We start from the raw sequence: 50,635 nt of genomic DNA on the forward strand, positions 1-50,635 counted from the left end.
CTTCAGATCTTCCTTGAACTGCTCCAGCAGTTCTTTGCCACTTTCGCCGGTCATCTCGATGAACTTTTTCTCCACCTGGGGCGCACGGGCCTTGAAGGCTTCGATCTGTTCATCGGTCAGGCGGGTGACGGTGACCTCATCGCTGGCCTTTTTGATTTTTGCCAGTGCTTCATCGGCCAGGCCATCGATGTGAACCAGGATTTCCTCGAAGGCGAAATCGGCTGCGTCCTGAACCAGCTTCTTGTCCTCGTCAGACAGACCCTCATAGAAATTCTGGTTAGCCATCATGGCGGTGGTGAACCAGCCATGGCCGGTGAACACGAGGTTCGGAGATACCTCATAGAGGCCGCCGGACTCAATCCAGAAGATCGGGTTTTCCTGGCCCTGAATCATATTGGTCTGCAGGGCGCCGTATACTTCACCCCAGGGCAGAGGGGTCGGGGTGGCGCCAAAGGCGTCATAGGTTTCAGACAGCAGCGGGTTGGTCATCACCCGGATCTTCTTGTTGTTGAAGCCTTCCGGACTGGTGACCGGTTCGTCGACCGTTACGACCATTTCACCTTCCGGGTACATCTGCAGGAGCTCAAGACCTTTGTCCGCGTAGAGTTCCGGGAAGTCCTCATTGATCGCTTCACTCTCACGGAAGAACTCGACAACGGTTTCCATGTCGGTGGGCATCAGGTAGGGAATGAAGAAAATCTGTGCTTCCGGGATCAGAGAACCGGTAAAGCCGGGAGACTGGTTTACGAAGTTGAGGATGCCAGCCTGGGTTTGTTCCATAATGTCGTCGGACTCACCCAGTTCACCGAAGCGATAAATCTGAAGGGTATGGTCAGAGTTCTCTTCAATGTATTCTTTGAACTTGTAGGCGAATACGTCCTGGACGTCGCCTTCGTATTCTTCATGGGCATAGCGCCAGTTGGCAGCGTTGACCGAGTTTGCGGCTGTCATGGCCGCGAACGCGATCGCTGAAATTCCGGCCAGTTTTTTGAATTTGCTTAAGCTGCTCATCGTGTTGTCTCCATTTAGTTTTTTTACTCCAGACTCTTGCTGCATTATTAAAGACTGGCAAAACAACGTGGTTTTCGCAAGAAAATGGCCAATTTAGATGGCTGAACGGTATCGTATTGAAGTGAAATGAAAAACGATTGAAGTGATTCCATTACGAGGGAGGGAACTGGATGGACAAGTCGTGGATGACGTGGCGGTTGACGGTTGTTGTCAGCTGCCTGTTGGGGTTGGCCGGGTGCATGTCACAACCCCTGATGGGCAGCGGTAACGTGCCGTTGACCAATACATACTGGAAGCTTCAGGAGGTTGCGGGGGCGCCAATGCCCGATGCCGGTGCGGCCAGTGAAGCGCACCTGATTCTCCGGGACGATGGTGTTGTAAATGGCTTCAGCGGCTGCAATGCGTTTCGTGGCGAATATGAGGTCATCAACAACCGAAACCTGGTATTCAGCCGCATGGCCAGTACGCGCCGTGCCTGCCACAATATCGATATTCCGGAGCCGGCATTTTTCCGAGCGCTGGAGAACACCGCCGGTGTCCAGATGGAGGATCGTCACTTGCGGTTACTGGATACTGACGGCCAGGAGTTGGCGGAATTTGAAGCTATAACCCAGCCCTGAGGAGAAACTGGCGGAACTCTGAAACGACCCGCTCCAGGCTATTCTCCAGCCGGTGTCCGTCCGGCACCACCAGCATGGGAAGCTTCTGTTGTTGCGCGAGCTCAATAACAGGAACCACCGGAACCACGTCATCTTCCCAGCCATGAATGATCTGGATGTGGTCGGCCTGAATGACCGGGTTCGATTGTGGGTAGCGAGGGAGGGCAAGTGCCGGCGCCAGCAGGAAGCAACCCAGAACCCGTTGGTGGGCACTGGTTTGCGCGCAGACCCAGCCACCCATGCTGGAACCTGCCAGGATGGTGCGTTCCGGAACGGCGCCCGCCTTCTCTATCGCATCCCGCATCTGTTCCAGGCGGGTGGTGGGGTCTTTGCTGCTGCGGTGATCGACCGCGACGGCGGTGACACCGGGAAGTTCTTCCGCTGCCTGTTTCATGGCCAGAATTTTGGTGCTTCCCGGGCCGCTTTCGAGACCGTGGGAGAGAAATACGTGAGTGGTCGTTGCTGTCATTTTCCGGAGTCCATCTTTTATATTGCCTGAGGGGCGTCAGGCCTGGCTGAGAATATCCAGGGCATGACGCCGTTTTTCGGGGTCATAGATATCGACGGTGAACATGAGTTCGTCCACGTCCACGGTGTCCAGCAGTTGGTTCAGTTGATCCCTGACAGATTCCGGGCCACCGAGTACCTGCAGTCCCAGGAAATCCCTCACACTGGCTTCTTCGCCGGCATTCCACAGACCGTCCATGGAATCCACCGGTGGCTTCATCCACAGTGGTTGTCCCCTGAACAGGGCCAGAATGCGTTGGTAGCTGGTGGTGGACAGCCATCGGGCTTCTTCGTCCGTGTCTGCGGCAATAGCAGGAATCGCGAGCATGGCGTAGGGCGTTTGCAGTTGCTCCGAGGGTTGGAAGTGGTCGCGATAGACTTTGAGCGCCTCGCGGTAAAGTCGGGGCGCGAAATGCCCGGCAAAGGCATAGGGTAATCCCCGCATGGCTGCGAGTTGCGCGCTATAGAGGCTGGAGCCCAGTAGCCAGATCGGTACGTTGGTGCCGGCCCCCGGGATTGCCTTGACCGGTTGGCCGGGTTGCAGCGGCCCGAGCAGCGTCTGCAGGCGGGCCACGTCTTCCGGAAACTGTTCGGCTCCCAGACCGTCACGCCTAAGTGCCCGGCTGGTGATTGGATCGGTGCCCGGTGCGCGACCAAGCCCGAGGTCGATGCGGTCCGGATACAGGCAGGCGAGTGTGCCAAACTGTTCGGCAATCACCAGCGGCGGGTGGTTGGGCAGCATCACGCCACCTGAGCCGACTCGTATGGATTCGGTCTTGCCGGCAATATGGCCAACCAGGACGGACGTAGCCGAACTGCTGATGCCCTCCATGTTGTGGTGTTCGGCCAGCCAGAATCGCTTGAACCCCAGCTTTTCCGCATGCTGGGCATAGGCCACGCTGTTGGCCAGGGTGGTGCCGACGGAGTCGCCTTCGCGAACGGAAGCCAGTTCCAGCAGCGAAAATGGCGGGCGTTGTGGCATATTTTGCTCCGGAAACATCGGACCTTTGGACTAAAGATCGATCACGATGGGTGGATTCAGTGGCTTGAAGCTGCCGGTACAGGTACTTGCGTTGATATACCGGCGCTGACCAATCTGTTGTTGGCCGTAGCCCTCGTGGATGTGACCAAAGATATGGAGCCTGGGATTGAGGGTTTCAACCGCGCTGGCGAGATCTTCACAGCCGACATTCAGCGAACCGGTCCCGGTTGGCACTGCATCGAGAATGCCCGCGGGTGGTCCGTGAGTAATCAGGATGTCGGTATCCCGGGGGATTCTGGCCCAGCGCTCCGCCAGGTCCGGGCCGCGTTCGAGATTGAAGGCCCAGTTAAAGAATACCGGCGTCCATGGGCTGCCCCAGAATTTCAGGCCTTCCAGTTCGAGGCTGCTGTCCTGCAGGTAATGGGCGTGTCTGACGAGGGCCTGCGCTTCCTGTGGTTCGTCCTGAAAACACCAGTCATGATTGCCGGCAATCAGAATCTTGTGTGGGTGGGGTTGTTCTGCGAACCAGTTGTCGAGGTCTTCCAACTCATCCAGCGATCCCACACCGAGACAGTCTCCGGAGTGGATCAGGATATCGCCATCCGGCACCTGGATCTGTCGGTGCATACTGTGGGTATCGGAAATGCAGACAAGTCTCATGGTTCGCTATCCGGCTGAGGGATTGAAGTTGTTGCGAGCAACCGCCCGGAATCTAAGATAGCATTGCCTCCCGATATGTCATCCACGATTTTTACAGTGAGTTCATGCGCCTGATTCTGAGCCGAAAAGGGTTTGATTCCTCCGCCGGCGGGTGTCCGAGCCCGGTATTGCCGGACGGTTCCCCGTGTGTGCTTCCCATTCCCGACAGTCAGTCCGGTATTCGCTACGATGATGTAACCCATGGCGAGCGCAGGCTGGGAAAGATTGCCCGGGATCTGACCAGGGGCAGAATCCGTGGCAACCACGGCGCCCATCTGGATCCGGACCTGATCGCTGACGCCTTTCCCCGGGCAGAGGGTTGGCGTCCGGTGTTGGGGCAGACCGGCTCCGCCCAGGGCCATTTGCGTAATCAGGGAGTGAGTGCCGGGGACCTGTTTCTGTTCTTTGGTGTGTTCCGCAGGGCGGAGATCTGGCAGCGACGCTGGCGATTTGTGCCAGGCTCGCGGCCATTCCATGCCATCTGGGGCTGGCTGCACATTGGGGATGTTCACCGGATTGACGACCTGACTCCTGGCGCCTTGCCCTGGGCCGGTTATCATCCGCATTTTCATGGTGAGCCCGATCCTGGTAATACGCTGTATGTGTCCTCTGACGGCTTTTCCCTGGCAAATGAGAAGAAGCCGTTTCCGGGCAGCGGAGTGTTTACCCACCTCGATGCGCCGCTGGTGCTGAGTGATCCGAACGGACGCCTGCCCACCCAGTGGCGGCTGCCCTCCGGTTTCTTCCCCGGCGATGGCAGGCCAGCGTTGAGTTACCACACCCGCCCGGACCGTTGGCGGCTTGAGCCGCCTTATTGCTATCTGGATTGTGCCGCCCGTGGCCAGGAATTTGTGCTGGATATGGGGGGCTATCCTGACGTGTCGGCTGGGTTGCGGGCCTGCTCAGAACTGGCCGTGACGCCCGGCACCATCCTTGAATCTCTTTGCGCCTTCCACGGCTTCCTCGAACACCACGGGGTAGCCGGCCGCGCCCTCTGATACCAAGGCCTCATGCATGTCCAGATCCCATTGATGGATAGCAGACGCCCGGTCAGCCAGCATGCATTTTTGCGGAAAACCAGCGATGTCCCGGGCCATTTTTTGAGCTGTTTCCAGCGCCGTGCCATCGGCAACCTTGCGGCTGGCCAGCCCTATATCCAGTGCTTCATCGGCCTGAACCGGCCGGCCGGTGAGAATCATGTCCATGGCGCGCCCGTGGCCGACAATGCGGGGTAAACGCACGGTGCCGCCATCGATCAGCGGCACGCCCCATCGCCGACAGAAAACCCCGAACACTGCCGATTCTTCCACGACCCGCAGATCACACATCAAGGCCAGTTCCAATCCACCGGCGACCGCATAGCCGGAGACAGCGGCTATAACCGGTTTCGACAACGCCATTCTGGTGGGGCCCATGGGCCCGTGACCGGTGCCATGGGGATCGATTTCATTACGCCGCTCAGGATCACCCACTGCGGTCAGGTCCGCACCTGCGCAAAAGTTGCCACCGGCGCCGCAAAGCACAGCCACTTTTAATGCATGGTTCTGTTCGAATTCCATAAACGCCTGGCGCAGGGCATTAGCTGTTGGCTTATCGACGGCGTTGCGTTTGTCAGGCCGGTTGAGGGTTATTGTCAGAATGCCGTCCTCCTCAGAGGTGAGCACGGGGTAGTCGGTCATTGGGGTATCCTGTCTTTGCCGATAACGTTGGTTTGGAAGTGTAAAAATAGCATGCGGCCAAGGGATTTGTTGGCGGTCGTCATAAAACTGTCACAGCGGGCGGCCATGCTGGATTGCGTCAGGACGACAAGCATTGTGGTTGCTGATCGTGTTAATGCTTTTACCGGGGATCTCCCCGGTTTTTTTATGTCGGCGAAATGAGATCGAAGAATGAAAACAATCGCGTTTTACAGTCTCAAAGGTGGTGTCGGAAAATCCGCGTCAGCGGTCAATATTGCCTATCTTGCCAGCCAGGCAGGATACTCCACCTTGCTTTGGGACCTGGATCCGCAGGGGGCGGCAAGCTGGTACCTTGCCGGAGCTAACAGCGTTAAGGGACGTAAACTGTCGGCCCTGATGAAAGGCAAAACACCGATCGCCAGCTTCATACACGAAAGCGACTACAAGAATCTGGATTTTATTCCGTCTCATACCAGCTTCCGCAACCTTGACGTCAAGCTTGATCAGAATGACAGCGCCAACCTTATAAAGGAGTGGTTGGCACCGCTGTCGGAGGAGACCAGCCTGGTGATTCTGGATTGCCCGCCGTCGCTGTCACGATTGTCAGAACAGGTTTTGAAAGCGGCCGACAAGGTGTTTGTGCCGGTGATACCAACGTGGTTGTCGCTGAATAGTTGGCTGCAGTTGCGGGAATTTGCGCGCGAGAAAAAGCTCAAGCCTTCCCGTTTGCATCCGTTTTACGCTATGGCGGACCGTCGCAAAAACCTGCACCGGGAGTTAATTGATGCGCAGGACGATCGATTGCCGACAGGGCTCAAAACCATCATTCCCTACGCCAGTGTGGTGGAAAGGATGGGGGAGGAAGGCATCCCGGTAGAACGCCTGGCGCCCAACTCGGTCGCGGCCGACGCCTACCGCAGACTCTGGGGCGAAATCAGGGCTTTGCTATAAGGTGGGGGCTTAGCTACGGCTCAGTTTATCCCTGCGTAGCGAGCGCTCGAGTCTCCGATGGCTCTCGAACTGTTCTGACAGCACACCCTGCACGTACTCGATATGCCGCCCGGCTATCTCACGTGCCTCCTCGGCCCGTCCCTTTGTGATGGCTTCGAATAACTGTTGATGTTGTTTCAATAGTCCGTTGCGGGTTTCCGCTGTCTTCGAGTACATACCGTCGATGTTGTTGACGACGCTGTTCTTTAACATGTTGAACAGCCCGCGAATGGTGTGTAGCAGAATGACATTGTGGCTGGCTTCGGCGATGGCGAGGTGGAAGCGGGCGTCGGCGACGCCCTCTGCCTGGACGTCCTGGTTGTTGCTATTGCTGTAGCACGCCTGCAGGGCTTCGTAGGCTTCCCTGAGTTTAGCCTTGTCCACATCCGTGGCTCTTTGCGCCGCGTAATAGGCGCAGTCGCCTTCCAGGGTGCGGCGAAACTCCAGCAGGTCGCGGTGGGCGTCCGGTCGGTTTTCCAGCAGCCCGATCAGCGGGTCGCTGAAACTGGAGCCGAGTGTTTCAGCTACATAATGCCCGCCACCCTGACGACTGACCAGAAGCCCCTTGGCTGCGAGCCGCTGAACAGCTTCCCGCAGGGAAGGGCGGGAAACCCCGAACTGCTCCGCCAGTGCCCGCTCGGCCGGCAATCGCTCCCCGGGTTGCAACGTGCCTTCCAGGATCATGGTTTCCAGCTGCTCGACAATGGTGTCTGCAAGACGCTTTGGTGAAATCTGACCGATAGCCATTCTATTCCCGCGCTTTAGTGATTGGTCTGACCAATGCTGTGTTGGCGTTTATTTGACGAATTTGGGCAGCGTTCTACCATAGCTATCAGACCAATGGATTAGCAGTTAGCTTTGACAGCCCGCGATCAACTCACATATCGTATCAGACTCTAGTTGTAAATTGGTATTACCAATTTACCTTTGCCTCACCCCGTCCGGAGGACGTTTAGCAATGAGTGAGCTGTTCTATGACGCAGCCCCGAACGCTACCCGGGTAGCGCCCGCCCGGGAAACGGAGCGTCGTTATCCTGACAAGCCTGCGGAGGTATCGCTTTTCGGCACCTGCGTGGTAGACCTGTTCTTCCCGGAGGCAGGGCTGGATGCGATCCGCTTGCTGGAACAACAGGGCGTTCGGGTACACTTTCCCCAACAGCAAAGTTGTTGCGGCCAGCCCGCCTGGACGTCCGGCTATCGGGAGGAGGCCAGGGCCGTTGCCCTGGCGCAGCTGGACCTTCTGGATGATGGCCGTCCGGTGGTGGTACCGTCTGGTTCCTGCGCCGGCATGTTTCGCCATCATTACCGGGAACTGTTCGCGGAGGAGCCGGACAATCTGAGGCGAGCCGAGGAACTGGCCGAGCGTACCTTCGAGCTGACGGAGTTCCTGCTCAAGGTTTGCAAGGTTCAGCTTGTTGACCGGGGTGAGAAGCACAAAATTGCATTGCACACCTCCTGCACTGCCCGCCGGGAAATGAATACCCATCTGCACGCGCGGGAACTGCTGGCCCAGCTCGATAACGTCGAACGTATCGATCACGATCATGAAAGCGAGTGCTGTGGGTTTGGCGGGACTTTCTCCGTGCGCATGCCGGATATCTCCGGCGCCATGGTACTGGATAAGACCACGGCACTGCGGGAATCCGGAGCGGCAGAGGCCATCAGTGCCGACTGCGGTTGTCTGATGAACATTAATGGCGTTCTGGAAAAACAGCAGCAGACGTTCCGCGGTCGCCATCTGGCCAGCTTTCTCTGGGAACGGTGTGGAGGTGAGCAATGAACCAGCGCATTCCAGTGACTGAGCTGACCAGTGACTTCAAGGGCCGCGCCCGGGAAGCGCTGGCCGACTCGCAGTTGCGTTCCAACTTCCGCACCGCCATGGACTCGCTGATGCGCAAGCGGGCGGATGCGTTCAGTGACGAAGATGAACGGGAAGGCCTGCGGGAGCTGGGCAACCACATTCGCGCGCGTTCGCTCTCCAATTTGCCGGATCTGCTGGAACAACTGGAAACCAGGCTGACCGCCAATGGCATCAAGGTGCATTGGGCGGAGACGGTTGAGGAAGCCAACGAGATTGTTCACGGCCTTATTGAAGCTCACGACGGTCGCCAGGTGGTGAAGGGCAAATCCATGGTCAGTGAGGAGATGGAGATGAACGACTATCTCGCCGACCGTGATATCGAATGCCTGGAATCGGATATGGGCGAGTACATCGTTCAGTTGGATAATGAGAAACCGTCCCACATCATCATGCCGGCGATTCACAAGAATGCCCGTCAGGTGTCGGCGCTGTTCAATGAAAAACTCGGCGAACACGTCTCCGAAGATGTGGACGAACTGATCCAGACCGGGCGACGCATCCTGCGCCGCAAGTTCCTGGAGGCGGATGTGGGGGTGTCCGGAGTGAACTTTGCCATCGCTGAAACCGGCACGTTGTTGCTGGTGGAAAATGAGGGCAACGGCCGCATGAGCACCACGTCGCCTCCGGTCCACATTGCCGTAACCGGGATCGAGAAAGTGGTGTCCAACCTGCGGGATGTGGTGCCGCTGGTTTCCCTGCTGACCCGCTCGGCCCTGGGGCAGCCCATCACCACTTATGTGAACCTGATCTCCGGACCACGCAAGCCTGATGAGTTGGACGGCCCGGAAGAAGTGCACCTGGTATTGCTGGATAACGGCCGCACCGGTGCGTTTACCGACGCCCAGATGCGCCAGACCCTGAACTGCATTCGTTGCGGAGCCTGTATGAACCATTGCCCGGTCTATACCCGGGTGGGTGGCCATACCTACGGGGAAGTCTATCCGGGACCGATCGGCAAGATTGTCACGCCGCATATGGTGGGGCTGGACCAGGTGCCGGATCATCCCAGTGCGTCTTCCCTCTGTGGTGCCTGCGGGGAAGTCTGCCCGGTGAAGATTCCCATTCCGGAGTTGCTGCAGCGACTGCGACAGGAAAATGTTCAGGCTCCGGGGCATGAGCCGGTATCGGTGAAAGGGGCCGGCAGCAAGTACTCCCGCAAGGAGCGATTGATGTGGCGGGCGTGGGTCATGCTGAACACCCGTCCGGCCTTTTATAAGCTCTTCCTGTGGGGGGCGACCCGGTTCAGGGCGCTTGCGCCAAAGAAAGCGGGCCCGTGGACCGAGAATCACAGTGCGCCGGTGCCGGCTGCTCGCTCTCTCCATGACCTCGCCCGGGATCACCTGAAGAATTCAGACATCCTGGGAGAAAAATCATGAGTGCTCGCGCCAATATCCTCAATAAGCTCAGAACCAGCCTGGCGGGCACCACGCCGCGCCCGGACGAATTCGACGAATCCCTGGTGACCGGCCCCTGGCGCTATCCCCCAGAGGAGCGCATTGCCCGGTTACGGGAACTGATGGAGGCGGTGCACACCGAAGTGCATCAGACCTCTGAGGGTGACTGGCCGGCACGGGTCGCGGAGTTACTGGCGAAACGGGAAATCACCAATCTGCTGTATGCCCCGGCCACGCCTCATGGCGAGCAGTTAGCGAGGGCCTGGAAGGGGGAAGCGGGTAGGCCGGCATTGCGGGTCTATGACCGCCCGGTTGAAGAGTGGAAAGCGGAGCTCTTCAATGATGTGCAGGCCAGTGTGACGGGTACCCTTGGTGGCATTGCGGCCACGGGGTCGCTGGTGCTGTGGCCAGACCGAAATGAGCCGAGGCTGATGAGCCTGGTGCCGCCGGTGCACATTGCTCTGCTCAAGGCCAGTGCAATTCACGATAACTGGTACAACATGATGACGGACCAGAACTGGGCTGCGGGCCTGCCATCCAATGCGTTGCTGGTGTCCGGGCCTTCCAAGACGGCGGATATCGAGCAGGTGCTGGCTTACGGTGCTCACGGACCTAAGGAGCTGATTGTCCTCATCCTTGAGGACGTTTGACACCGTTACAGTCGTAAAGCCTTGAGCAGATCCATGCCCATGTTTTCGGCATGGGATTTAAGTGCCTGTGCCGTCTGGCGTGACTGGTAGTGGATAACGTCGGCAACTCCTCGTGCCTGATCCGGTATCCTGATTTTTGATAGGAGGCTGACCAGTTCGTTCCAGTCGCTGTCCCCCAGCAGTTCCGAGCGATTAAGCAGTCGCTCAAGCAGGGCGCCGTGATCAGCCGCCATAAGGCTCGCCAACAGTTCCTGGCCCTTACCGGGCAGGCGGCGCGCAAAGCGGATCAGCGAGCGAATCTGTCCGGTGCCGATGCCAGCGGATACGATAGCCTGCAGTATGAAGTTATCGTGGAACACGCTGAGGGTGGTCAGCTCCTTGACTTGTTCGTCTGTCATTCTGCTCAGAAGAGTGAGGATGACCGCCGCATGGTTCTGACGGACTGCGTCGCGAATGAAGGCTTCGAGTATATCCGCACCCTGGCGAAGACCAACCTTGGCGACAAAGGCCTGCAAATCACCGTTCATTGTCTCGATGAGGGGGATGGTATTGGCCATCAGGCCCTCGTCGTAGGCGGCTTTCATCAGTCCTTCCAGAACCTGCTCGTCCCGCAGGGCCTGCAAATGCACCAGCGATCGCTGGTGGCGTTCCTTGATGGTATCCAGGGAACGGAGAATCGGCCCCCAAAGCGCCTGACTGTTGGCCACATTGATCAGTTCGTTCAGGGTTTCGGGGTCACGCTCCACGATCAGGTTGGTGATCCTGCTTTTTATGTCCCGTCCGACCTGATCAATCACCCACATCAGGATCGGCCACGTGTCGCGGTTTCCAAGGCCGGCCAGAATGATTCGATTGAGGCGTTCATTGTCGACCAGGCGGATGATATCTCCGAGCTGGTCCGGCTCGTCCATGTAGAAAACCGTGCGCAGCAAGGCCACGTCATCGTCGATCAGCGCCAATACCTGGCGAATGGCGGTGGATGGCAGCGCATCGGCCAGTTGCCCGGCAGTAACGTATTGTTGCTGTTCGATGAGGATGACGGCCGCTGACGCAATCTGGTCCGTGGGTACGTGCCGGATCAGAGTTCGTAGTGCCCGTGGGTCTGCCTTGAGGGTGATGTCAGCGAGGAATTCCACAGACAACCGGCGGGCAATCTTGCCGACCTTCAAGGGTTCCACAAAGGGCAGGGTGCGAGCGGCGATCACCGGGCCACAATCGGTTGCGAGTCTGGCGGCGTGTTTTGCGGACAGTGCCCTGACCAGGCAGCTCAGGCGCCGAAAGGTCGATGCCTGGTCACTGTGGAGGTTATCGAGAACGGCATCCCTGACCTCGCGTATCTGGCCAGGCTGGCATTGGCTGGCCAGATTCCGCTGCGCTGCAGGGAGTTTGCCAATGAGCGCCTGTAACTTTTCCAGTTCGGCAACCATCTGCAAAGAAGACGTTTTCACAGCCATTACTCCTTTGCCTGATGATCTTTGCCAGTGGTCAGGTTGAATACCAGTCGCGATGGCAGAGACAGGTGGTGGCGAGCTTGCTCAAGCTCACTGGCTGTTTCCTGGCGATGGGTGGCCAATGAGGTCTCGGCATTGTTTCTTATGGCTTCCGCGAGCTCATCGGGCAGAGTGTCCAGAACGCTGGAAAGTTGGGCTGAGGGTGTCATTGTGCGCCTTTTTACGTTTGTTCTTGTTAATTTGTTCTTGCAACCTTATTTTAAAAATGTGACATATGTCACGAAAATTGTCAGCATTCACAACAATAAGATTGTCAGGCGAGCGCAATGGACAAGCGAAAGCTAACGTCAGGATTACCGGTGCCTTCCGTGCCGGGCAATCGAACCCTCCTGCGCCTTCGGTCAGCACTCGGGGAGTTACCGCCCGTTCAGCGTGCCGCGGCCGTTGCGTCGGAGGTTGAAAACCAGTTGCTACTGGTGCTCAGAAACCGGCTGCAGAAGCTGGATGGTAATGGCTTGTTCCATGGACATTCCGACGATATCACGCCAACCCTGGTGACCGCCGATACCGCGGGCATTCTCCGAGACCTGCATCACCGTTCGATCTACCAGACCAAAGAGTCCGCTACCGATGACCTTATCCGGATCATCGTGCAGCAACTGGTCCCTGACGAACTGCGGGTACTGGCATTGGTCTCGGATGAGCAGCCTCACGCCATGTGTCACATGGACGTGATCGGCCGGCTGGGTAAGCCGGTCTATCGACTGCGGGGGCACCTGAGCCGGATAGCCCAGGAGTCCGGGCTGATGCTTGGCCAGTGGGCGCCTTACTATCTGAACCACCTGATCCAACTGGGATTGGTGGAAACCGGGCCTTCGTTCAAGACCCTGTTGCAGAACTATGAAAGCATTGAAAACGGCCTGGCAGTGCGAGCTTTGACCGCGGACATTGAAGGTCAGGCGGGTATGAAAGTGCGCTTTCAGCGGCTGTCCTTTTCGATTTCGGATCTCGGTAAAACCCTTTGGTCAAAAACCCTCGACTGCCGTGAGAGCGACGAGTCAGCGGGCGCGACAGACCAACAATAAAAACGATTGGAAGTGCGAGTATGGAAGCGGTAGTGAATGACTTCGTGTCAAACCTGTGGCTGTATCTGTCGATGCCGGTAATCAGTGGTGTTGTTGGTTATGTCACCAACGTCATAGCCATCAAGATGATGTTCCAGCCGCTGGAGTTTGTGGGTAAGCCTCCGTTCCTGGGTTGGCAGGGCATCATTCCCCGGCGTGCGGCGAAAATGGCGGCAATTTCGGTGGAAACCATCACCACCCATCTCATTACTCAGGAAGAGATCTTCTCCCGCCTGGATGCCGATAAGGTGGCCAATGCGCTGGAGCCGGCGCTGAACGGCATGATCGAGGAAATCGTCGACCAGGTGATGCTGGAGTATGAGCCGAAGCTCTGGGAATCCTTGCCGGAAATGGTCAAACGGCAGATCTACAAGCGGGTCAAGCGGGACGCTCCCAAACTGATCAATGACATCATGAACCAGCTCAAGATCAACATCTCCCAGATGTATGACCTCGAGGACATGGTGGTGACCAACCTGAGCCGTGACAAGGCGCTGTTGAACAAGATCTTCCAGGAAGTGGGTGCCGCTGAATTTCGCTTTATCGGGCGGTCGGGGTTGTACTTCGGTTTGCTGTTCGGTCTGCTCCAGATGGGCGTGTGGCTGTTCTTCCAGCAGGGCTGGTTATTGCCTGCCTTCGGTTTGCTGGTGGGCTATGCCACCAACGCCATTGCCCTGCAGATGATCTTCAACCCCAAAGAGCTGATGCGTATTGGCCCGTTCAATATCCAGGGCTTGTTCATGAAGCGCCAGAATGAAGTGGCCAGTGATTACGGCCGTCTGGTGTCCTCGTACGTTCTTACCCCGTCCAACATCATCGAGGGGATTCTGAAAGGACCCTACGCGGACAAGGTATTCGATATGATCGGACGCCATGTACAGCGTGCGGTCGACGAACAGACCAACCTGGCCAAGCCATTCGTCACCTTTGCCGTGGGCACCCAGACCTACCGCGACATGAAGTCCAGTGCGGTAAAACGGCTGATTCAGCGGCTGCCGGCGACGCTGAAGCACATCGAAGATTATGCTGATGAAGCCCTGGACCTGGAACATACCCTGTCAACCCGTTTGCAGAGCCTCAAACCCTCGGAGTTCGAGGGCATGCTGCGGCCGGCGTTCGAACAGGACGAGTGGATACTGATTGCGGTCGGTGCTGTACTGGGTTTGTGTGTGGGGGTATTCCAGCTTACCTTCATGTTCGGATAACGGGGCTGACTCAGGAAATCCGCTATGGCAGTACAGATTACGGTTCGTAAGACATGGTTGGCCATTGCTGGGGTATTACTGATCCTGGCCATCGTTTTGGGTGCGACCGGCGCCTATTGGTTGTGGAAGAATCTGGGGGCGGAGCTGCTGTTGCGTGACCAGCAGGCGAAAGTGTCCATTCCCGAGCCCATGGCCGTGGGAATCGATATTCTGGACAGTCTGGATATCGAGCTGGATACCGTGCTGTCCACGACGGTACCCATCGACCAGACCCTGACGTTGCCGATTCGCGACACCCTGAACGTGTCGGTCACTTTTGATAGCGCCGTACCCATTCAGATGGTGGTGCCTTTGCGCCAGAACATTGAACTGAATCAGCGGATTTCGGTTGACGGTAACGTGGAAGTCAAAGCACTCGGTAAATGGTTTGAATTGCCGTTGCGCGGCGAGCTTCCGGTCAAGGCCGTCATCCCTCTGGACGAGGAGATCGAGATTGATCAGATGGTGGATCTGAAGTTCACCGCACCCGCTCAGGTTGAACTGCTGGAGTCCCTGCAGGTGCCGCTGAAAGTGGATATTGCCACGGATATTCCACTGAAAACCGCGATGTCTGTGCCGGTCCGGTCGCGGATCAATGCCTACGCCACCATCCTTGAGCCTGCGGATGCCCTGCTGGCGGAGATGGACCTGGAGCTTCCCATTCGTGAAATTGGACTTTCTTGGGCGCCGCAAGACGAATCGGAGCCAGATCCATACGACGACACGCCCTCGGAGCAGCCAAGGCAATGAGTGCTCTTGGACGCTGGATTCTGTATGGCTGGCTGTTTGTACTCGTCGTTGCGCTTGGTTTGCTGGGTGGGTTCATGCTGTATACCCGGGTGATCATCGGTGTGTCCCTGACCGATCAGTTCGCACTGTTGAGGTTGCCAGCGGAACTGAGGGTCGATGCCCACACCGAAGAAAATGCCGAGCTTACCTTGCTGGGGCAGGTGGACGTGAAAGTGCCTTTCCACCACGAAGCGCTGCCGCTGCATCTGAAGGGGCAATACCGTACCCAACTGGATCTGGACACCATGGTGCCGCTGCGCATGGAAATCCATTACCGCGACACCTTGACCGTTGAGACGGATCTGGACGTTTCTGCCAACACCGGAATGATCTATTCCTGGCTGCCGGAACTGCCGGTCAGAGGTGTGTTGCCCGTGCGATTTGATCTGCCGGTGGATATGGTCGTCCCTGTCGAAACCATGGTGCGATTGAAGTACAGCGGGGAGGTGTTGGCGGCAATAGATCAGGTGGTCCGGCCGTCGGTGGATACCGAGTTGCTGACGTCCCTGAACCTGAATCTGGATATCGAGTCACCGGTAAAAAACCGGTTCTCGGCGATTATCACGCCTGAAAAACGTGCGGTGCCCATCATTCTGGATGATTCGGTTCTGAAATTGCCGTTGCAAGATCTGGGGTTCTTCAGGGTGGATGCGGGGCACTGATATGCGGTGAGGTGTATACCTGCGATAAGAAACTGTCGTGTTTGCTTACAATTCGTTTCTCTAGCCATACTTTAGTCTAAGGCTTTTCCCCGATGGGTTGGATATATTCGAATCAATGGATTCTTATATTCCATTCACGGAGGGTAAGGCATGTTTGGTAAACACCGTATTGCAGAGTTAACCGAAGCGTTGGAGGTTTCTCGGCACGATTTCGCCCGGGTACGGCAAATTCTGGATGCCATTAGCTCCCAGATCGGATACATCGAGTTCAGTCGTTCCGGTATCGTTGAGTCGGCCAACGATATTCTGCTGTCGGTGGTGGGTTACCAGCGCCAGGAATTGATTGGCAAGCACCATCGCCTGTTGTGTGATTCCAGCTATGTCTCGTCTGACGAGTACCGCCGCTTCTGGGAGGATCTGGGGCGAGGTATCTCGCAACAGGGAATATTTCCCCGCTATGCCAAAGACGGTAGCCGGGTGTGGCTGGAGGCCACCTATTTCCCCGTAACAGGTTTGGACGGGCAGGTTTGCAAGGTCGTCAAGATTGCCCGTGATGCCACAGCGGCACAGGATAAGGTCGCGGATGACAGCGCCATGCTGGAAGCGATTAACCGCTATATGGCGGTGATCAAGTTCACGCCAGATGGTGAGATACTGGAAGCCAATGATAATTTCCTGACCACCACCGGCTACGCCAGGGACGAAATCCTTCTCCAGCATCACAAAATGTTCTGCTTTGACGACTTCTATCGCGATAATCCCGATTTCTGGAGCCGCTTGGCTCGGGGCGAAAGCTTTTCGGGACAGTTTGAGCGCCGGGACAAAAGCGGTCGTAGTATCTGGCTGGAGGCGACCTACAGCCCGGTGCTGGATGCAGACGGACAAGTCTACAAGGTCATCAAGTTTGCCTCCGATATCACCGCCCGCGTGAACAATGCCCGCGAGGCCGCCGAAGTCGCAGCGTCCACATCTGAAGAAACGTCGCAAATCGCCGCCGAGGCCAATCGTGCCCTTGCTGTTGCGGTGGAAACTTCGGAGTCCACCCTGGCGGAAGTGTCCAGCGCAGCTGCCGTCAGCCGGGACCTGGAAGCCCAGGCCGAACAGATCGGCAACATCGTCAGCACCATCCGCACGGTAGCCGAACAGACCAACCTGCTGGCGTTAAATGCCGCCATTGAAGCTGCCCGGGCTGGTGAAATGGGGCGGGGGTTTGCGGTGGTGGCGGACGAGGTGCGTCAGCTGGCGGCCAAAACCGCCCACTCACTGGAAGAGATTTCCGCCGTGGTGGGCAAGAACAGCCATCTGATCGAATCTCTGCGCTCCAGCATGGACGGGGTGTCCGAGCTGTCCCGCCGCAGTTCCGGGGAGATCTCCAGCATTGCCAGTGGCATTGGGCAGGTGGAGAAAGGCATGACGGATCTGGCAGCAGTGGTCGCCCGGCTGACGAATGAGGAGTGAGCCCCCGCTCACTCGCTCTCCCGCATCAGGTCTGCCGCTTTCTCCGCAATCATCACCGCCGGCGCATTGGTATTGCCGCCAATGATGCTCGGCATAATAGAGGCGTCCACCACCCGCAGGCCCTCTATTCCATGAACCCGCAGTTTAGGATCGAGCACTGCCATGTCGTCGATGCCCATTTTGCAGGTGCCTACCGGGTGATACACCGTATCGGTGCGTGCCCGCAGAACCTCGCGGATGTCATCGTCTGTGGTGACGTTCGCGGTGAAGGGGTCTTTGGTAATGAAGCGTGATAGTGCGGGCGCCTTCATCAGCCGATCGGTCATTTTGTAGCCCTTGACCATGTCTTCGATATCATCCGGATGGCCAAAAAATTTCGGGTCAATGACCGGGGGTGTTTGCGCCGAACGATCTTTCAGGGAAACAGTACCGCGGCTCTTGGGGCGCAGCAAGCAGACGTGGCAAGAAAAACCGTGGCCGCCATGCAGGGTTCTGGCGTGATCATCCACCAGTGCAATCACGAAGTGCAGCTGGATATTGGGAGCGTCCAGTTGAGCGTCGGTTTTGAGGAACCCACCGCCCTCTGCAAAGTTGGACGCCAGCAGGCCGCGACGCTCTTTGCGGTAACGCATGAACTGACGGATGCCGTGCAGGCCACCTTTCAGGGACAACCCCAGCAGGTTGGCATCCCTGGATTTATAGCCAAAGATGAAATCCGGGTGGTCCTGAAGGTTTTTACCCACGCCAGGAAGGTGATGCACCACAGGCACACCGACTGCTTTGAGCTCATCGGCATCCCCGACACCGGATAGCATCAATAGTTGCGGTGACTGGAATGCGCCGGCGCTCAACACCACTTCCTTCCGTGCACGAATCTGTCGTAGCTGGCCGTTTTGCAGGAACTCGACGCCGACCGCGCGTTTGCCCTCGAACAGAACGCGTTGTGTCAGCGCATCGGTTTCGATCGTCAGGTTAGGGCGACTGTCGAGGTGGGGCTGCAGATAGCCCCGGTAAGTGCTCCAGCGTTCGCCGTTCAGCTGGGTCACCTGATACAAGCCAATGCCTTCCTGCTGAGGCCCATTGAAATCGTTCGTCAGGGGGTAGCCCACCTGCTCGGCAGCCTGTAGATAATGTTGCTGGAAAGGGTTGTCACTTTGCAGATTGCTGACTTTCAGTGGCCCGTCGGTACCATGCCATTCATCTTGCAGAGCCTGATTACCTTCAGACTTCCTGAAGTACGGCAGCACATCCTTGAATGCCCATCCGTCATTGCCCTGGGCTGCCCAGTCGTCATAGTCACTGCCGTGGCCACGAATGTACGCCATGGCATTGATGGCGGACGAACCACCAAGCACCTTGCCACGGGGCTGGTAGCCACGCCGGCCATTCAGGCCCGGCTGCGGTACCGTCTCAAACGCCCAGTTGTTGATATTCTTCGGCACCATTGCGACCACGGCGGCTGGTGTCTGGATCAGCCAGCTGGCGCCCTTGCGTGATCCGGCCTCAATCAGCGCCACGGTCGTATTGGCATTCTCGCTCAACCGACCCGCCAGTGCGCAGCCGCTGGAGCCTCCGCCTACAATCACGTAATCCACTGTTCGCATTGCCGGTCACCTATGAAATTGTTGTTTTAGAAGGGGAGGGTACAGATTTACTGTAAGTATGGAGAGTGTGGGAAGCGGAGTTAATTCTGAAGGTGATTCTGGGCCAGTTTTCTGCCAACAAGCGTTGGGTGTACGCACGGTGCCGCCGACTTCGCAGATAAAGCGACGGCCCCGCGTTGTGCCGTGAATCCTATCCCCGGCCTTGCACATCAGTCAGCCTCTTATGAGGGCTTCAAGCGCCTTTTGTTTGGCGGGAAATCATTGACTTTGGCTTGTGTGGCTCTGCAGGTAGTCACTCGCCAGGGCAGACAGTGCCTTGATGCCGGTGACCAGTGCCTTGTCATCCACATAGAACTCCGGCGAGTGATTGGGCGCCGCATTTTTCATGTTTTCCATGGGGGTCACACCAAGGAAAAAGAACAGCCCGGGCACTTCCTTCGCATAATACGAGAAGTCCTCGGAACCGGTGACCAATGGCGCTTCGAACACCCGCTTGGGAGCTACCCGCTTCAGGGTGGGGAGCATCTGTTGGGTGAGCGCCGGATCGTTCACCGTTGTGGCGTAATTGTTAACGATAGAAACCTCTGCTTCAGCGCCGGAAGCGTGAGCAATATGTTCCGTGGTCGTGGTCACGTGTTCATTCACCTGCTGCTGCACATCGTCGTCAAAGGTGCGGATGGTCCCGCTCATTTTGACGGAGTCCGGGATGATGTTGTGGCGGGAGCCACCATCAATGGTGCCAATCGTGACAACCGCCGGAGCCGGCATGATGTTGGTCTTGCGGCTGACCACCGTTTGCAGTCCGTTGATAATCTGGGCGCTCGCCACGATGGGGTCAACGCCATCCCAGGGCTGCGCGCCGTGGGTTTGCTCACCTTTCACCGTGATATAGAGGTCCGAGCTGCTGGCCATGGTGGGACCGCTACGGTAACTGATGATGCCGGTGGGGGCTTTTGGGGTCACATGAAGCCCGAAGATCGCGTCTACATCCGGGTTCTTGAGAACCCCTTCCTCCACCATAAGGCGAGCACCAAAGTGCTGTTCGCCTTTATAGACATAGTCACTGGGGCCCTCTTCCGCCGGCTGGAAAATGAACTTCACGGTACCCGGAAGCTGATCGCGGACGTTGGCGAGGTTCTGGGCAACCGCCATCAGGATGGCGACGTGGGCGTCGTGCCCACAGGCGTGCATGACGTGAGTTTCCTCGCCCTGGTATGTCTGGATCACTTCAGACGCATAGGGCAGCCCTGTGCGTTCCTTGACGGGCAACGCATCCATGTCCGCCCTGAGGCCCACCACCGGCCCGGGAAGGCCGCCCTTGAGAATGCCGACGACACCGGTTCTGCCAACATCGGTTTGGACCTCCATTCCCAGTTTGCGGAGATGGTCGGCGACCAGTTTGGCGGTTCTGTGCTCCTGATTGCCGAGTTCCGGGTGTTGGTGTACGTCGTGGCGCCATTCAATGGCTTGCTGGTGAACCGATTCGGCGCCCTGGATGACCTGGTCTGTCAGTGATTGATCTGCCATAGCAAAAGGGGTTGTGACGGTTGTACAGGCAAGCGTTGCCCGTAGCAGTGCTTTACGCATGCGTATCTCCTTGCGATTGTTGTTTATGTTTTAGATGTGTCGACGTGGACTAAGGAGGAGGGGAGTGTTGGTACTCCGAGGGTGAGCAGCCAAACCATTCCTTGAATGCCCGATAGAATTGGGCCGTCTGTCGGTATCCAAGAAGCGAGGCCGTTGCTTCGTTGGAGTAACCTTTTGAAAGGTAGTTTCTGGCGAGTTTGCGGCGACTCTGATCGAGAATGTCCCGGAAGGTCGATCCCTCCGCGCGAATATGGCGTTGTAAGGAACGTGGGCTCACCGCCAACAGATTCGCGCACCGGTCGATATGCGCCTCACCCCGGCGGGACAGGGTCGGAATCAGGATTTCGACAGATTCCAGCCAGTTGGGTTGCCCCTGTAACTGCTTGAGCCGACGTTCGCGCCTTGCCAGTTTTTCCACGGGGCACGCTTCCCAGGGAAGCGGTCGGTTGAGCTGTTCCGGAGAAAACTGTATAGCCGGCTCGCGACCACCAAAGTGCACAGCGGCAGGAAACAAACGATGGTACTGATCCTGAATGGCGAGGGGAGGCACATGGTTAAGCCTGATGAGATCAATCGACTGGATGCCAAGGGCCACCAGGATCCGCGAGAAGCTATAAACCATCGCATCCAGCTGCTCGTGGGCCCCCGAGTAGCCGGCTGCCGGCGTTATCCGAAGAGTGGCTGACTCAGGGGTTGTTTGCAGCTTGAGGGTGCAAAGATCCGAATTCACTTTCATGTAACGACAGAGCAGTGAGATGGCTTCGTCCAGACTCAGGGCACCCGCCAGGAATGTCCTTCCCATAAAACCGGGATCGTAGTTCAGGTGGCTGTAGGCCTTCGTCATCAGGAGCGGGTCATCGCGACCATCGGTGACAGCGGCGTGAAGTTCCAGCAGGCGTTCCAGGGGGATGCGAGTGGAAGCCAGGTACGAGTGCCTGCCAATCACCGTACTCAGGGATTTTTCCAGTTTTGCCGGCTCCACAACATGCCTCAGTCCCTTAACCGTCGTCAGGAAATGTTCGCGGGAGACCGATGATTCAGGAGTCGCTTCGAGCATGGTGTTTTTGTCTTGTTGTTCGGGCGTCAGACCGTTGCCTCAGGTTGGAGCTCACCTGAGATCCTGTGTGGAGAAATTACCGTTTGAGGAGGTGTGGCGGCAAGTGCAATCGGCGCCAATTGGGCTGTGGGGTTCCGGGGGAGTGGGCTCACCTACCGGGTTAGCTCTATTGCGAGAAACAGGCGGAAAACTGAAGCACCGTCCATGGCGCTATCGGATCGAAAGATCACGGTGTATATCAGCTGTCCTCAGGGGGTAACGATGTTGAACCCGAATTCGAAGCTGTCCAGCAGGCCAAGATAGGTCATGAAGGCCTCTTGGCTACCGTCAATCTTTATGTCTCCGGCTTTGATCGCATCCGGAAAGGTCCGCTGCTTGAGGTTGATGGCATCCAGTACGGTGCGGTCCAGTGTAACCGTGGCGTCCGCGTCGTCATTGCGGGTACCCATGGTGTAGTTCATCACGCCATTGGCGACGGTAAGCTCGACCCGTTCGTCGACATCCGGCATGACGATATTCAGGCTGATGTCCACGCCATCCTGTGCAGCCTTGGGGTGATCCAGGCGCATGGCCAGATAGTCCATGTACTTGTCCAGCGGCAGGCCGCGGATGATATCAGGGGAGGCCGTACTTGGCGTCAGGCCGGACACGACACCTTCACGAAGCTCCTTCGCACCACTGAGGTAGAAATTGCGCCAGGGACCGCTCTCGGACTGGTAGCCCATCTGGGTCAGGACGTCAGCCAGCAGGTTTTTTGCGTTGGCGTTGCCCGGTTGGGCAAAGACTAGGTGGTTCAGAGCCGTGGCCGCCCAGCGGTAATTGCCAGCTTCGTAGTCCGCCCGGGCTTTGTCGATGAGGGCTTCCGCGCCGCCAACGTACTCGACAAACTTTTGTCCCTCCTCAACCGGGGGCAGGGGGTTGAGTTCCGAAGGATTGCCGCTGAACCAGCCGAAGTACAGTTGGTACTGGGCCTTGGCGTTGTGGCTCACAGTGCCGTAGTAACCCCGGTTAGCGAATTCGTTGGCCAGTGTTTCGGGCAGTTTCAGGTTTTCGGCGATTTCATCCATGGTCTGGCCCTTGTTGGCCAGGCGCAGGGTCTCGTCGTGGATGTAGCGGTAGGTGTCCCGCTGTTTGCGCCAGAACTCGTTGATTTCCCCCTTGCCCCAAACCGGCCAGTGGTGGCTGCCGAAACTGATCTCGACGTCGTCACCAAAGAGGTTGATCACCTGATTGATGTACTTGGCCCACTGGTCGCCATTGCGCACCTTGGCACCGCGCAGGGTATAGAGGTTGTGCAGGGTATGGTTGATTTCCTCTGCCTGCATCAGCGCTTTGGAGTCGGGCAGGTAGAACATCAGTTCCGCTGGCGCTTCTGCGCCCGGGGTGTTGATAAAGGTCATGGGAACGCCATCAACAGTTGTTTCGATCGGCTCTCCCGGCGGACCGGAGATGGTGCGCGTGGGTTGCACAATGGTGATCAGACCTGCCGACGTCTTTTGGCCCAGGCCTGCACCAATGGAACCTTCCGGTCCCGTGGGCAACAGATTGCCGAACATATAACTGGCCCGACGGCTCATGGTATTGCCGGCGATCAGGTTCTCACCCACCGACTCCTCGTAGAAATTCTCGGGCGCGATGACAGGGACGTTGCGACGCTCAATCTCTTCCTCGGTTATGATGCCCTTCACGCCTCCGAAGTGGTCCGCGTGGCTGTGGGTGAAAATAATGGCACTGACCGGCAGGTCGGCGACGTGCTTTCGCAAGAGCTCGAAACCGGCTTTCGCGGGGTCAACGGATATCAGCGGGTCAATCACGATCCAGCCGTTATCGCCACGGATGAAGCTCATCACCGACAGGTCGTAGCCCCGAATCTGATAGATGCCCTCCGTCACCTCGAACAATCCGGTAATCTGATTAAGCTGCCCTTGTCGCCAGAGGCTGGGGTTGGCTGTTGCAGGGGCATCCTGATCCACCAGGAAATCAAACTGGCCAATGTCGTAAACGACCTTGCCGTCGGCATCGGTGATCTTTTTCTGCTCCGGCGTTGCGATCAGCCCCCGTGTTGCCCGCTCGAAATCGGCGCGATTATCAAACGGCAGGCTCTCCAACACAGCACGGTTGGCTTCGGCGGTGTGCTTGCTGGCTTCCTGTGATTGAGCTGCAGGTGCCAGCAGCATCAGCCCGGCTATCAACGGAACGGTCATTTGTCTGAGGGGTGTTGTTGTTATCATATTGACTCCTGTTGCATAGATTTCGGGCCACAACCGGTATCCCCGGGTCATGGTCTAAAGAAACAATTCCAATACAGCCCGCATTTCCATGGCGAGCGCTTTTTGGTCACGGGGTGTTCCCGTTATCTGGTTCTGCAGCTGGTAGCGGAACACACCATCAATTAATGCATAACCGAGGGAGGCGTCGATCTCGTCTGCCTTGTCGGCTCGGGTTGCGGCCAATTTGAGAATATCGATCAGGGTCTCTTCGATCTCCTCGACCACGGGCCGGAAGGCAGAATCGAAAAGAGCCTGACTCCTAAGGTCGTACCATAACCGGTGGGTCGAGGCTTCCTCGACAATGGTGGTTGCCAGTGCTCCGGCCAGGGCGTTGATGACGGCCTCCCGACCATGGGCATGGTTGACTGTCTCGTTGAGCAGGGAGGTAAAGGCTGTTTTGTAGACGCTGACACAGTGAAGAATCAGCTCCGTTCGGTCTTCAAAGTAGTAATGGAGCATGCCCAGCGACAAGCTGGATTTCTCGGCGATATCCCGCAGGCTGGTATTGGCGTAGCCGAGCTCCTGAAGAGCCTTCAGGGCACTGCCTGCAATCTGATCTTTCTTTTCCTGGCGTTTTCGGTTCTTGCGCTCGGCTCGAACCTGCAACTTACCGGATACCTCGGAATTCATAGGGCATTACCCCCTGAGTGCGTTGGCAAAAATGCGCGGAATATGACGCCATCCCGGGCTGTGCTGGAAGCGGGTGAGCAGTCGCCCGAGGCGCTGCTGTCGCTTGTTGGTAATAAACCAGGGCGGCCGGGGCAGCAATGTCCATTCACCGGACAATACCGAGCGTGGAAAAGGCCGGAATGGGGCCTCCACGACCGCACGTTCCACAGAGTCGAACATGAAGGTGTTATGGACTGTGCCTATGCCGCTCTGGACGTCATCCAGTGTGTGGCCGGGGAAGGCGCCCCAGGGGCACACTGTCGACAGGAAGCCGAGGCCGGTCCAGGTATTGATGGCAATGGTTCCGTAGCGTAGTTCCGCCAACAGCTCCTCGAATCGCGAGCGTCCGATGGAGCGGATGGTATCCGGATGAATAACGATGTTCGCACCCAGAGTGCCGTGGAGCTTTTCGTTGGCGAACTTGATGGCGTTGCGCAGATACTGCTCGGCATCCGGGGCCTCCAGCGAGTGGGTGGAGAGCGCCGGGGCGAAGATTTCATTGCTGCGGAACCAGTCGTTGTCTTCGAGCTTGTTGATCAGCAAGTTGGGAGCTGAGCCCCGATTGACGGTGGTCACCTCTTCCGACTTCTGGTGGAAGGTGTCCAGACGATCTTCGGCCCCGGGATAGTAAGCCGGGCGCGTGGAGCGGCCCAAGACGTTGCGGAGCTCGCTCATCAGGTCCGTGGCCTGATTCCAGCCTTCCGGCATCAGCAGCACCTGGCATGCCACACAGTTGAAGCCGGAATTGTGGAGCTTGTGGGTGGCAATCTGTTCGGCCTGGAAGCGAATGTCGGCGGCGGACCAGTTGCCTGGTACCACAATGGTGGGGCAGACCGCGCCCAGTTCGGAGGTAATACGCTTGTTCACCCGGGGTGTGCCCGCTTCCCGGTTGCGCTGGCCTTCCTCACCCCGGCCCCAGATGATCGCGTCGTGGGTCGTTTCCGCACCTGTGATGTGGATCTCCTCCACCGTGGAGTGCTCGGTCAGCCACGCGCCCACATCGCCGCCACCCTTTACGATACGCAGAGCATCGCGGTCGATCAGCGGGCGCAGTGCGGCCTTCAGGTGTTCGGTCAGGTAATCGTTGACCGGGTTCATCTTGAGGATGACGACCTGGTGTTCCACGAACAGTTTCTGGAAGGCATCGAGTGGGGCAATGGCGGCAATATTGCCGGCACCAAGCACCAGGGAGACCCGCCCGATTCTCTGTTCGGGTGCATCGTCATAGACGGTGGCTGTGTTGGCGGCGATGTTGTTTTCGTTGATGCCCTTTTGCATCCAGATGTCGGCTTTCACGCCCGACAACAGCAACCTGTCCCAGAGGCTGTGGGGAACAACCCGTGCAGCGGTCTGGCCCGACGGCAGTGTCCGGAAGGGGATGTTTTTCAGGAAAGACTTGCCTTCCAGACCGGACAGAGTATCGATCAGACCATTGCAGGCTCCCATCACCGCATAGGGGCCTGACAACCACTCTTCACCGACCAGGGGCGAATCCTGATCCAGTCCTTTGGCGCGGGCGGCATCCCGAGCCCAGGCGTCGGAAACGTTCAGCAATGAATCCTTGATCTCCTGAAGGATCTGGATGCGTTCCGCCACTGGGGTCTGTGCCCAGCTGTCTCGGGTGTTGGCGAGTGTGGTGAGGTCATTGTCGAGATCGATGAAGACATCGTTCTCCTGAACATTATTATTCATACAGAGGTCCTTTGCTTCGCTTCGGAGTCGGAAGCGTCTGCCTTTTGCGGAATGAAAGACATCGCCCGTTCCGCCAGTGCTGTAATGGTCAGGCTTGGGTTAACGCCCAGGTTGGCGGACAACATCGAACCATCAATCACGTACAAGTTCTGGTAGTTGAACACGCGGTTCTGTGAGTCGATAACGCCTTTGTCCGGTGAACCCGCCATGGCGCAGCCACCCATACAGTGGGCTGTCATCGGTACATTGAACAGGATCTCGCTCATGGAGCTCAGGCCAACGCCGCCCGTGGCACGCGCGGCCTTTTCGGTGAACGCGTTGGCTTCGGGAATGAACGTCGGGATACGGTCACCCTCGGTGGCAAGCTGCTTCCCGAAAGGCCAGTACCAGGGGCGCTTCCAGCGCATGTTGATGTGACCGTCCAGGGTCTGCATAACGAGGAAAATGACCGTTTCAGAGGCAAAACGATAAGGCAGAACACTACGAATGCCATTGAACCCACGGGTGGCGATCAGTTTGGCCAGTGCCGCCAGCCAACTGAGGATGCGGGTGGGTCCCGGCCTGCCGCCGGTTAGCACGGTGAGCAGGCTGCTCATCAGATTAGAGCCTTCCGGATAACGGACGGCCTCGATGTGGGTATGGTCGTCGATGTAAATACCAGAGCCGATGGCTACGCCCCGGGACATGTCCTCCTTGGTGTTGGGGTACCGTACGCCGAGAATGGACTCGGAATTGGTGCGAACCCGGTTGCCGAGGTCATCAGACACATTGGGAAGCGAGCCTTTTTCCTTCAGCTTGAACAGCAATTGCTGTGTGCCCAGGGACGAGGCGGCAACGATCACGCTGCCGGCGGTGATACGGGTTTGGGGCCGGTTGAAACGTTTGAACGCCGGTGCCGTGGTGACTTCGTAGCCCTCAGAGCCATCCGTGTTGCCCAGTGGCCGTACGTCGACACACTCGGTTTCTGCCCGGACTTCCGCGCCCAACCGTTCCGCCAGATAGAGGTAGTTCTTGTCGAGGGTATTTTTGGCATTATAGCGGCAGCCAACCATGCACCCGCCGCAGCCGACGCAGGAGTTGCGTTCCGGGCCTTCCCCACCAAAGTACGGATCCGGATATTCGGTTCCTGGGGCGTCTTCGTCGTTGCCGAAGAACACACCGACATCGGTGTAGTAAAAACTGTCTTCCACGTCCGCGGCGGCCGCCATTTCCCGGAGCTTGTCGTCTGCCGGCCCGGGGCGACGGTTCTCGGCGACCCCGAGCATATGCTTGGCCGTCTCGTAATGGGCGGGCATGGTTGTTTTCCAGTCATCCAGGCCGGCCCAGTTGCCGTCCTCCCAGACGCTATCCTTGGGAACCAGCAGGGTCTGGGCGTAGGTGATGGAGCCACCACCGACGGCGTTGCCATGGAGAATCATCACGTGACGGAACAGGCGCAGGCTGAGGAATCCGCGCAAGCCGGCGAACGGCCGCCACAGGTAGTCCCAGACCTTCCAGTTGGTTTTTGGCAGGTTCTCGGGCGTCCAGCGACGGCCCTGTTCCAGCACCAGGACCCGATAGCCCTTTTGGCTCAGCCGGTAGGCCGACACACTGCCGCCGAAACCGGACCCGATCACCACATAATCGAAATCATATTGTTGTTGTTTCATTGCAATTCTCTCTGCCAGTTACCGATACCAACCGGGGCCTTATCCTTTCCGGGCCACGGCCTTTTGGGCGTACACAGGTGTGCTGCTTTTCAGGGCTGCACCTCTGTGTAAGCCGACTGCGATTTGTACAGTATGCAGAGTTAATCATTTAATCTGGACGATTGTCCAATAAAAGTGTCCGATTTTAAATGCAGAGGGGATTTGGGTTTGCCATGGTTTTGATGTTCGGGGAGCTGGGGTGTTGCGGGGTGCGAATCGCTTTCGAGATTTGTCGAATACAGGTTCTCATCAGTGCTAACGAGCAAATCAGAGTTCCACAAAATGTCCCAGGCAATGTAATCCGCCACCAGTTCATGCGGCTTTAATGCCGTCCCTGGAAACGGGGTAGGGTCACTCAGAGGGCGTATACGGGCCGAGTTGACGGTTCCGCCAATCGCTCTGTCAATTCTGCCATAGCTGAAACTGCGTTTACGTATCCATAATGTTTCACAACAAAATGTCACGTTTTGGTCGTGGCGTGATTAAAGAAAAACAATAGATCTCAATGTGGAGCCCTTTTCATGCGTTTAATAGCATCCCTTACCCCCTTTTTTATGGCGCTGATTTTGTCCGGCTGCATGGGCGAGAGTGAAAGTGCTGGTGACAAAGGCAGCGACACCTCGGCCCAGAATCCTGCGGAACAAACACAACGGGATAACGAGCCCCTGGCAACGATTCCCGTTGAGGACGGTGCCAAAGCTGTGGTGTTTGTCGGTAGCAACTGGGATGGCGTCATTGATGTAATCGATGGCGAAAGCTACGTAAAAATTGGCCGCATCAATGGCATTCCGGACAAAGAAGAACGGATGAATGAGATTCGTCTTGATCCGATTAAACTGGCCGCGTTTCATGGCATTGCATTGTTGATCGGGGAGGGCCACAACCAATACGTAGACGACATGTATAGCACCCGAAACGGGGAGCTGTTAATCGTTTCGCGCCCCAGTTTTGCGGATGTTGTAGCCATCGATATTGCCTCTAATGACATTGTGTGGCGGTTCGAAGTGGAGGGTATTCGCTCTGACCATATGGCGCTATCTCCTGACGGTAGTGAAGTCGCGGTGTCCGCCTCAACAGGCAACGTGGTGCATATTCTGGATGTCTGGACTGGCGAAGAAAAAGCGCGCTTCCCAACCGGTAACTCACCCCATGAAAATGTTTACTCGAAAGACGGCAAGAAGATCTACCACGCCAGTATCGGTCATGTGTTCAGCCCCGCAGACCGTGGCGCACTGACCGACACCAAGGGCGAACGCATTTTCAAAGTGGTTGATACGGAAACCTGGGAAGACATCAAAAGCTTTGATATCAGCGAAAAATTGGCCGAAGCGGGTTATCCGGACATGAGTCCAGCCATTCGACCCATGGCGCACACCGAGGATGAAAAGTTCTTCTACTTCCAGCTTTCGTTCTTCCATGGGTTCGTTGAGTACGATATGGAAAACGACCAGATCACCCGAGTCGCCAACCTCCCGAACCTGGTGCCAGACCTGCCAGTCGAGCTTTACGTGAACGACTCGGCGCACCACGGAATCTCAATGGGGGCCGATGACGAGAAGCTGTGTGTCGCCGGCACCATGAGCGACTATGTGGCCATTGTTGACCGTAAAACATTCGAATATGAACTGTTGGAAGGGCTGGGTGAGAAGCCTTACTGGATCACCCGGGATATCTCGGGCGAAAACTGCTTCGTGTCCTGGAGTGGGACGGATCAAATGTCGGTGATCAACATTGATCGGGCCGAGGAAGTGGTCCGGGTTGATGTGGGAGACCACCCACAACGTATCCGTGAAGGTAGCGTGCCGGATGGCTGGACTGCTGCGTTTTAACACCCGGATCACCACCAACGAGAATTGTCATGAACAACAATAACTACCGTTTTGCCTCCCATTGTTTGGGCTTGGTGTTTGCCAGTGTGTTTTTGGTTGCCTGTGGCGGCGATCAAGGCGGGCGCGACGCTTTGTCGCCGGTAAACGATCAGCAAGGCCGTGGCCCTTCGGATGAACGGGGAGCCAGCCCTGCCCCCTTTGCGAACCCGGACCTGGCGCAGTGTGTGATGGAGAGCCCGTTACGGGAAGTTGGCAGTGGTCTCGATGCGCCTTCCGTTGCTCGCAATGAAACCCAGAGCGCTAATGCAGATTCATCAGTGACGGCAGATTCGGCCTGCGCGAAGAACCGGGCGTTCCGCTTCGGAACCGGATTGTCGGATATTACCGGCCCGGTTGCCCTGAAAAGCGGCGACGGCTGGGAAGATACCGGGCAGGTTATGCACGGTCTTCACACACGGCAATATGCCCGGGCGTTTGCTCTTGAATCGCCCTGCAACGGAAAACGCGTCATGTTTGTGTCGGCAGACATTGGTTTGATGTGGGGATCTATCCGCAACGGTGTTCTCAACACCCTGGCGCAGAATCCTGAACTGGCGGCAGCGTATACCGCTGAAAACCTCATGCTGTCGGCAACTCATACCCACAATGGGCCCGCAGGCTATGCGCACCATGAAGCGGGTAACGCCCTGCACCTGGGTTTCGATGCTCTGGTATACAACACCATCGTGAATGGCATCGTCGATGCCATCTTGCGCGCGCATCAGAACATTGAAGCCAACCCCCAAACAGCACCTATCGAAATGGCGGTGGGAGAGTTGCTGAACACCAACATCAATCGCTCGCGCCCTGCTTATGCGATGAACCCTGCGCATGAACGTGAGCAGTACCTGAATATTCGCGGCGAGGAGGTTGACGTCGTAAAAACCGTGGTGCAACTGAATCTGAGTCGCAAGAGTGGCAGCCCGGTCGGTGTGATCAACTGGTTTGGTGTGCACCCCACGGTCATGGGGCCGGAAATTCCTTACGTCAGCTCCGATGTCAAAGGATTTGCCTCGCTGGGTTTCGAAGAGATCATGGCGACGGATTACCGGTCCGACCCCGCAGAAGACAGTTTTGTAGCGGCCTTTGCCCAGGCCGATGAGGGCGATGCATCCCCCAATATCTTCATTAATGAGTTTCCCCATCCGGATCCGCGCCGCGGCGGGGGTGAAACCCCTGTCGACTCGAACGCCATCTCCGGCACCAAACAACTGGCTCGTGCGCTGGAACTTTGGCAGAGCGGTCAGCCATTAACCGGGAGTGTGGATTATCGGCTTCTGCATGTGCCGATGAACAAGGTGACAGTCACGGATCCCGAGGTCCTCTCCGGGCTTGAGCATCCACCAGAGCTGGATGTCGCTAATAAACAAACCTGCAATGCGGCGCTCGGGGTGTCTTTCCCTGCCGGCGCGGAAGACGGCCCCGGGCCCATCAGCGAGGAAGGGCTGACCTGTAGCGCTTCGCCCGACTTGCTTAGCAGTGTCGCCGCTGACTTCGCGGGACTGACGGACATGGCGCTGCCGGTGAATCTGGTAAGCGACCTTCTCCTGTGTACTGTGGAGCAGCTGCCGTTACTAGGCATGGGCTGTCACGCCGAAAAACCGGTCCTGCTCCCAACCAATCTTGGAGAAGCGGCCGATGGCGTGCCGAATGTGCTATCGGAGCTGATAGGTGTGACGGCGAACTTCGAGCCGGCGATTCACCCATTGCAGATTTTCCGTCTTGGCAACCTGGCCTTGGTGGGTCTTCCTTGGGAAGTGACGACCATGTCTGCTCGGCGTCTGCGTGAGATGGTGCTTGAAGAGATGGCGCCGGTGGGCGTCGATACCGTCGTCATTGCAGGCCTTGTGAATGGCTATACCCACTACCTGACCACGCGAGAAGAATACGCCAGCCAGCAATATGAAGGGGCCTCAACGGTCTTTGGTCCCTGGAGCCTGGCTGCGGTGACCCAGGAACTCAAAAAACTTGCCGATTCAATGGCCCGGGGCACAGTGTTGGCGGTGGGCCCGGAGTTGCCCGAGGTAACTCCGGTGTTACGCAGGCCGCCCTACATCCCCAGTGACAGCCCGGGTGAGCAGGCCTTTGGTACGGTACTTCAGGAGGCCCCCTCCGTGGTAGCTCCTGGCGATGAGGTTGCTGTTCGGTTTCAGGCCAGTCATCCACGGAACGACCTGATGCTGAACGACAGTTATGGGTATGCCGAGCAGCTCCAGGAAGACGGCAGCTGGCAGGTCGTGGCGACAGACCGTTCACCTGACCTGCTGTATACCTGGCACCCCCAGTTCCTGCCACCCCTGGCCACTGAGCTGCCCTACACCGGAGCTTCAGAAGCAACAGTCAGTTGGAAGTTACCACGGAATCTGGCGCCCGGAACCTACCGTTTGAGGACCAAAGGTGTGGCGAACCCGGGTGGTGCCTGGGAAGGTGCGAGTGGTGCCTTTGAAGTGGCGGGCCCATCGGCAACATGTCCTTGAGTGAGCTGTGAGGTGCTCGCAATCAGACACCTCGTTTATGGTGGCGATCTTGCCACCTGCGTTGGTGTCTGGAATCATTAAACCTCTGCAGAGACCTACCTTTGCTTGAGTTCGCGCGAGGGTCTGCAGGAATGAGATTCCACAACTCATCATGGCAGACGAGTGACCAGGGTAAAAAGTGATCGAGGGCGAACGAGGATGGCTGAAGGAGAGTCCCGGAGTAGATGCAGTGAATAGGCTGTTCCACTACGACAGTGTTCCAGAATCTTGTCTGCTCTGACAGGGATGCCCGTTTGACGGGAGGCTCTATTTTTTTGATGAGGGCTGGGATGTTTGGGTTTTCACGTTGAAGGTAGTCAGCCCATTGAAAAAGCGCCCACCCTTTGATGATCGCCAAGTTTGCTCGGATATATTTGTTCCATAGAGGGTGTAACTCAATCTCTGACTGACCATTAGTAACGCGGTACACTCTGTATTTGGCAACTAGTTGGAAATCCGCGGATTTCCGGGCTTCGACAAGGCTTAAGAATCCTCCAAGTGTACCTGCCAACGGGAAAATCCAGATCAGACTTTACCTACTCCTTCGGAGACATCTTTGAGATACCAGTCAAAAAGGCCTCTTCTAGAGAGGCCTCATGCTTTTGAGAGGGTAAGCAAAATGAGTTAGTCAGGATTTTCCGCCAGGACTAGCTCTTCCAAAACTTCTATTTCTTTTGCCTTGCCGTTCTGTTCGGAAGAATCTCCCGCGCCGGGGTCCGGTAGGTTTGCGACAGAGAATCTCACTTTATCCCCAGCCTTGAATCGGTGTTCTCTCTGATCGGCTCTCACATTCGTTTTTGCAAAGTAGAAAGGGCCGAGGTCGGACTCGATAAACCCATAATGCGAAATCCAGCGTGAGATGACTCCCTCCAAAACCTGATCCGGTTTGGTTTCGATTGCGCCTTCCTTGAGCGTTATGAAGAATCTATCGTGTGTCTCACTTTCCGTTTCAAACAGGTGCGAGTTTGCCTTTATCAAGGCTTTTAGCGAGTTGAATGAGTAGCTCCTTGGATCAAATGCTGGATCCAGTTTTTTCAAATGACTTCCAAGTTGGCCGAGGTACACAGACTCTCCGTGTACCTCAGCGGAGCGGTAGGCTCTGACCAAAAGATCTTCCAGTGATTCATCATCCTGCTTCGCTGGTTTTGGCGCTTCTTTTTCGAGTAGATCCATATACACGAAGTGGTGGCACGCCTGGCGTAAACGCTGGGGTGTATTGCGCTTTCCGATACCCATCACGTGAAGCCCTTTTTCTCTGATGCGTTGGGCTAGGGTGTGATAACCCCCATCGGATGAAACAATGCAAAAAGCATCCAACCTTGTGTTAGTGCTGGTTAGCTCGATTGCGTCCATAATTAGCGCATGATCGGCGGCGTCTTTTCCATAATTGAATTGATGTATTGGTCTGGCCCCAGTTTCATGGAGAATGTCCTTCCAGCTCGAAAGAGGCGGGCGGGTCCAGTCAGCGTAAACCCTCCGAAGGGCTATATCTCCATTCTTCTCTACTTCCTGAATAACTCCGTGGAAGTCTTTAGGGCTGACATTTTCACCATCGACTAGTACAGCAAACGTGCGGTTCTTCATGTTTTGATCTTCCTTGATTAATTTGAAGCGGCGTAGCAGATGCGAAAGCCAATCTTCATATGTTTGTATTTGCCCGTACTCGCGGCTATGAAGTGATCCCTCTCGATGTAAGGAAGATTATAAATAGACCGAACGGACCTTGAGCGGACAGCCGCAGCATTTTTGCCGTACGGGTTCTCGTAAAGCCACTCGCCGAACTGGTCAGAGTCAACGAATCGCAGCCCGACTGGATGCTCGATGTACTCAAGCGGTTTTGCATATTTACACACCAACGACTGGAAACGATCTTCTGACATATACTCCGGGTGTGCGCCTAAGTCTTGCTCGGATTTTTCATCGATAAAGGTCAGTAAACTGTCAGAGCGTTTCTCATCTCTGAAGCCGAGAAGCGTTTTTTCTGGATGATCGCTGAGCTTTAACCCATGTGTTAGCTCATCAATGTCATCTCTACTAGATCCTGGTCTGGAAATTCCTGGGCATTGTTCGCGCAGGAGTCTGTACTCCCAAGTTTTCAGCAATCGAACTGGCAAACCATAGAGTTCCTCAAAATAAGCCATGAAAGCGCAGGCGTCATACCAAGTTACTGAAGCAGGCAGATCCGGCGCGTCCCGATTCATTGTTGAAAGATCATCCAATGCACCACTATTTTCAACAGAGTCCCGGGAATGAATGTAGTCTGGGCGGTGGTTTGTGAATCTCGCAAAGTCAGCAATGGGGATCAGGTCTGAAACGTATAGGCATTTGTCATCAAGCTGGATTCGATGGAAAGCTACAGGGCAAGATTTTGATTTACCAAGTTTCGCGCTACTTGGAGCATATATCTTCCTCTTTATAAGCGAGCTCCTAAGGATAGGCCATGTTCCAGGGTGATCGGCAGGCACCCCACCTCCTAGGTAAAAGTCGACCTCAGAATCATGCTCCGCCTGTTCGCGCCAGCCATCGAACTCGAAATAGTACCAACGCTGAAAGTGATACTCCTCATTCATCTGAGAGGGAACATCAGCTCTTTTGAGATAAGGCGCATAGATTTGGTGTTCAAAGGGCTTGGAACGCAGGTTTGGCAACAAAAAATCATACTCGCCATTACTGCCTTTAAGAAAAATCAGCTTTTCGTTAAAGGGGATAACGTCCACCCAACCAGCGGTCCCACTCTCAATGGTCTCGCGAAACCAGCTGGCTACCGCGATGTCCCTTTTCTGCTCTCGCAATTGTTGGCTTTTATCGCAGTCATTAGGCCAATATAGTTTTGGGACAACCATCGGGGTCGACGCTGACTGCACTAACAGATCGCCCAAAAGATTAAAGCTGGAATACAAGGAGAAATCTAGGAACCCGCCGACAACCAAATCCTGTATCCGTTTGCCTGAGATTTGGTCGATTGCATCTCGATTCTTGTTGACCAAATTTTCCAAGCGTTCGAAGTCAGATCCATCGAGTTGTGGCGTTCCCATTGCCTCGCGTTGCCGCCAATAGTTGAACGTCTCGAGCGCATTATAATAACGCTGGGCATAGTCAAAGTTATAACCCGTGAATAGCCTTTGAGGGAGTGGTAAGTCGGAATTAAAGAGTCGACCGCAGACTTGCTCAACGGATAGCTGCAATCTCGTCATCCTGTCCTCTGAGCCCACAGGACATGCAAGCAAATCAACACGGTGATTCAGTTCATGCTGTTTCATGAAAGGCAGAATTGAGCGCGCGTAAAGCTCACGATATCCAGCAAAGCCACGCTCAGCGCCTAGGGATTTCGCGAGGAGATTAAGTAACGTGTTGTGACGGAGTTGTTCACGATCAAGCGAACAATTTTTTGCAGATTGCTTTAAGTCGTCGGGAGACAGTCCGTTGAGTGGGACAATGTGGAACTGATCTGTTGGGAGAAAACGCGTAATAGATTTCATTTCTTATTCCTACAAAGATGCTCCCAGTTAGCTTTGAACTGGAGTGCCTGAGCAAAGGGGAAATAAGAAACGTAAGGCTGAGGAGCAAACGATAAAAATGCTGCTATTCAGAGCGGGCGTTTTTTTGGTGAGACACTGCCACCAACCGAAGGCAACCCAGAACCGATTAAGAGCCTAGCAATCGGTGAGGAGCGAGTCAACAATGCCATTGACTTACCCCAGCCTTTCTTCGTCATTGATCACCACACAGTCACTGTGCGTCTGCAATCCTTGAGCGTCGGACCCAACTCTAGCGTGTCGTCATGTAGATGTTTCGCATTTGAACGCTCTGGGTAAACTCGTTGCTCAGTTCCTGACGTTCGTCTGAATCTCCCAAGCTACTTAGAATATCAGTGGTTGGAATCGAGCTGCCGGCGCGGCCTTGATCATCAACGGCTGTCCGATAAGCGGTAGTGTAGCTACAACTTGCAGATACTGTATCTGAGAACGCCAGTGACAAGGTCCTCTTTTGCATGTGCCTTAGGACGTTACCGCGAATAATGGGCAAAGGTCACGTGGATAGGTTTCTACTTATCGAGTGGGAAGCGCGAGGCACTGCCGGGGCACCATTTGGGCACAAGCAAAAACATTGACGAAAATAAGGGCTTTCGGCTTGACCGTGCAAAGGTCAATGATCGAAATTTAGACTTTTTGAGTTAACTAAGGTGCGGGGAAACTGATTTAAGGATTCCAGGCTGGTAATTCGTTGATTTGCCTGGATAATGGCCCGCCCGAGAGGATTCGAACCTCTGACCTCCGCCTCCGGAGGGCGGCGCTCTATCCAGCTGAGCTACGGGCGGAAGAAATCAATCGCTTGGTGCGATAATTTCGAGTGCGCAATCTTACGTGTGAAGAGGTGTTCTGTCCAGCCCTCCTGGTATCTTTGCTGCGATCGCGTGGATTCACGCCGAGTCAGCTTCGGCCCTGGGGTTTCTGGGGTAGTAACGCTCGGGCAGCCGTTCGATGTGAGGGAAGAAGCGGGTGTCTTTATAGGGCATTTTCATGAAGCCGGAGACGCCTAGCCCGGTGATCTGGTCCACGGCGGAGAGGATTTCATCGAGCAAGCGGGCAAATTCCCCCTCCCGGTCCGGGTCCAGCAGTCGGTAATGGCTGTGGATCTTGAGGTGACGGGGCAGGGCTTCGAAGATGATCATGCCGGTGTGGTGGATGTCGTTCAGGGACTCAAGTGCGGTGATGATGGTGTGCGGCAGTACCAGGAATTCCTCCGGGTCGGGGCCGTCCTCGAAATAGGAATGCACCCGGGATTCGTCTTCCACCTCCGGGGCCGCACTGACCTCGTAGCGCAGTTGCATGCCGGGCTCGATCCGGAAGGGCTGGTCCGGTTCGTCGCGGTCGATGTGCAGGGTGTTGCGGGCATTGAACAGGCAGCTCTTGAAGATGCCCTGGCGGTAGATGGCTTGCGCGAGGTAGACCATGTTGTTGACGGCCCGGACGAAGGCCGCCTTCAGGCTGGGGTCGTGCAGGTTCAGTGACGTATCGATGTAGACGCCGTCGGTCTCCCAGCGCACGGCGAGGCCGCCCTCGACGGGGTATCGCCCCAGCCGGCTGACGGCGGCCAGGAATGCCTTTTCCGTTTCTCCCATGCCCTGCATGAAGTTTTTGTAGTAGCGGTCCAGCTGAACGTCGTTGACATCATTGAGGGTTTCCGGGGCGCCTTCCTGCCGCAGGAACGATTTACGAGAACTGTACACCACGGTGTCAATCTCGTGGTCTGATGGCCGTGTCCAGACCGGTACCAGAGGTGCGACCGGTGGCTCCGGCAGGTCAATCATTACGGTGCGGGCCATTCTCGGCATTTCTTGCAGGTAGTAGTCACCGGCCCGTCGACGAGTCTCCGGATCCGGGGCCAGCATGCCGTCGAGCATACGTGCGAATTCCATGGGCAGGCCCAGGGAGCTGGCGGGGATCGCTTGATGTCCGAACCGGCACGACTGACCGGAGGCCAGTGCGTACAGTGTTCCGGCCGCGCCCTGTTCGTCGAAGCGGGGGGACGACAGGCCGCCGTTGAGCTGTTCTTCACCGATGAAATAGACATCCCCCAGCCGTGCGTTGGTCTGTTGCAGGTTGTCGGACATCAGCTCCATAACATTGCTGGTAATGAACTGCTGGTTGGCGTCGAGTTGCGCGAACACGGACGAGCCCCAGTCAATCAGGGCGATGTTTTCGGTGTTGGCGTCGAACACCAAGTTTGACGGTTTGATATCGCCGTGCACGATGGGGCGTCCGGCGGGGCCGTTCTCGCGGCGCAGGTTGCGCAGGATGTCCGCAAGCTGGTCGGCGATTCGTATAATCAGCCTCGGTTTCAGGCGGCCTTCACGCAGTGACACTTCTTCCAGGTTTATGCCAGCTGCCCGTTCCATTACCAGGATGGGTTGGTTGCGTGCCCGTTGATAGGAGATCAGTCGGGGCACCCGTGGGTGCCGGACCTGCTCGAGTATGAACGCTTCGTCTTCAAGCCGGTCCTGTAGATGTTGTGGCAGGTTGATGCGGGTGAATTTGAAAACATGCTCAGGCGCATTGGCGCCCTGTCTGGGCAGGCGGCCTGCAAACACAAAACCGTAGGCGCCCTTGCCGATCATCTCGATATCCTGATAACCCAGTTGGCGGAGCTGGGCGGCGCAAAGCGCCACCCAGTCCTTGAGCTTCTTGGCATCGTCATGGCTGAGCAGATAGATCGACTGCTCTTCGGGAATGTAGAACTGTTGCAGTTGCGTCTTCTGCGCCATGTTGCTCTGTTAGCCCAGATGCAGCAGCATCGATTGCGGCGATTCCAGGTAGCCTTTCCACCGATTGCAGAAACGCGCTATGGTGCCGCCATCGATGATGCGATGATCACCCGCCCAGCTTACCGTCAGGATAGCCCGTTCCACCACCTGCCCGTTGGCGTCGAAGCGTGGCAGTTTCTGGGTCCGGCCCAGGGCCACAATCGCCACTTCCGGTGCGTTGATAATGGGTGAAGCATAAGTGCCACCCAACGCGCCAATGTTGGAAATGGTGATGGTGCCGCCCTTGAGGTCTTCCTGGCTGACACGGCCTGAACGGGCCGCCTCGGTCAGGCGCGCCACTTCATCAGCAACGCCCAGCAGGGTCCGGCTCTCCACGCCCTTGACGTTGGGAACCATCAGGCCCGCCTTGCTGTCCACCGCCATACCGATATTGCACTGGGACAGGTAGTGAATCTCTGTGGCCTCGTCGTTGAGACGACTGTTGAGAACCGGGAATTCCTGAACCGCCAGCGCCATGGCCTTCATGAAGAAAGGCATCAGCGTCAGCCGTGAGCCACGGGCTTCGGCCTCTGGTTTGAGCTGCTCCCGCAGTTTCAGCAGGTCAGTGACATCAATGTCCTCACTGTAGATGAAGTGAGGAATGGTGGTCGCTGACGCCACCATACTGCGAGCCATCGCCGCTTTTATGCCGCGGATAGGCTCAACCCGGACTTCCTGCTCACCCTCCGGTTGCCTGCGTGCGCGGCCTATAGCTGGCTGTGATTCATCGGCACGTGCCTGGCCCTGTGCAGACGCTGCGGGTTTGTCGAGGTGGGTTAGTACATCGGCCTTCAGCACCCGTCCATCCTTGCCGGAACCGGCGATGTCCGCCAGGTTCAGGTCATGCTCCCGCACCAGGCGGCGCACGGCGGGGCTGGCGGGAATGCGCTGCCGGTTGCCCGTCGCGACCGGTCTGGCCGTCGCTGGCGCGGGTTCCGGTGTCGGCGTTGATGTGGCTTTTGCCTCGGCAGGTTCATCACGTTCGCGGGGAATAAACGCAAACAGCGGGGAGTGTACCCGGGCCATCTCCTGCTGCTGGTGGTAGAGTTTGGTGACACGGCCGGCCTTGGGCGCGGTGATCTCGACCATGGCCTTGTCGGTCATGACGTCTACCACCGGCTGGTCTTCCTCGATCTCGTCACCCTCGGCCACGCGCCATTCCACCACCTCACACTCGACGATGCCTTCGCCGATGTCCGGCAGGATGAAGTCCTCGGTGGAGTCGTCAGTCGCTGCACTGTTGGCGTCGGAGGGTTGCGATGACGCCGGCGTCTCGCTGACGGCTTCAGATGGCGGGGTTTGAGAGGCGGCGGCCTGTTCGCTTTCGCCGCCTTCTTCCACCAGCTCAAACAGCGGTGCGTGGACCTTCGCGATGTCGCCTTCCTTGTGATAGAGGCGGGTTACCTTACCCTTGTACGGCGCCGGAATTTCCACAAGGGCCTTATCGGTCATCACCTCGGCGACCGGCTGGTCCTCTTCGATCAGATCACCTTCGCTCACCAGCCACTTGACCAGTTCGCACTCCACGATACCTTCGCCGATATCGGGCAGTATAAAATCACTCATGATTGCTCTCCTGTCCTGATATCAACCTAGAAGTCCACGCTCGACCTGATGGCCTCGTAGACCTTCAGGTGATTGGGCAGATGCTCTTTCTCCAGCACCAGCGGGAACGGAGTGTCCATCCCGGTGACCCGAGCGATCGGGGACTCCAGGTACAGGAAGCAACGCTCCTGTATCGTCGCTGCAATTTCGCCGGCGAAACCGCCGGTCAGCGGGGCCTCATGGGTCACCACCAGGCGCCCGGTCTTGAGCACCGAGTTGGCGACGGTTTCCACATCCCACGGCAGGATGGTTCTCAGGTCGATGACCTCACAGGAAATGCCTTCTTTCTCCGCCATTTCGACTGCGTGTTCAATCACTTCCATCTGGGCGCCCCAGCCCAGCACGGTAATGTCCGTGCCTTCCTTGAGGACTTCGGCTTCGCCCAGCGGCAGCCTGTAGTCTTCATCCGGCACTTCGCCAACGGAGGCGCGGTAGAGCCGTTTGGGTTCAAAGAACAGGGTTGGGTTGGGATCGTGAATGGCCGCCAGTAACAGACCTTTGGCCTGGTGAGGGTTACGCGGCACCACAATTTTCAGGCCCGGTGTGTGGGCAAAGTAGGCTTCTGGTGATTGCGAGTGGTAAAGCCCGCCGGCAATGCCGCCACCATAGGGCGCACGAATGGTTAATCCGCCCACGTTGAACAGGTTGCCGGAACGGTAACGGAACTTCGCGGACTCGTTCACGATCTGGTCGAATGCCGGGAAGATGTAATCGGCAAACTGGATCTCGGCCACTGGCACAGAACCTTGCGCCGCAAGACCGTTGGCGAAACCGATGATGCCTTGCTCTACCAGCGGTGTGTTGAAACAGCGGGCCTTGCCGTATTTCTGTTGCAGGTTGCTGGTAGCACGGAAAACGCCGCCGAAGACGCCCACGTCCTCACCAAAGCACAGCACCCGTTCGTTGGCTGCCATGGCGGTGTCGAGGGCATTGTTGATGGCCTGGAGCATATTCATCTTGGTCATCTCAGGCCCCTCCCTTCGCGTGTTCGGCACTCTTAGGATAGGCGTCCGGGTGCCGACGGATATGGGCCTTGAGCTTTTCGAACTGATCGGCGAGGGCTGGTGGTACCTCGTCGTAGACATCGCTGACCAGCGTATCAAGTGCTGGTGGCGGCCGCTTCTGCGCCCGTTTCATGGTTTCGAGCACCTCGCGGCGCATGTTTTCCTGCAGCTGTTTCTCGTCGTCTTCATTCCACCACTTCTTGCTTTCGAGCCAGAGTCGCATCCGCAGAATCGGATCTTTCTCACGCCACACGGCCTCCTCGTCCTTGCTGCGATAGCCGGACGGGTCGTCGGAAGAGGAGTGGGCGGCGAGGCGATAGCTCATGGCTTCGATCAGTACCGGTCGATTGTGCTCCACCGCCAGGCTGCGTGCGGCGCGGGTGGCCTCGTGCATGGCGAGAATGTCGTTACCGTCCACCCGGATGACGTCCATCTTGTAGCCGTAGGCCCGGGGTGCAACACCGTCGGCGGCGAACTGTTCGGCAGCCGGGGTAGAAATGGCGTAGCCGTTGTTGCGGCACAGGAAAATCACCGGAACGCGATGGACGGCAGCCATGTTCAGGGCGGCGTGGAAGTCACCTTCTGATGCGGCGCCTTCGCCGAAGTAGGTTATGGTGCAATGACCGTCGCCCGCCATTTTCTGGCCATAGGCGTAACCGGTGGCCTGGGGAATCTGCGTGGCCAGCGGCGATGAGATGGTCATGTAGTTCAGCTTGCTGGAGCCATAGTGAACAGGCATCTGGCGCCCCTTGCCATAGTCCAGTTCGTTGCCGAACAGCTGATTCATGAACTCATCGATGGTGAAGCCGCGATAGACCAGTGCGCCCTGTTCCCGATACTGCGCCATGATCATGTCGCTGTCGTCCAGCGCCGCGGCGCTACCGATCACCGCAGCTTCCTCGCCGGTGCATTGCATGTAGAAGCTCAGGCGCCCCTGGCGCTGGGCGGCAAGCATGCGCTCATCGAGAATCCGGGTGGTGACCATCGACCGGTAGATGCGCAGGGCTTTCTCTTTATCTAGCTTCGGCGCTTTGGCGCCCTTGTAGAGCGAGCCGTCCTGCTTCAACAGTTTGAAGGTGGGAATTCGAAATTCCGCACCGTCGGTAAAGACCGGGGAATAAACAACTTTCGATTTTGTTGTTGTCATAATCCTCTTCCTGGGGTGTTGGCCTGAGGAACAAAACACCCCTTGTGGGGGTGTCGATGATGTCATTGTAGCCAATCTGGCAGGATCTGGTGTGGCCCTGTCAGTGCTACATGGTGTTTACCTTAACGTAAACTGCTGCTTTCGGGTAGACCCGGTGAGCAGATTTTGATCTTCGGATTCCCCAGTTGTAGGCAAGTGACTGATTATTCTGGGTAGAGAGGGGCGGGCGTAATGCTGACCAGAGTGTCCTCGTTACCGATACTCACTTCGCCGTCCTGGATGGTGCACTGCAGGTTCATGCCGCGTTTGGCCAGGCTGGCGAGTGCTTCGGTGTCGTCCTGTGGCAGGTCAATGATGGTCAGGTTGTTGAAGCGGGTCAGCTTGCCATGATGCTTTTCCCACCACAGGGGCACGGCGCGGCCGCCGTAGGTATACAGGATAACCTGATCCGATCGATTGCAGGCTTTGCGCAGGCGACTTTCGTCAGGCAGGCCGAGTTCTATCCACAATTCGATTTCATCACTCAGGCTTTTCCGCCACAGGTCCGGTTCGTCGTCCGTGCTGATCCCCTTGGTGAATTCCAGATGCTCACTGGCGTTCAGCACGAACGCGAGCAGGCGAATCATCATGCGCTCATCGGTTTCCGAAGGGTGGCGGGCAATGGTGAGGTGGTGATCACCATAGTATTGCCGGTCCATGTCGGCGATGTTGAGTGTTGCCTTGAAGATCGTTGCCTTGAGCGCCATTGGGCTTCCTGCGGTTGTTTTGACTGGTGATATGTGGGCAGTGTAATTCAAATGGCCTGGTTCTGAGAGGCCATTGATGCACCTATTCGCATAAAAATTGCTCACAGGGGTTGCAAAGCTGCATGCAAATAACAATAATTATCACTAGCTTTCATTGGGCCGTGAGTGACCTCTTATGTATGTATGCCTTTGTCATGGTGTAACAGACCGCGAAATTCGTGAAGCCGCCGATAACGGCGTCAGTTCCATGCGTCAGCTTGGCAAGGAACTTGGCGTTGGAACCCAGTGTGGCCGTTGTGCCTGTACCGCGCGGGAAATTCTGCGTGAAAGTCGCACTCCGGATTATCTGGCCATGGCAAATATGCTGGCTCAGCCCGCCTGATCGGGCATTGCTGCGATCATTTCCCATTTGTGATTTTTTCTCCCCGAAGGAAGGTCTATCCTGTATGGATTGCCCATCCAAGTAAGGAGAAACGTCATGAAAGGCGACAAGAAAGTCATCCAGTTCCTGAATAAAGTACTCACCAACGAACTCACTGCCATCAATCAGTATTACCTGCATGCCAAGATGTATAAAGATTGGGGCATCACCAAGTTGGCGGCCAAGGAATACGAAGAATCCATTGATGAAATGAAGCACGCCGATGTGCTGATCGAGCGTATTCTTTTCCTCGAAGGCCTTCCTAACCTGCAGGATCTGAACAAACTACTGGTTGGCGAAAATGTCGAAGAGATGCTGTCCTGTGATCTCAAGCTGGAGCTAACAGCCCATGCGGATCTGAAGGAAGCCATCCTTTACTGTGAAGAAATCAAAGACTACACCAGCCGTGAGTTGTTCCGCAGTATCCTGGACAGCGAAGAAGAGCACATCGACTGGCTGGAAACGCAGCTGGAAATGGTTGGCCAGATGGGTATTCAGAACTACATTCAACTGCAATCGTCTGCTGCGGAGTAACTCCAGACAATGGACTTGTCCTGTTTTAAAGCCTATGACCTGCGCGGCCGTGTGCCGGATCAACTCAACCCGACACTGGCCGAGAGAATTGGCAGGGCCTATGTGGAAGTGACGGGTGCCAAAAAAGTGATAGTTGGCTATGACATCCGCCTGTCGAGTCCTGAAATTTCCGAAGCGCTCAGCTCAGGTTTGATGGCTGCCGGCGCGGATGTGTTCGACATTGGATTGTGCGGTACTGAGCAGGTCTACTTCGCCACCAGCCATTACAAAATGGATGGCGGCATCATGGTGACGGCCAGCCACAACCCGAAAGACCACAACGGCATGAAAATGGTAGGGCCGGAATCCCGGCCCATCAGCTCCGATAACGGCCTCAATGACATCCGCGACCGAGTCCCGGAACCGTTTGGCGACGCGCCGGTCCTGGGACGGTATGAGCCTTTGGAAGTCATGGGCGCCTATATCGACCACCTTCTCGGCTACGTCGATGCCCCAGCGCTGAAGCCTCTGAAAATCGTGGTAAACGCTGGTAACGGCGGTGCCGGCCTGGTGATTGACCAGCTGGAACAGCACCTGCCATTCGAGTTCATCAAGGTGCATCACCAGCCCGATGGCCACTTTCCGAATGGCGTGCCCAATCCCATCCTGGAAGAAAACCGTGCTGCCACAGCCGAGGCGGTCAAAGCCAGCGGGGCAGCCATGGGCATCGCCTGGGATGGCGACTACGACCGTTGCTTCTTCTTTGACGAGAATGGCCGATTCATCGAGGGTTATTACATCGTTGGCCTGCTGGCGGACCAGTTCCTTCGCAAGACCGGTGGCGGCAAAGTCATCCACGACCCACGCCTGACCTGGAATACCCTGGATCTGGTCAAGGCTGCCGGCGGTGAAGCCATCGAAAGCAAAACCGGCCACGCCTTCATCAAACAGCGCATGCGCGATGAAGACGCGGTGTACGGTGGCGAAATGAGCGCCCACCATTACTTCCGCGACTTCGCTTACTGCGACAGCGGCATGATCCCCTGGTTACTGGTGGCAGAACGCCTGTGCCAGTCTGGCCAGCCACTATCATCACTGATCGACGCCAGAATCGAAGCCTACCCGGCCAGCGGCGAGATCAACCGCACCATCGCCGATCCCCCCAAAGTCATCGCCGCCATCGAGGCCGCCTACGGCGCCAATGCCAAAAGCGTCAGCCACGTTGACGGGGTGAGCGTGGAGTTCGACAACTGGCGTTTCAACCTGCGGATGTCCAACACCGAACCGGTCGTTCGCCTGAACGTTGAGTCCCGTGGGGACATTGCTTTGATGGAAGCGAAAACAGCAGAGCTGTTATCAGAAATGGAGCGTTTGAATAGCGAAGGCTGACTCCAGAAGTTTGGGCCAGTCAGGCGGGTATGGATTTCAGAAACTGTGCGGAGCCATGGATGGCGGAGCCCAAGCGCCACATGGATGTGCTTGAGCGTGTTTCTGAAATCCATACCCGCCTGACTGGCTTTGCACCCAAAGCTCAAAGCCAGTCATTCAGCATAATGCCAATGCCCACCCTCTGAATCCTCTCATTGTAATCAATCAGACTCTCGCCATACCCATTGTAATACTGGAAGAACCCCTTAAGAGTGTCGCCCATCGGAAAGCTGTACCCAAACTCCACCGACGTCTTGTTGTCATGGGAGCGCAGGTTATTCCGCAGCTTCAGGGAGAACGTCCGATCCTCCGTCAGCTTGTAGACCGCCAGATAATTTGCGTGGCCGGCAAAGCGTTCAATGTCAGGATTATCATCCTTGTCATCGCTCTCCGGCAGACGGTACCAGGGCTGCACAAGAAACAGCCAGCGATTGTAGCTGTACCCGATGGAGGCCATGATCCGGTTCCAACTGCGGGAACGGGGCTCCGACTGCCCATTGGACTGATGGTTCAGCCCCAGGGTAATCCCGCTGAGGGTGCCGGGGCCGACATCATAGTCCGCCTGGTAGCGCAGGAAAATCTCCGGCTCAAAGTTGGTTTCCCGGAAAGGTGCGGAATCTTCGGTATTGTAGACCTGCCAGAAAGATTGTTGGGTGTAGCCAAACCAGAGCGTTGTCCGGTCATCCAGCAGGCCGGTCAGCAAGGGCACCTTGAAACTGATCTGATACTTGGCCTCTTTATTGTCGAGGGAGTGATCGTAGCGGCTTTCTCCCAGTCGCGGGCTGACGGGAACATCGTTCGGTGTATCCACCCATGTGAAGGGTAGGATGTAGGTTGGGCGGTGGCCAACGAAGCTGCCTGAAAAGGAAAAGATCGCTTTTTCTGTGGCAGTGTAGCGCTTCACCAGCGCGGCCATAACGCCGCTATCCCCGTCTCCGGTGTCAGCGGACGAATCCTCGACCTCCGCGTCCCCCTCCGCGACGTCGGCAGCCCCGTCATATTCAAGAGTATCGGTGGCTTCCTGGGCTCGCCGCGTTTCTTCCGTTCCGGCTTTTTCCTGCGCTTTCTCGGGAGCGTTGATGCTGTCATAGCAGGCCAGACGCTGAATGCCATCGTCAATCAGCGCGCAGTCTTCCAGGGTCAGGTCATCCGTAGGGGCTGGCTCACCAGACTGACCATATCCCGGAGCAGGGAGCAGACTGGCCGCAACCAGGGGGATGAGCGAAGAAGTAAATCGGGACGAAGCGCCGCGGGATGTATCCATATCCGCTATTCCTCATTAGGCGTTAAGGCTGATCCAGGTATTAACGATGCCGTATAACCAGACACCAATCAGTGTGATGGCGAGCAACGAGAAAACGACCTTGTGACGGGTCTTGTTATCGGCTTGCGCGGCGGCAACCCAGCGCAGGTACATCAGGCCGATAAAGCTGCAGAACACCGCCAGGCTGGCAAGGGCAGGGATCAGTAGCCACGCGGGATTGAGAGTGGCGCCATCGTCAACGCGTCCCGAAAACCAGGCCATGGAGGTCAGTAATACTGCAAGCGCGGCAAATTCCATTATCAGTAGAGGCTTGCGAAGTGGGTGGGGTGTTTTCTCGAGTTGTCGCATAATCCGGCATTCCGCAGTGTGTGGTCGTTCCCTATGGTACCCGGAATGGCTCCCCCGGGCTCAGATGCTTACGAAACGGCAATTAAAATGGTTGAGATCAATTGTTGATTTTGCACTTTGGTTTTTTTGCCTGGCCGCAGTCGCTATAATGCGGCGACTGATTATTATAACGCTCAAATGCGAGGTGCATTGTGAAGATGAAGAGAGTCCTGGCTGCTGTATTGCTTGGCTTTGGCCTGACAGCGGGTGCCGTAATGGCAAGTGTTGAAGACGAAATCCGTGCACGTATCGCCCCGGTGGGTGAGGTGTGTGTGCAGGGCGACGATTGCGGATCCGCAGCAGCGCCGGCTCAAGAAGCCAGCTCGGGACCTCGTTCTGGAGATGAAGTATACAGCGCGGTCTGTATGGCGTGCCATGATACAGGCGCAGCCGGTGCACCGAAAAAAGGTGATACCGCGGCCTGGAGTCCCCGTATTGATAAGGGGTTAGAAACCCTGGTAGATCATGCCATCAACGGCTTTAACGCCATGCCTGCCAAAGGTGGCTGTAGCAACTGTCCCGACGAGGAAATTGAGGCTGCAGTAGAGTACCTGGTGTCTGAGAGTCAGTGAGCCGATCAGCACAAAAAAGTTAACTGAAAAGCCCCGCTGAAGCGGGGCTTTTCGGTTTATTGGTGGGTTGGAGTGACATTGGCGGTCAAGGCGCGCCAGGAAAGCCGGCCGGTGATGGCCGACATCGCCTGCTGCCCTTGCCTGACTGGAATTCGCCATCCGGTCGCTGTGTCCGGATCAATGTGGCCGGCTGACAATCGCGGATCCACCCAGCCAAAGGTGCCCGAGCCTGACACCTGAACCCAGGACGAGTCACCCCCTGAAGCACTGTTCTGGCTGTGAGTGACCACTTCCCAGAGACTGCTTTGGGTATTGGCCTCAACGCGGTCACGGTGGAATCTCAGGAAAGGTTCGTTGTCACTGTCGAAAACCGTCAACACTTCCTCTCCTCGGTAGCTGACCATGATGGCTGGCTTGGGCGCATCCAGTATCGTCACGCCCATGGCTTCAATACCGCCCTCCTGGAGGACGCTGGCCCGCACAATGCCCTCCGGAGTGCCTTCGGCACTCGGAGGTTGATGTGCGTTGCTTTGCCCGGGCACGACGCTTACCAGCGTCGTGCCCACCATCAATATAGCCAGACTGAGGGATCGAGTGTGACCTGAGTCTGTGCGTTTCATCTTTGCTCCTTCAGAACTGGCCAACAACACTGTCGAGCAGGCTGGTATCGTCGTTGGTGTTGTCCGCCAACTGGGTGTCACCGCTACATTGCAGTGAACCAGCGGTCTTCACGGTGATCGGGACAGAGACCGACGGCACTCGGCCTTCTTCGGTATCCTTGCTGGCGAACAGCATATATACGCCGGCAGGCACAACGTTGCTGGTCTCCGGCATCTTCAGCTGGATGGTACGTCCATTGCGGCTTTGAACCGGCAGTTCGATGGCACGTTGATCGCTGTCGACCACGTGCGTCATGACCGTGCGGCGAATCAACAGCACCTTATCGATGTCCTCTGCCTGATCCACCTGGATGGAAAATTCGTCGCCAGGCATCAGGGATTTCGGCGCCGAGAGAATTTCCGGACGATCGTTTCGCATGGCGTAAGGTGGCGTGTAGATTTCAAAGCTCGGATCCCGACCGTCGTATGGTGCGAAGCCCAGGTCTGACAGGTCAGTAAAGCTCAGGTAGCCGGTATTAATCGGAGAGTGGCCGGCGACCATGACCCGACCATCTGGCAGCAAAACAGCCGTGTTGTGGTAGGTGCGCTGGCGAATACCGGTCGCCATTTCGGTCCAGGTGTTGGTCTCAGGATCGAACCGCTCGGCAGTCCTGATGGCGCCTTCCAGACCGGGCAATACCACCCCGTCGCGGTTACCGCCGCTGAATACCATGACCGAGCCATCAGGCATGAGCACGTTGGTGCCGTACCAGCGTGGTTGGTTCAGGGATCCGGTTAGACGGGACTCATAGTCGACTTCGTCGCCATTGGTACGCACGGTGTCGATCCGGCTCTGATCCGTGGGCAGGTAACCCCCCGGGTTAGTGAGCAGGGCATAGCTGGGCACGCCGCCGGCGGTGAGGAATTCGGCATCGGTATATTCGCCGTTCTCGTTGGGCTTCAGCGGTAGCATGGTGGATGAAGTGGACCCGCGCATACCACCACCGATGGCGGTTTTCAGGGTCTCTTCATCCACGTTCAGCTCGCTGGCTGCGGTCAGTAGATCTTCAGCTGAGTTCAAAACATCTCCGAGCAGTGAAGAGCCTTGCTCCTGTGACAGGTTGGTCAGGTTCAGGGTGCTGCTGAGCTCTCCCAGACCGATCTCATCCAGTTTCAGAGGTAAACCGGCATAGCCGATGTCGGTCCAGCTCTGGGTATCTGGATCAAAAGTAGCCACAATATTCCACAGTGCCTGATCGTAGCCCTGACCGAACGGGTTGAAGGCCTGGCCACCGGCGTTATAAAGCACATGGCCGTTGGGCAGCAGGTGCATGCGCGGATACAGCGGCAGCGAACGGTCTGCAGTGGATGGATTTACACTCCAGGTACCTGTGCAGGGATCGTAGACTTCGGTCTGGACAATGTTGCGACCGCTATTCAGCGGATCACTCGGATAGACCGGTTTGATCAGTTTTTCAACGCCACTGGCAACCAGAACTTTGCTGTCTGGCAAGGTTACGAGGGAGGGGTACCAGCGTCCGTATGTCATATCCCCGCTCTGAAGCCAGCTGTTGGTTTTGGCGTGGAAAATACGGGAATTCTTGACGCCTTCCAGTTCAGCGACGCCCAAGGGCAGACCATCGACGCCCGGCTCGGAATAATAGTCGGTGCCCCCGACGGCCAGGACGCTGCCATCGGCCATGCCGATGACGTCTGAACAGAACAACGCCCCATCATTCTTGGCGGTGTTGTCTGCGGTGTCGAGCAAACCATCCAGCACAGCCAGCGGCGTGTTGTTGAACAGGGTTTCACTGTCAGCGCCATCCGGGTTCGCACCCGCACGAAGTGGACTGGGTTTGAGCCACTGGGGCTCGTCGTTTTCGCCCAGGGAGAGCACCCGGCTCTGATCGTTCACGGACACTTCGCCGAACTCGGCGACAATGGAAAGCTCCACGTTCTCAGTGCCTTCCAGCGCGTTCAGATAGAGCAGGCGACCGTCCTCCAGGAGGGCCATCGTGCCAGCCGCTGGCTTGCATTCCTGCAGGCCTTCAGCATTGGTGACGCACTTCTCGTCAGTCTCTACGGTCTCGCCGTCAACAATGATCGTGGGTTCTGCAAACGGCTCGCTGAAGGCGCCGACAGGGGAATAGTCATCTTTGAGTGCAGGCTGGGCAGAGGCAGTGGACTGATCCCCGGCTACGGCCGCTTCTTGCTGATTCTGCGTTGGCTGCTCAGATACGTTGTTATCCCCTGAGGAACCGCCGCCGCAGGCGGACAGAGCGAGTGTGCCAATGGCGATGGCTATGTGATGGCATAACAGACTTTTTTTCCAGGACATTCTGTGCTCCTCGATATTGTTGTTGTCTATAAGGGAGGGGGGGCCTTTTCCGGCACCCCTCTACCCCTTACGCTCGGGAAGCAAAAATGGTTTCAACTGTTCGTCAGTTTTCTGCAATATTGTTAGACAGTAATTTTGGGGCAGTCACCCATTTTCTATCTGGCGCCGGCCAGTATTGCCCTGCGCCCCAAAAAAA

At 56.7% G+C, this 50,635-nt stretch carries 44 protein-coding genes and 1 tRNA gene; 17 read left to right on the forward strand and 28 right to left on the reverse strand.

All coding sequences use genetic code 11. The annotated features are described in order from the left end of the window. On the reverse strand, positions 1-1,011 hold a 1,011-nt coding region (locus MARLIPOL_RS15020; protein WP_012139107.1), incomplete at its 3' end, for a TRAP transporter substrate-binding protein. A 170-nt stretch (positions 1,012-1,181) separates the two neighbouring features. Between MARLIPOL_RS15020 and MARLIPOL_RS15025 the strand changes: the two genes are divergently transcribed. Further along, on the forward strand, positions 1,182-1,631 hold the full coding sequence (locus MARLIPOL_RS15025) for an META domain-containing protein (protein WP_012139109.1): 450 nt from the start codon (positions 1,182-1,184) through the stop codon (positions 1,629-1,631). On the opposite strand, the gene MARLIPOL_RS15030 is transcribed toward MARLIPOL_RS15025, so the two are convergent. From MARLIPOL_RS15030 to MARLIPOL_RS15040, 3 genes are read right to left on the reverse strand one after another with little or no spacing between them, the layout of a single operon-like run. Then, positions 1,615-2,139, reverse strand: coding sequence for an alpha/beta hydrolase (locus MARLIPOL_RS15030; RefSeq protein WP_012139110.1), 525 nt, complete (start codon positions 2,137-2,139; stop codon positions 1,615-1,617). The genes MARLIPOL_RS15025 and MARLIPOL_RS15030 overlap by 17 nt on opposite strands. Positions 2,140-2,175: 36 nt before the next feature. Continuing rightward, positions 2,176-3,159 carry an LLM class flavin-dependent oxidoreductase gene (locus tag MARLIPOL_RS15035; protein WP_012139111.1) on the reverse strand — a complete coding sequence of 328 codons (984 nt, stop codon included), beginning with the start codon at positions 3,157-3,159 and terminating at the stop codon, positions 2,176-2,178. A 30-nt stretch (positions 3,160-3,189) separates the two neighbouring features. Then, a complete protein-coding gene (locus MARLIPOL_RS15040; RefSeq protein ID WP_012139112.1) occupies positions 3,190-3,819 on the reverse strand; it encodes a metallophosphatase domain-containing protein in 630 nt (209 codons plus the stop codon). A gap of 104 nt (positions 3,820-3,923) precedes the next feature. Here MARLIPOL_RS15040 and MARLIPOL_RS15045 point away from each other — a divergent pair, with 104 nt between their 5' ends. Then, entirely contained in the window at positions 3,924-4,856 is a 933-nt protein-coding gene (locus MARLIPOL_RS15045) for an Nmad3 family putative nucleotide modification protein (RefSeq protein ID WP_051123161.1), read from the forward strand. On the opposite strand, the gene MARLIPOL_RS15050 is transcribed toward MARLIPOL_RS15045, so the two are convergent. Then, a complete protein-coding gene (locus tag MARLIPOL_RS15050; protein WP_012139114.1) occupies positions 4,761-5,537 on the reverse strand; it encodes a crotonase/enoyl-CoA hydratase family protein in 777 nt (258 codons plus the stop codon). The two genes, MARLIPOL_RS15045 and MARLIPOL_RS15050, sit on opposite strands and share 96 nt — an antisense overlap. Positions 5,538-5,747: 210 nt before the next feature. Between MARLIPOL_RS15050 and MARLIPOL_RS15055 the strand changes: the two genes are divergently transcribed. Further along, positions 5,748-6,488 carry a ParA family protein gene (locus MARLIPOL_RS15055; protein ID WP_012139115.1) on the forward strand — a complete coding sequence of 247 codons (741 nt, stop codon included), beginning with the start codon at positions 5,748-5,750 and terminating at the stop codon, positions 6,486-6,488. A gap of 9 nt (positions 6,489-6,497) precedes the next feature. Here MARLIPOL_RS15055 and MARLIPOL_RS15060 read toward each other — a convergent pair whose 3' ends face one another. Next, on the reverse strand, positions 6,498-7,274 hold the full coding sequence (locus tag MARLIPOL_RS15060; protein ID WP_012139116.1) for an FCD domain-containing protein: 777 nt from the start codon (positions 7,272-7,274) through the stop codon (positions 6,498-6,500). Positions 7,275-7,485: 211 nt separating this feature from the next. On the opposite strand from MARLIPOL_RS15060, the gene MARLIPOL_RS15065 reads away from it, so the two are divergent. The 3 genes from MARLIPOL_RS15065 to MARLIPOL_RS15075 are packed head-to-tail and all read left to right on the forward strand — an operon-like array spanning position 7,486 to position 10,432. Next, the gene (locus MARLIPOL_RS15065; protein ID WP_012139117.1) at positions 7,486-8,307 is read left to right on the forward strand and encodes a (Fe-S)-binding protein; all 822 of its coding nucleotides are present in this window, start codon (positions 7,486-7,488) and stop codon (positions 8,305-8,307) included. After that, positions 8,304-9,764 carry a LutB/LldF family L-lactate oxidation iron-sulfur protein gene (locus tag MARLIPOL_RS15070; protein WP_012139118.1) on the forward strand — a complete coding sequence of 487 codons (1,461 nt, stop codon included), beginning with the start codon at positions 8,304-8,306 and terminating at the stop codon, positions 9,762-9,764. The genes MARLIPOL_RS15065 and MARLIPOL_RS15070 overlap by 4 nt, the downstream gene beginning before the upstream one ends. Then, positions 9,761-10,432, forward strand: a complete 672-nt coding sequence (locus MARLIPOL_RS15075) for a LutC/YkgG family protein (protein WP_012139119.1) — start codon at positions 9,761-9,763, stop codon at positions 10,430-10,432. The genes MARLIPOL_RS15070 and MARLIPOL_RS15075 overlap by 4 nt, the downstream gene beginning before the upstream one ends. A 5-nt stretch (positions 10,433-10,437) precedes the next feature. Here the strand turns inward: MARLIPOL_RS15075 and MARLIPOL_RS15080 are convergent, their stop codons facing one another. Together MARLIPOL_RS15080 and MARLIPOL_RS15085 are read right to left on the reverse strand one after the other, a co-directional pair. After that, complete coding sequence (locus MARLIPOL_RS15080) at positions 10,438-11,880, reverse strand: hypothetical protein (protein WP_145768797.1); 1,443 nt, start codon at positions 11,878-11,880, stop codon at positions 10,438-10,440. Positions 11,881-11,885: 5 nt separating this feature from the next. Next, complete coding sequence (locus MARLIPOL_RS15085) at positions 11,886-12,092, reverse strand: hypothetical protein (protein WP_012139121.1); 207 nt, start codon at positions 12,090-12,092, stop codon at positions 11,886-11,888. Positions 12,093-12,209: 117 nt separating this feature from the next. On the opposite strand from MARLIPOL_RS15085, the gene MARLIPOL_RS15090 reads away from it, so the two are divergent. The 5 genes from MARLIPOL_RS15090 to MARLIPOL_RS18935 all read left to right on the forward strand — a co-directional run bounded on the left by MARLIPOL_RS15090 (position 12,210) and on the right by MARLIPOL_RS18935 (position 17,160). After that, a complete protein-coding gene (locus MARLIPOL_RS15090) occupies positions 12,210-12,968 on the forward strand; it encodes a DUF4393 domain-containing protein (RefSeq protein WP_145768798.1) in 759 nt (252 codons plus the stop codon). A gap of 20 nt (positions 12,969-12,988) precedes the next feature. Next, positions 12,989-14,212: a DUF445 family protein gene (locus MARLIPOL_RS15095; RefSeq protein ID WP_012139123.1), complete on the forward strand. Its 1,224-nt coding sequence runs from the start codon at positions 12,989-12,991 to the stop codon at positions 14,210-14,212. Between the two features lie 24 nt (positions 14,213-14,236). After that, complete coding sequence (locus MARLIPOL_RS15100) at positions 14,237-15,001, forward strand: hypothetical protein (RefSeq protein ID WP_012139124.1); 765 nt, start codon at positions 14,237-14,239, stop codon at positions 14,999-15,001. Further along, on the forward strand, positions 14,998-15,702 hold the full coding sequence (locus MARLIPOL_RS15105) for a hypothetical protein (RefSeq protein ID WP_012139125.1): 705 nt from the start codon (positions 14,998-15,000) through the stop codon (positions 15,700-15,702). Before MARLIPOL_RS15100 ends, MARLIPOL_RS15105 begins: the two co-directional genes overlap by 4 nt. Before the next feature lie 150 nt (positions 15,703-15,852). Further along, a complete protein-coding gene (locus tag MARLIPOL_RS18935; protein WP_012139126.1) occupies positions 15,853-17,160 on the forward strand; it encodes a methyl-accepting chemotaxis protein in 1,308 nt (435 codons plus the stop codon). Between the two features lie 8 nt (positions 17,161-17,168). Here MARLIPOL_RS18935 and MARLIPOL_RS15115 read toward each other — a convergent pair whose 3' ends face one another. From MARLIPOL_RS15115 to MARLIPOL_RS15145, 7 genes are all read right to left on the reverse strand, one after another. Then, positions 17,169-18,764 (reverse strand): GMC family oxidoreductase, encoded by a 1,596-nt coding sequence (locus MARLIPOL_RS15115; protein ID WP_012139127.1) that lies wholly within the window; start codon positions 18,762-18,764, stop codon positions 17,169-17,171. 258 nt (positions 18,765-19,022) lie between these two features. Further along, positions 19,023-20,351, reverse strand: a complete 1,329-nt coding sequence (locus MARLIPOL_RS15120) for an amidohydrolase (protein WP_012139128.1) — start codon at positions 20,349-20,351, stop codon at positions 19,023-19,025. 49 nt (positions 20,352-20,400) lie between these two features. Next, the gene (locus MARLIPOL_RS15125; protein WP_012139129.1) at positions 20,401-21,408 is read right to left on the reverse strand and encodes a helix-turn-helix transcriptional regulator; all 1,008 of its coding nucleotides are present in this window, start codon (positions 21,406-21,408) and stop codon (positions 20,401-20,403) included. A 248-nt stretch (positions 21,409-21,656) separates the two neighbouring features. Continuing rightward, a complete protein-coding gene (locus tag MARLIPOL_RS15130) occupies positions 21,657-23,639 on the reverse strand; it encodes an alkyl/aryl-sulfatase (RefSeq protein ID WP_012139130.1) in 1,983 nt (660 codons plus the stop codon). A 54-nt stretch (positions 23,640-23,693) separates the two neighbouring features. Then, positions 23,694-24,308 carry a TetR/AcrR family transcriptional regulator gene (locus MARLIPOL_RS15135; protein ID WP_012139131.1) on the reverse strand — a complete coding sequence of 205 codons (615 nt, stop codon included), beginning with the start codon at positions 24,306-24,308 and terminating at the stop codon, positions 23,694-23,696. A gap of 6 nt (positions 24,309-24,314) precedes the next feature. Then, positions 24,315-26,039 carry an aldehyde dehydrogenase family protein gene (locus MARLIPOL_RS15140; protein ID WP_012139133.1) on the reverse strand — a complete coding sequence of 575 codons (1,725 nt, stop codon included), beginning with the start codon at positions 26,037-26,039 and terminating at the stop codon, positions 24,315-24,317. Further along, entirely contained in the window at positions 26,036-27,688 is a 1,653-nt protein-coding gene (locus MARLIPOL_RS15145) for a GMC oxidoreductase (protein WP_012139134.1), read from the reverse strand. The genes MARLIPOL_RS15140 and MARLIPOL_RS15145 overlap by 4 nt, the downstream gene beginning before the upstream one ends. 560 nt (positions 27,689-28,248) lie before the next feature. Between MARLIPOL_RS15145 and MARLIPOL_RS15150 the strand changes: the two genes are divergently transcribed. Next, on the forward strand, positions 28,249-29,556 hold the full coding sequence (locus MARLIPOL_RS15150; protein WP_012139135.1) for a YncE family protein: 1,308 nt from the start codon (positions 28,249-28,251) through the stop codon (positions 29,554-29,556). Between the two features lie 29 nt (positions 29,557-29,585). Next, a complete protein-coding gene (locus MARLIPOL_RS15155; protein ID WP_012139136.1) occupies positions 29,586-32,072 on the forward strand; it encodes a neutral/alkaline non-lysosomal ceramidase N-terminal domain-containing protein in 2,487 nt (828 codons plus the stop codon). 22 nt (positions 32,073-32,094) lie between these two features. Here MARLIPOL_RS15155 and MARLIPOL_RS18995 read toward each other — a convergent pair whose 3' ends face one another. The 9 genes from MARLIPOL_RS18995 to MARLIPOL_RS15200 all read right to left on the reverse strand — a co-directional run bounded on the left by MARLIPOL_RS18995 (position 32,095) and on the right by MARLIPOL_RS15200 (position 42,917). After that, positions 32,095-32,541: an HNH endonuclease domain-containing protein gene (locus tag MARLIPOL_RS18995; RefSeq protein ID WP_407638103.1), complete on the reverse strand. Its 447-nt coding sequence runs from the start codon at positions 32,539-32,541 to the stop codon at positions 32,095-32,097. A 194-nt stretch (positions 32,542-32,735) separates the two neighbouring features. After that, positions 32,736-33,695: an NYN domain-containing protein gene (locus MARLIPOL_RS15165; RefSeq protein ID WP_012139138.1), complete on the reverse strand. Its 960-nt coding sequence runs from the start codon at positions 33,693-33,695 to the stop codon at positions 32,736-32,738. A 17-nt stretch (positions 33,696-33,712) separates the two neighbouring features. Beyond that, complete coding sequence (locus MARLIPOL_RS15170) at positions 33,713-35,590, reverse strand: hypothetical protein (RefSeq protein WP_012139140.1); 1,878 nt, start codon at positions 35,588-35,590, stop codon at positions 33,713-33,715. Between the two features lie 762 nt (positions 35,591-36,352). Next, positions 36,353-36,429 (reverse strand) — tRNA-Arg (locus tag MARLIPOL_RS15175). A 102-nt stretch (positions 36,430-36,531) separates the two neighbouring features. Then, positions 36,532-38,376, reverse strand: coding sequence for a protein kinase domain-containing protein (locus tag MARLIPOL_RS15180; RefSeq protein WP_012139141.1), 1,845 nt, complete (start codon positions 38,374-38,376; stop codon positions 36,532-36,534). 9 nt (positions 38,377-38,385) lie between these two features. Then, the gene (locus MARLIPOL_RS15185; RefSeq protein WP_012139142.1) at positions 38,386-39,981 is read right to left on the reverse strand and encodes a dihydrolipoyllysine-residue acetyltransferase; all 1,596 of its coding nucleotides are present in this window, start codon (positions 39,979-39,981) and stop codon (positions 38,386-38,388) included. A gap of 26 nt (positions 39,982-40,007) precedes the next feature. Next, the gene (locus MARLIPOL_RS15190; protein ID WP_012139143.1) at positions 40,008-40,985 is read right to left on the reverse strand and encodes an alpha-ketoacid dehydrogenase subunit beta; all 978 of its coding nucleotides are present in this window, start codon (positions 40,983-40,985) and stop codon (positions 40,008-40,010) included. 1 nt (position 40,986) lies between these two features. Further along, entirely contained in the window at positions 40,987-42,171 is a 1,185-nt protein-coding gene (locus tag MARLIPOL_RS15195; protein ID WP_012139144.1) for a thiamine pyrophosphate-dependent dehydrogenase E1 component subunit alpha, read from the reverse strand. Positions 42,172-42,374: 203 nt separating this feature from the next. Further along, the gene (locus MARLIPOL_RS15200; protein WP_012139145.1) at positions 42,375-42,917 is read right to left on the reverse strand and encodes a YaeQ family protein; all 543 of its coding nucleotides are present in this window, start codon (positions 42,915-42,917) and stop codon (positions 42,375-42,377) included. Positions 42,918-43,092: 175 nt separating this feature from the next. Here MARLIPOL_RS15200 and MARLIPOL_RS15205 point away from each other — a divergent pair, with 175 nt between their 5' ends. From MARLIPOL_RS15205 to MARLIPOL_RS15215, 3 genes are all read left to right on the forward strand, one after another. Next, positions 43,093-43,299, forward strand: coding sequence for a bacterioferritin-associated ferredoxin (locus MARLIPOL_RS15205; RefSeq protein ID WP_012139146.1), 207 nt, complete (start codon positions 43,093-43,095; stop codon positions 43,297-43,299). A gap of 96 nt (positions 43,300-43,395) precedes the next feature. Beyond that, the gene (bfr, locus tag MARLIPOL_RS15210; RefSeq protein ID WP_012139148.1) at positions 43,396-43,872 is read left to right on the forward strand and encodes a bacterioferritin; all 477 of its coding nucleotides are present in this window, start codon (positions 43,396-43,398) and stop codon (positions 43,870-43,872) included. Between the two features lie 9 nt (positions 43,873-43,881). Continuing rightward, on the forward strand, positions 43,882-45,240 hold the full coding sequence (locus MARLIPOL_RS15215) for a phosphohexomutase domain-containing protein (protein WP_012139149.1): 1,359 nt from the start codon (positions 43,882-43,884) through the stop codon (positions 45,238-45,240). 142 nt (positions 45,241-45,382) lie between these two features. Here the strand turns inward: MARLIPOL_RS15215 and MARLIPOL_RS15220 are convergent, their stop codons facing one another. Both MARLIPOL_RS15220 and MARLIPOL_RS15225 read right to left on the reverse strand, forming a co-directional pair. Further along, positions 45,383-46,543 (reverse strand): phospholipase A, encoded by a 1,161-nt coding sequence (locus MARLIPOL_RS15220; RefSeq protein WP_012139150.1) that lies wholly within the window; start codon positions 46,541-46,543, stop codon positions 45,383-45,385. A 15-nt stretch (positions 46,544-46,558) separates the two neighbouring features. Then, positions 46,559-46,891, reverse strand: a complete 333-nt coding sequence (locus MARLIPOL_RS15225; RefSeq protein WP_012139151.1) for a hypothetical protein — start codon at positions 46,889-46,891, stop codon at positions 46,559-46,561. A 197-nt stretch (positions 46,892-47,088) separates the two neighbouring features. Between MARLIPOL_RS15225 and MARLIPOL_RS15230 the strand changes: the two genes are divergently transcribed. Next, entirely contained in the window at positions 47,089-47,502 is a 414-nt protein-coding gene (locus MARLIPOL_RS15230) for a c-type cytochrome (RefSeq protein WP_012139152.1), read from the forward strand. Positions 47,503-47,558: 56 nt separating this feature from the next. On the opposite strand, the gene MARLIPOL_RS15235 is transcribed toward MARLIPOL_RS15230, so the two are convergent. Then, positions 47,559-48,122, reverse strand: a complete 564-nt coding sequence (locus MARLIPOL_RS15235) for a hypothetical protein (protein WP_012139153.1) — start codon at positions 48,120-48,122, stop codon at positions 47,559-47,561. A 10-nt stretch (positions 48,123-48,132) separates the two neighbouring features. Next, on the reverse strand, positions 48,133-50,439 hold the full coding sequence (locus tag MARLIPOL_RS15240; protein WP_012139154.1) for a galactose oxidase-like domain-containing protein: 2,307 nt from the start codon (positions 50,437-50,439) through the stop codon (positions 48,133-48,135). Positions 50,440-50,635 lie beyond the last annotated feature (196 nt).

The sequence above is a fragment of the Marinobacter lipolyticus SM19 genome (genome assembly GCF_000397065.2).
Classification (GTDB): Bacteria; Pseudomonadota; Gammaproteobacteria; order Pseudomonadales; family Oleiphilaceae; genus Marinobacter; species Marinobacter lipolyticus.

Bases quoted from the DNA above. Each gene is read 5' to 3' on its own strand.
- MARLIPOL_RS15025 (WP_012139109.1), top strand. From the start codon at position 1,182: ATGGACAAGTCGTGGATGACGTGGCGGTTGACGGTTGTTGTCAGCTGC.
- MARLIPOL_RS15030 (WP_012139110.1), bottom strand. From the start codon at position 2,139: ATGACAGCAACGACCACTCACGTATTTCTCTCCCACGGTCTCGAAAGC.
- MARLIPOL_RS15035 (WP_012139111.1), bottom strand. From the start codon at position 3,159: ATGCCACAACGCCCGCCATTTTCGCTGCTGGAACTGGCTTCCGTTCGC.
- MARLIPOL_RS15040 (WP_012139112.1), bottom strand. From the start codon at position 3,819: ATGAGACTTGTCTGCATTTCCGATACCCACAGTATGCACCGACAGATC.
- MARLIPOL_RS15045 (WP_051123161.1), top strand. From the start codon at position 3,924: ATGCGCCTGATTCTGAGCCGAAAAGGGTTTGATTCCTCCGCCGGCGGG.
- MARLIPOL_RS15050 (WP_012139114.1), bottom strand. From the start codon at position 5,537: ATGACCGACTACCCCGTGCTCACCTCTGAGGAGGACGGCATTCTGACA.
- MARLIPOL_RS15055 (WP_012139115.1), top strand. From the start codon at position 5,748: ATGAAAACAATCGCGTTTTACAGTCTCAAAGGTGGTGTCGGAAAATCC.
- MARLIPOL_RS15060 (WP_012139116.1), bottom strand. From the start codon at position 7,274: ATGGCTATCGGTCAGATTTCACCAAAGCGTCTTGCAGACACCATTGTC.
- MARLIPOL_RS15065 (WP_012139117.1), top strand. From the start codon at position 7,486: ATGAGTGAGCTGTTCTATGACGCAGCCCCGAACGCTACCCGGGTAGCG.
- MARLIPOL_RS15070 (WP_012139118.1), top strand. From the start codon at position 8,304: ATGAACCAGCGCATTCCAGTGACTGAGCTGACCAGTGACTTCAAGGGC.
- MARLIPOL_RS15075 (WP_012139119.1), top strand. From the start codon at position 9,761: ATGAGTGCTCGCGCCAATATCCTCAATAAGCTCAGAACCAGCCTGGCG.
- MARLIPOL_RS15085 (WP_012139121.1), bottom strand. From the start codon at position 12,092: ATGACACCCTCAGCCCAACTTTCCAGCGTTCTGGACACTCTGCCCGAT.
- MARLIPOL_RS15090 (WP_145768798.1), top strand. From the start codon at position 12,210: ATGGACAAGCGAAAGCTAACGTCAGGATTACCGGTGCCTTCCGTGCCG.
- MARLIPOL_RS15095 (WP_012139123.1), top strand. From the start codon at position 12,989: ATGGAAGCGGTAGTGAATGACTTCGTGTCAAACCTGTGGCTGTATCTG.
- MARLIPOL_RS15100 (WP_012139124.1), top strand. From the start codon at position 14,237: ATGGCAGTACAGATTACGGTTCGTAAGACATGGTTGGCCATTGCTGGG.
- MARLIPOL_RS15105 (WP_012139125.1), top strand. From the start codon at position 14,998: ATGAGTGCTCTTGGACGCTGGATTCTGTATGGCTGGCTGTTTGTACTC.
- MARLIPOL_RS18935 (WP_012139126.1), top strand. From the start codon at position 15,853: ATGTTTGGTAAACACCGTATTGCAGAGTTAACCGAAGCGTTGGAGGTT.
- MARLIPOL_RS15115 (WP_012139127.1), bottom strand. From the start codon at position 18,764: ATGCGAACAGTGGATTACGTGATTGTAGGCGGAGGCTCCAGCGGCTGC.
- MARLIPOL_RS15120 (WP_012139128.1), bottom strand. From the start codon at position 20,351: ATGCGTAAAGCACTGCTACGGGCAACGCTTGCCTGTACAACCGTCACA.
- MARLIPOL_RS15125 (WP_012139129.1), bottom strand. From the start codon at position 21,408: ATGCTCGAAGCGACTCCTGAATCATCGGTCTCCCGCGAACATTTCCTG.
- MARLIPOL_RS15130 (WP_012139130.1), bottom strand. From the start codon at position 23,639: ATGATAACAACAACACCCCTCAGACAAATGACCGTTCCGTTGATAGCC.
- MARLIPOL_RS15135 (WP_012139131.1), bottom strand. From the start codon at position 24,308: ATGAATTCCGAGGTATCCGGTAAGTTGCAGGTTCGAGCCGAGCGCAAG.
- MARLIPOL_RS15140 (WP_012139133.1), bottom strand. From the start codon at position 26,039: ATGAATAATAATGTTCAGGAGAACGATGTCTTCATCGATCTCGACAAT.
- MARLIPOL_RS15145 (WP_012139134.1), bottom strand. From the start codon at position 27,688: ATGAAACAACAACAATATGATTTCGATTATGTGGTGATCGGGTCCGGT.
- MARLIPOL_RS15150 (WP_012139135.1), top strand. From the start codon at position 28,249: ATGCGTTTAATAGCATCCCTTACCCCCTTTTTTATGGCGCTGATTTTG.
- MARLIPOL_RS15155 (WP_012139136.1), top strand. From the start codon at position 29,586: ATGAACAACAATAACTACCGTTTTGCCTCCCATTGTTTGGGCTTGGTG.
- MARLIPOL_RS15165 (WP_012139138.1), bottom strand. From the start codon at position 33,695: ATGAAGAACCGCACGTTTGCTGTACTAGTCGATGGTGAAAATGTCAGC.
- MARLIPOL_RS15170 (WP_012139140.1), bottom strand. From the start codon at position 35,590: ATGAAATCTATTACGCGTTTTCTCCCAACAGATCAGTTCCACATTGTC.
- MARLIPOL_RS15180 (WP_012139141.1), bottom strand. From the start codon at position 38,376: ATGGCGCAGAAGACGCAACTGCAACAGTTCTACATTCCCGAAGAGCAG.
- MARLIPOL_RS15185 (WP_012139142.1), bottom strand. From the start codon at position 39,981: ATGAGTGATTTTATACTGCCCGATATCGGCGAAGGTATCGTGGAGTGC.
- MARLIPOL_RS15190 (WP_012139143.1), bottom strand. From the start codon at position 40,985: ATGACCAAGATGAATATGCTCCAGGCCATCAACAATGCCCTCGACACC.
- MARLIPOL_RS15195 (WP_012139144.1), bottom strand. From the start codon at position 42,171: ATGACAACAACAAAATCGAAAGTTGTTTATTCCCCGGTCTTTACCGAC.
- MARLIPOL_RS15200 (WP_012139145.1), bottom strand. From the start codon at position 42,917: ATGGCGCTCAAGGCAACGATCTTCAAGGCAACACTCAACATCGCCGAC.
- MARLIPOL_RS15205 (WP_012139146.1), top strand. From the start codon at position 43,093: ATGTATGTATGCCTTTGTCATGGTGTAACAGACCGCGAAATTCGTGAA.
- bfr (WP_012139148.1), top strand. From the start codon at position 43,396: ATGAAAGGCGACAAGAAAGTCATCCAGTTCCTGAATAAAGTACTCACC.
- MARLIPOL_RS15215 (WP_012139149.1), top strand. From the start codon at position 43,882: ATGGACTTGTCCTGTTTTAAAGCCTATGACCTGCGCGGCCGTGTGCCG.
- MARLIPOL_RS15220 (WP_012139150.1), bottom strand. From the start codon at position 46,543: ATGGATACATCCCGCGGCGCTTCGTCCCGATTTACTTCTTCGCTCATC.
- MARLIPOL_RS15225 (WP_012139151.1), bottom strand. From the start codon at position 46,891: ATGCGACAACTCGAGAAAACACCCCACCCACTTCGCAAGCCTCTACTG.
- MARLIPOL_RS15230 (WP_012139152.1), top strand. From the start codon at position 47,089: ATGAAGAGAGTCCTGGCTGCTGTATTGCTTGGCTTTGGCCTGACAGCG.
- MARLIPOL_RS15235 (WP_012139153.1), bottom strand. From the start codon at position 48,122: ATGAAACGCACAGACTCAGGTCACACTCGATCCCTCAGTCTGGCTATA.
- MARLIPOL_RS15240 (WP_012139154.1), bottom strand. From the start codon at position 50,439: ATGTCCTGGAAAAAAAGTCTGTTATGCCATCACATAGCCATCGCCATT.